This window comes from Jatrophihabitans fulvus (genome assembly GCF_054781375.1).
Genome location: NZ_BAAGUN010000005.1, coordinates 247,916 through 304,887, shown reverse-complemented (window position 1 = coordinate 304,887; position 56,972 = coordinate 247,916). Strand labels below are relative to the sequence as shown.

Here is a 56,972-nt window from a genome sequence, read left to right as displayed (position 1 = left end):
GGACTTGGACTGCTTGCTCGTGCTGCCGTCGAGCCGGTGCGTGGGCCGCGGGCCGGGACGGGGCTTCGGGCCGTCGCCGGCGCGGGAGGCGGGCGGCCCGGGGGTCGCGGCCGGTGCGGGGTGGACCGGCGGGGCGGGGCGGACGGGCGGGGCGGCGCCGGTGTCGGGCGCCGCGGCCGCGGGAGCCGACGCCCGAGAGCCGTCGGCCGGCCGGTCCGGGGTGGTGTGATCGATGCCGGCGCCCGAGGCGGCGGCACGCTCGGCCCGCTGCCGGGCGCGCCGGTTGCGGCGGCGCCGGCTGCTGCGGCTGCGGCCCTGCCCGGGCGGCGGGGAGGCGCCGTCGACAGGACCGTCGGGCGTGCCGTCCGTCCCCTCGCCGTCCTGCGGGGAGGACGGGCCCTGGGACATGGCCCGATGGTAACGGTCGTACCTGGCCGCACCCGGTCAAGCGGGGCGCGGTGGCTCGGTACGCTGGCCGTCCGTGGGATCACCCGAGAGCGCAACCCGAGAGGACCGTCCGTTGACGTCGCCGGGTGAGCTGGTGCCGCTGCCGGACGGGGCACGGCGCCTGGGCGAGGCGTTCGCGGGGGCCGGCCACGAACTGCACCTGGTCGGCGGCCCGGTCCGCGACGCGCTGATGGGCCGGCCGTCCGACGATCTCGACTTCACCACCGACGCCCGTCCCGAGCGCATCCTCGAGCTGGTCGAGCCCCTCGCGTCGGCGACGTGGACGACCGGCATCCGCTTCGGCACCGTCGGCGCGCGCATCGGGTCGCTGATGTGCGAGATCACGACCTTCCGCGCCGACGCCTACGACGGCGTCACCCGCAACCCCGAGGTCCGCTTCGGCGACTCGCTCAACGACGACCTGCGCCGTCGCGACTTCACCATGAACGCGATGGCGGTGTCGGTGACGGGTGACCGCACCTTCACCGATCCGTACGGCGGTCTCGCCGACCTCGCCCGCGGGGTGCTGCGCACGCCCGGCACGCCCGAGGAGTCGTTCCGCGACGACCCGCTGCGCATGCTGCGCGCGGCCCGGTTCACCTCCACCCTCGGCGTCTCCATCGACCCGCACGTCGCCACGGCGATGCAGCAGTTGGCCGGTGAGCTCGCCCGGATCACGCCCGAGCGGGTGCTCGCCGAGCTGACCAAGCTGCTCGGCGGAGCTGCCCCCCGTGCCGGGCTCACCGCGATGGTCGACACCGGCCTCGCCGACGTCGTGCTGCCCGAGCTGCCCGCGCTGCGCATGGCCGCGGACGAGCACGGCCAGCACAAGGACGTGTACGCGCACACGCTGCAGGTGCTCGACCAGGCGATCGACCTCGAGCAGGACGGGCCCGATCTCGTGCTGCGGTGGGCGGCGCTGCTGCACGACATCGGCAAGCCCGCGACCCGGGAGTTCCAGTCCGGTGGTCGGGTGACGTTCCACCACCACGAGGTCGTCGGCGCCCGGATGGCGAAGAAGCGGCTCAAGGCGCTGCGGGCGTCCAACCAGCTGATCGAGGACGTCAGCCGGCTCGTCTACCTGCACCTGCGCTTCTACGGCTACCGCACCAGCGAGTGGACCGACTCCGCCGTGCGGCGCTACGTGCAGGACGCAGGCCCGCTGCTGCCCCGGTTGCACAAGCTCGTGCGCTCCGACTGCACGACCCGCAACAAGCGCAAGGCGCAGAACCTGAGCCGGGCGTACGACACGCTCGAACAGCGCATCGCCGAGCTCCAGGAGCAGGAGGAGCTCGACGCGATCCGTCCCGACCTCGACGGCAACGAGATCATGGCGTTGCTCGGCATCGCGCCGGGACGCGAGGTGGGCGCGGCCTACAAGCACCTGCTCGCGCTGCGCATGGAACACGGCCCGCTCGGTCGCGAGCGCGCCGAGGCCGAACTCAGGTCGTGGTGGACCGCGCACCAGGCCTGACAGACCGCGCGTACGCGACCGCGGCCACCAGGTAGAGCGCGGCGATGACGACGACGGACGCCGGCGCGTAGCCGTCCGCCGGCAGCACCGCGGCGGTCAGCACCGCCGCGACGACCAAGGTCAGGTTGAACAGCGTGTCGTAGACCGCGAACACGCGCCCGCGGAAGTCGTCGTCGACCTGTTGCTGCACCAGGGTGTCGACACTGATCTTCACGCCCTGGGCGACGAAGCCGAGCAGCGCCGCGCCCAGCAGCACGAGCGGCGGACGGTAGGCCAGGGTGCAGGTGAGCTGGACGACGGCCGCCGCGAGCAGCAGCGCCGCCGGCCACCGCACCGGTCCGAGCCGGCGGAACGCGAGGGGGGTCGCGGCGGCCGCGAGCGCGCCGCCGACGGCGATCATGGCCACGACCTGCGCGAGCCCCGCCAGACCGGACCGGAAGAAGCCGTCGTCGGCGAACCGGTTGCGGTACAGCAGCACCGTGCAGACGGTGGTGATGCCGAACCCGAGCCGGTGCACGGTGATGACGGTGAGGCCGCGCAGCACCGGGCGGCGCTCGGCCACGTGCCGCACGCCGGCCGCGAGGCCGCGCGCGATCTGGCGGATGGTCTCCCGTCCGGCGCGTTGCTCCTCGGACGGCCCGAGCACGGTGCGCCCGAATCCGGTCGCGACCACGGCGGCGACGAGGAACGGCAGCGCGGCACCCGCGGTGATCACGGCGTAGTCGCCGTCGCCCGAGCCGATCACCGCCCGTACCCCGACGGCGACCGCACCGCCGACGGTCGCGGCGACCGTGCCCGCGGTGGTCGAGAACGCGTTGGCGGTGACGAGCTCGGCGGCGGGCACCGTCCGCGGCAGGGCGGCCGACAGCGCCGCGAGCAGGAACCGGGCGACGGAGATGAGCACCAGGGCGGAGGCGTAGAAGCCGGGGCCGTCGAGGCCGGCTCCGATGCCGAGCGCGAACACGACGACGCCCCCCGCGCGCGCCACGTTGGCGACGGCGAGGATGCGCTGTCGCCACCACCGGTCGAGCAGCACCCCGACGAACGGACCGAGCAGCGAGTAGGGCAGCAGCAGCACCGCGAAACCGGCGGCGATGTCGGCGGCGTCCGCCTGGCGCTCGGGGTTGAACAGCACCGCTCCGGCCAGCCCGGCCTGGAACGCGCCGTCGCCGAACTGTCCGGCAAGGCGGACGGAGAGCAGCCGCCGGGCCTGCGGTGTGCGCAGCGCGTCCAGCAGGTGACGGCGCCGGGGCATGACGGCGAGGCTAATCGCCCGCCGGGGCCCGGCTCACATGGTCGCGGCGGCGTCGACCCGTCAAGATGTGCACATGGCCCTGCCGGACTGGACGCATCTGCCCGCGGGCCTGCGTCTGCCCCCGGCCGCGGGCCGCCTGCTGGTGGCGACCCCGTTGCTCACCGACCCGCACTTCGGCCGCACCGTGGTCTACCTGCTCGAGCACGACGGTGGCGGCACGGTCGGTGTGGTCCTCAACCGTCCCAGCCACACGCCGGTCGGGCAGGTGCTGCCCGAGTGGCACGACGCCGCCAGCGGGCCCGCGGTGGTGTTCGCCGGCGGTCCGGTGCAGCCCGACGGCGCGCTGTGCCTCGGCCAGCTCGACGAGCAGGGGGCGCAGCTGTCGACGGACGTCGACGAGCCAGGTCCCGAGGGTGTCGACGGCGTGCAGACCATCGACCTCGACGGCGACGTCACCGTCATCGCCCCGCACGCCCGTCGGCTGCGGGTCTTCGCCGGGCACGCGGGCTGGTCGCCCGGCCAGCTCGACGGCGAGCTCGACGAGGGGGCCTGGTGGGTGGTCGACGGCAGCGCCGACGACCTGTTCAGCGAGCAGCCGCGCCCGCTGTGGCGTGACGTGCTGCGCCGCCAGGCGCCGCCGCTGTCACTGCTGTCCAGCTACCCCGAGGACGCCTCCCGCAACTGAGGTCGAACTCGGTCACGCCGGGACGGCAGCGGCGGCCCCGACACGGTCGCGGCTCGCGCTCAGCAGCTCGCGCACGGCGGCGTCGTCCACCCCGACGAGCCGGCCCGCCCACTTGCGGGCGCGGCCGGCGACGAACACCGACTCGACCTGGCCGGGGTGCGCCTCGACGACGGCCGCAACCGGGTCGGCTCCCGCGGCCTGGGCGGCCCGGTCGGTGCGCACGAGCAGCAGATCGGCCTGGCGGCCCGGCGACAGCGAACCGACGGTGTCGGCCAGACCCGCGTTGGCGGCGCCGCCGACGGTGGCGAACCGCAGGACCTGCTCCGGGTCGAGGGCGTCAGGTCGGGCGTCGAGACCGGCGGCCGCCCGGCGGAACTGCTCGGCCCGGTCGCGCAGCAGCAGCGCCTGCATCTCGGCGAACATCGACAGCCGGTAGCTGGTCTCGTTGTCGTTGCTCAGGCCGACGGCGGCGGCGTGGCGCAGCGCGGAGCCCACGGGAGCGATCGCAGAGCCCAGTCCGTAGCGAGCGTCCGAGCGCGGACAGAGGTTGACCGTGGCGCCGCTGTCGGCGATGAGCTGCCAGACGCGGTCGGGCAGGTCGTAGCAGTGGTTCAGCGCGTGCTGCGCGGTCAGCAGCCCCGCTCGCGCGAGTGCCTCGAACCGCTCCTCGAGGTCGGGGGTATGCGGTCCCGTCTCGCTCGACACCCACAGGCCGGCGTCGCGGGCGAACGCCCACAGCTCGGGTGTCGGGTCGATGTCGAAGAGGCGGACGCCGACGAGCGGGCCGGCGCCGCGGTCGCGCAGCGCGGCCGCGGTGGCGGGCACGTGCTCGAGCGTGGCGCCGAAGGGGGAACCGACGGCGTGCACGCCGCGGATGCCGGTGTCGCGCAACGCGTCGATGCCGGCACGAGCGTGGTCGGGGGTGAGGTCGCAGTGCGCGTTGTCGACCATCGTGGTGATGCCGGCGTCGAGGGCCGACAGCGCGGTGGCGACCGTGCCGGCGTACACGTCTCGGGGCGTGAAGTGGGGCCCGAATCCGAACGCGGTGAGACCGAGGTAGGCACCGAAGTCGGCTGTGGGCGCAAGTCCGCGCAGCACGCCCTCCCACGCGTGGACGTGCGCGTCCACGAAACCGGGAACGACGACGGTGCCGCGGGCGTCGACGGTCTCGGCGGTGTCGACGAGCTCGCGCAACCCGGGTCGCGCCGGCAGGTCGTGACCGACGGCGACGACGACACCGTCGCGCACCAGGACGTCGCCGTCGGCGACGGTTCCGAGCGACGGGTCGAGGGTGACGACGTCGCCGTGGCGCACGAGCAGGGTCGACGAGGTCGGGACGGTGGTGGCGGTCATGGCGCATCCTCTCGGCGGGTCCCGGCCGCGGTGGCCGGGCTCGGTGCGGTGAGCGTCGTCGCAGCCGCCTGGCATGCCCTTGGCGCCGGCTTGGCGACAGCCGCTCGCCCGCGCCAAGAAGCCGACCAGCGCCGGGGCGGACGGTGTCCCCACTCCGGCCCGCCGCACCGGCGACCGGCTCGTCACCGAGGAGCCACCATGACCACCGCCACCCCGTCCGTCCGCCCCGCCTGGGTCACGGAACTGTCAGCCTCGATCACCGGGCGCGTGTTCGTCCCCGGCGATCCCGAGTACCTCGCCCGCAGCACGCCGTGGAACGTCGCCGTTCCCTGCGTGCCGGCCGGGGTCGTCGTCGCCGCCGACGCGGCCGATGTCGCCGCGGTGGTCCGCGCGGCGGCCGAGCACGGTCTGCGGGTGGACGTCCGCGCCACCGGGCACGGCGCCGCACCCGTCGGCCCGGACGTCCTGCTCGTGCACACCGGCGACCTCGACGAACTCGTCGTGCACCCCCGCGGGTGGGCGCGGGTCGGGGCGGGGGTTCGCTGGTCGGCCGTCCTCGCCGCCGCGGCCGAGCACGGGTTCGCGCCGGTCTGCGGGTCCGCGCCGGGTGTCGGGGTGGTCGGCTTCCTGACGGGCGGGGGAGTGGGTCCGCTGTCGCGCACGTACGGCCTGGGCTCCGACCACGTCCGCGCGTTCGAGCTCGTCACCGGCGACGGCGTGCTGCGTCGCGTCACCCCGGACGCCGAGCCGGAGCTGTTCCGCGGCCTGTGCGGCGGCAAGGGGTCGCTCGGGATCGTCACCGCCGTCGAGATCGACCTGCTGCCCCTGCCGTCGGTCTACGGCGGCTGCCTGTACTTCGACGGCGCGGACACCGCCGCGGTGCTGCAGGCGTGGCGCCGCTGGGCGCCGACCCTGCCGGCGGCGGCCACCACGTCGGTGGCGGTGCTGAACCTGCCGCCGCTGCCCGCGGTGCCGCCGCCGCTCGCCGGCCGCTGCACCGTGGCCGTCCGGTACGCGTGGACCGGCGACGAGGCGGCGGGCGAGGCGGCCTTCGCCCCGATGCGCGACGTCGCTGCGGTGATCCTCGGCGAAGTCGGACACCTGCCGTCCGAGCGGATCGGCGCGATCCACGCCGACCCCGAGGACCCGATGCCGGTGACCGAGACCGCCCACCTGCTGGCCGACGTCGAGACCGGCACCATCGACGCGCTGCTGGCCCTGGTCGGCCCGGGGGCCGAGAACCCGCAGGTCGTCGTCGAGGTGCGCCAGCTGGGGGGCGCGGTCGCCACGCCCTCTCGCCACGGCGACGTCGTCACCCACCGCGAGGCCCCGTTCGCCCTGCTGACCATCGGCATCGGGGTCCCGCCGCTGGTCGGGCCCACGACCGCCCACGCGGATGCGCTGGCCGCAGCGCTTGGGCCGTGGCTGGCCGCGGGCGGCCTGCCGAACTTCGGCGGGGCCCTCACCGCGGCCTCGGCGCGGCGGTGCTTCGGCACCGAGCGGCTGGCCGCGTTGGCCGGGCTCGTCGCCCACCACGACCCGGCGGGAGTGCTCACCGGTGGCGACGCGGTCCGTTCGGCCGCTGTCGGTCCCGCCGCGTCGGTGTGACGATCACGCCGTGCTGCACTACCGCTTGCTCGGGCCGCTCGCCGTCGACCGCGACGGCGAGCCGCTCGAGCTCGGCCCGCCCCAGCAGCGGGCCGTCCTCGCCGTGCTCGCGGAAGCCGCCGGCACCGTCGTGAGCGTGGACCGCCTCGTCGACACGGTGTGGGGCGAGGCGCGCCCGGCCAACGTCCAGGCCGGACTGCAGGCCCACATCTCGCGGCTGCGGCGGCTGCTGCGTGCCGACGCCGCCGCGCCGGCGCCCGTGGTGCGCCGCGGCGCCGGGTACGCCCTGGACCTGTCCCGCGCGCGATCGGACGTCGCCGACTTCGCCGCGCTCGCCGATGAGTGCGCGAGTGCGGTCGCCCGCCGGGCGTGGGCCGACGCGGTCGGGGTGGGCGCGGAGGCGCTCGCCCTCTGGCGGGGCGCGTTCCTCGCCGATGTCGCCGACGCCGAGTGGGTGCGGGTCGCGTCCGCGCCGTGGGTCGAGCGACGTACCGGCGTGCAGAAACATCTCGTCACCGCGCTGCTCGGCACCGGTGACGTGGCCGAGGCGCTGGCCCGCTCGACGGTCCTGCTCGCAGAGCGGCCGCTCGACGAGGAGGCCGCGCGCCTGCACGTGCTCTCGCTCGTCCGCGCCGGACGGGTTCCCGACGCGCTCGACACCCTGCGGGCCGTGGTCGTGCGCCTCGACGACGAACTGGGTCTGGAACCTGGCCCCGACCTGCGCTCGCTGCAGACGGCGGTGCTGCGGCACGACCCGTCGCTGATGTCGTGGCCCCCGCCCGCGGCGGCCGTCAGCACGGCACCCGTGTCCCGGAACCCCACGTCCCCCGGTCCCGCCGCCCCGGCAGCGGTCGCCGGTCCGGACGTCGTCCCCGACGCCGGCCCCGAGGTCCCGGAGCTGGTCGGACGCGACGTCGAGCTCGCGACGATCGCCCGCGCGGTGTCTGCGGACGTCCCCGCGTGGGTCGTCGTGGCCGGGCCCGCCGGCATCGGCAAGACCCGGCTGGTGGACGAGGTGGTGCGGGGGTGGCCCGGGCCGGTCGCGCGCGCCCGGTGTCCCGACCTGGACGACAGCCCGCCGTGGTGGCCGGTGCGGCAACTGCTCGCCGAGCTGGGCGAGCCCCTCGCCCTCCCGCCCGACCGGGACGGGACCGCGGCGGCCGACCGCGGCAGCTTCGCCGTCGTCGAGGATGCGGTCGCCCTCGTCCGCCGTCGCGCCGCCGAGGCGCCCCTCGCCGTCGTCGTCGACGATCTGCACTGGGCGGACGACGCGTCCCTGCGCTTCCTCGGTGTGCTGGCCGAGACGGCCGTGGAACCCGGCCTCGCCGTCCTGCTGACGACCCGGCCGAACGGCACCGGTGAGCGGCTCGAGCGGGTGCTCGACATCGTGGCGCGGCGACCGGGCGGCCGCCGGATCGCGCTGTCCCCGCTCGCGGCCCCGGATGTCGCGCGGCTCGTGGAGTCGGTGTCGGGTGAGCGCCCGACGGGGATGGAGGCCAGCGAGCTGACCGACCGCACCGGGGGCAGTCCGTTCGCGGTCGTCGAGTACGCGCGGCTGCCGCGTGCGGAACGCTACGGCGAGCGCACCCCGGACGCCGTCCGCACCGCGCTGCGCCGGCGCTTCGCCGCCCTGCCCGGCGGTGTGCACGAGGTGCTGCGGGTCGTCGCGGTGCTCGGCGAGCCGGTCGACCTGCGGGTGACGGCCGCCGTGGCCGGCCGCGACGTCACCGAGGTGGTCGACGCGCTGGACGCCGCCGCGGACGCCGATCTGCTGCAGCCGTCGCTCGACGGGGCCGCCTACACCTTCGCGCACGCCTTGCTTCGGGACGAACTGGTGGCCGAGGTCGCCGACGGCCGGCGGCGGCGCTGGCACCGTGACGCCGCCGCCGCGACGGCCGGCCCGTCGCCCACCGCGGTGCTGCGCCGTGCCGCGCACCTGCAGGCCGCCGGCGCGCTCGCCGACCCCGACGCCGTGGTCGACGCCTGTCGCGCCGCCGCGGAGCTGCTCGACCGGCAGTGGCTGCCCGCCTCGAGCTGGTGGGCGGCGGCGCTGGCGGCGTTCGACCGCGGGACGGACGACCCGCGACCCGACACGCGCGACGGCATCGTCGTCGCCTACGCCGCGTCCCTCGCCCGCGAGGGGCGCGGCCAGGCACTGCTCGACCTGCTGGACGCCGCCGTGCTCGACGCCGTGCGCGCCGGTCGACCCGCCGCGGCCGGACGACTGGCCGCCACGTTGCTGCGGATGTCGGGGGCGTGGCCGTGGCCGGTGTTCGGGTCCGACCCGGCACCGATCATGACCACGCTGCAGGGACTCGACCACGTGCTCACCGCCGACGTCGGTGCCCGCGCCCGGGTACTGGCGGTCACCGCGATCGGCCGGTGCTACGACCCCGACCCGGCCGTACCGGACGACATGAGCGCGCGCGCGATCGACCTTGCCGGTCGCAGCGGTGACACCGAGGTGCTCGCCGACGCCCTGCTCGGGCGCGCGTTGACGTACGCGGGGGTCGCGAGCCACGCGGTCGAGTCGGTGGGATTGTTGGACCGACTGGCCGGGCTCGAACACGCTCTTGCCGGCCCCGACCAGGTGCTGGCGGACAACATCCGGACGATGGCCGCGATCACGCTGGCCCGCCTGCCCGACGCCGAGGCGGCGTGGCGGCGCGGGGTGGCGGGGGCGGACGTGCACCGCATGGTCATCAGCCGGGTGCAGCTGCGGTGGTTCGAGGCCGGCCTCGCGCTGTGGCGCGGGGACCGCGAGCGTGCCGCCGAGCTCTACGCCGAGGCCGAGCACGCGCACCGGCGCAGCGAACTGCAGCAGGCAGGCACCTTCGAGCTCGCGGCGCTGGCCATGGCCTGGGATGCCGGGCGGCTCGCGGACGCGCCCGCCGCCGTCACGACGAACCCGATGGTGTCGCGCTGGCTCGGTGCCGTCGTGGCCGCGGCGGGCGATGCCGAAGGCGGCGACGCACGCCTGCGCGCAGAGGTGCTGCGCCCCGAGCCCGACGTATGGACCTCGCACGGGCGCGCGACGGTGCTCGCCCACGTGGTGTGCGACCGGGGTCTGGTCGACGTGGCACCCGTCCTGCTCGACGTGCTGACCCCGGTACAGGACTGCCTCGCGGCCTTCGGGCAGTGCGGGACGGTCGGGCCGGTCGCCCTGGCGACGGCCCGGCTGGCCCGCCTGCTCGGCGACACCGTGCGGGCGCGCGAACTGCTGGCCGCCGCCCAGGATCTCTGCGAGCGCACCGGAGGCGCCGGGGCGGCCCTGCACTGCCGGGTCGAGGCCGCGCTCTGGGACCACGCCGAAGACGCCGCCGGTCCGGGGGCCACCCGGACGGCGGACGCCCTGTTCGAGCTCGCCCGCGAGGCGGAAGCCGGCGGGCGATACGGGCTCGCCGAGCGTGCCCGCACCGCCGCGGACCCACCCGCGTGACGGTCAGGCGACGCGCAGGGCCGCCGCCTCCGATGACGATCGGCACGCGACCAGGTGTTCGAGCGGTGTTGCGCATATCTGACGGCGCATCGCGCACGAACCCGGCGGTGCCGTCGGCCGGTCGGACCTCGCGACCGACGGTCACAGCCGACGCAGGTGCCGGTGCTCGTCGTGCAGTCGACCGTCGCCGTACTCGTGGTTCGCGGGCAGCACCGCGTCGAGGACGAACCCGCAGGCGCCGAGCACGCGGCACGAGGCCGTGTTGCCGACCGCGTGCCAGGCCTCGACGACCCAGACGCCCCGCTCGGCGGACGCCCGTCGCAGGGCCTCGTCCAGAGCAGCGCGGGCGAGCCCCCGGCCGCGGGCATGCGGGGCCACGCGGAACCCGACCTCGGCGGTGTGCCCCTCGTCCTCGATCGAGAACAGCGACACCAGCCCGAGCAGGCCGTCCCCGCCGTCGGTGATCACCCAGGTGCGGAAGTCGTCCGACACCTCGGTGTTCTCGCGACGCCAGCGGGCGACGTCGGCCGGGGACGGCCCCGGGTTCCACAGCGCGACCGCGGGATCGGCGAACAACGCGACCAGGGCCGCGTCGTCCGCCTCCCGCAGCGGACGCAACCTCGCGTCCGGTGTGCTCATGGCGCGTCCTCCCTCAACGCAGTCCGGCGGGCGACCAGTCGGGCGCCGAGCCGTTGCGGATCAGCAGCCGCGGAGCCGGGGAGCTGCACGTGCCGGCCGACCGCTTCACCCAGATGCCGCCGGAGCCTGCCCACGCGAGTGCGGTCGAGTCCGGCGACCACGTCGGCGACGCGTGCGCGGCCTCGCCGTTGGTGTAGCAGGTGTAGGTCGGGACGGCGGGCGGGGACCCCGCCCGGGCGTTGCGACCGACGCGGTACCAGATGATCGCGCGGCTGCCCTTGTCACCGCGAACCTCGGCCAGCCAGCGGCCGTTGCGCGACAGCTCCCCGTCGGACAGGTCCTCGCTCGGGAAGGCGTAGTCGTGGTCGTCGAACCAGTGCCGCGGCGCGCCCGTCACGTCCTGCAGCATGACCTGCGAGCCGTACCCGCCGGTCTGCAGCGTGCGGCCGCTCGTCACCCACGACGCCTGCCGGTAATAGGTGGACCGGCCGGCGTGGGTGCGCCGGGTCGACGCGGTGTAGCCGGTCGCGTACCGCACCAGGCAGTCGGCGCCGACCGGGCAGCTGTAGCGGACGAAGGACCAGGCGATCGTGCGCCCGTTCGGCGAGAGGGCGACGTCGTTGACCGCGCCGTCCATGCGTTCGCCCGCCGAGTTGCGCAGTGCCGGCGGGTCGATGACGTTCAGGACCTTCCCCCGCTGTGTCATGCGCACGATCACCGTGCCGCGGGCGGCGGCGATGATGCCGGTGTCCGACTCGGACGGGGAGTGGTACGGACGGGCAGCCGTCCCCGACCGGGTGACGGCGTGAGCGTGCGTGCCGTCGCCCTTCGCGACCCAGATGTTGTGGGCGCGGACGAACACGATGGTGCCGGACGTGCCCCGCGTGGCGGCGGTCGTCCGGACGGGGGTCGCGGACGCGGCCGGAAGGGTGACGGCGCCGAGCGCGGTCGCGGCCAGCGACGCGAGGGCGAGGGAACGGAACGTACGGGTTGCTGTGGTCATGACGATTCCTGTCGCTGAGGTGGGCGGGACAGGACCGAGCGTCGGACGACCGCGTTGGGGCTTTCTTGCCGCCGGCTTGGTGGTTCGCGGTGAGGGCGCAGGTCCCGGTGACCACGGTGGCCGCACCGGGGTGGCCGTCCCATCCCAGAAAGTTGGGGAACCGCGTCGGCTCAGCCCGAGACCAGGCGGGCGATCATCTCGCGGCGGCTGCTGACCTCGAGTTTGGCGAAGATCGCCTTGAGGTGGTCCTGCACGGTGTGGGGCGACAGGTGCAGCGTGGCGGCGATGTCCTTCGTCGAGGTGCCGCGCAGCACCAGGTCGGTGACGTCCTGCTCGCGGCCGGTCAGCCCGCGCGCGGCGAGGGTGAGCCGGCCGACGGCGGACGGCGCGGTCTGCTCGACCGTGACCACCACCGGGCGCGGGCCCGTCGCACCGTCGGCGCTGCCGAGCGGCAGCGCCTGCAGGGTCAACCACCGGCCCGAGGCGGACGGGACGACGGTGCGGGTCGCGGCGCCGCCCGTCCGCGCCGTCGCGACGACGGCCAGCACGCTCGCAGGGAGGTCGCCGTGGTCCCAGCCGCCGAGCTCGGCGATGCGGGCCTCCGCAGCAGCCGACATGTCGGTCAGCCGGTCGTCCGCGTCGACGATCAGGACGGCCGGACCGGCATCGCCCACGACCGGTGAGCGGGTGAACAGCACCCGCTGGACGGCGCCGGCGACCGGCTCGGCGGCGGCCGCCACCAGTGCTCCGTCATGCGCAGTGAAAGGTGGTTCGCCCTCGCGGCGGTACAGGCCCAGCGCCGCCCACACCGCGCCCCGGGAGCGGCAGGCGAGCCTGATCTCGTCGGTGAATCCGAACCGGGGCGTCATGTAGTCGCGCAGCCGGGCGCACCGTTGCGGGTCACCGCCCGTGTCGACCGACAGCACGCCGACCGGCACCGTCCGCCCGGCGATCTCGGCGAACAGATTGACGTCGGGGCCGCCGTACTCGGCGGCGGCGAACTCCTGGTCGCCGAGGGGCAGCTCATCGGACTTGATCGCGCCCGTGATCAGGCCGGTGGCGGGGTCGGTGGTGGCCACGCACGCGAACGCGAACGGCACCGCGGCGGCGACGGCGGCGAAGACGGCGTGGGCGACCTCGTCGACGCCGTCGCACGACGCCGTCATGCGGTCGATGCGCTCGGCGAGCTCACGCGCGGTCAGGGCCACTGTCACATCGTCACCCACGGACGGAGTCCTCGGAACCCGTCCCTGGCGGAAGAACCCCAGCTTTCTGGGATGGGACGCCGGCGCCCGTGCTCCGAGGCTCGGGCCATGAGGAACTTCGATCTCGCCCTGGCCCACACCCACACCACCGCCTGCTGGTGGCACCCGCTCGAGGCCCACTGGGTCTGCCCGACGCCGGCGACGCGCCTGCCCGAGCAACCGCTCGTCGACGTGCGCGACATGGTCGTCGTGCACACCGCGCTGCTGCGCGAGTTCCGGCTCGCACCGGCGGCCGTCCGCCGGGTGCCGGCGGGTGACCGGGCGCTGGCCGGCCGCGTCGTGGCCCATCTGCGCTTCGTCGGTGACCTGCTGCACCACCACCACGAAGGCGAGGACGAGCTGCTGTGGCCGCTGCTGCGCGAGCGCGTGCCCGCGCCCGAACTCGCGCTCGCCGACGCCGAGGCGCAGCACGCGGCGATCGACGCCGCCCTGGACGAGGTCACGCGACGGCGCGAGGCCTGGGCGGTGCACGCGGACGCCGCGACGGCCGAGTCGCTCATCGAGGCGCTCGACCACCTGTTCGCCCTGGTGCGCGAGCACCTCGACCACGAGGAGGAGCAGCTGTTGCCGCTGGCGGCGGCGATGCTCAGCCCTGCCGAGTGGGCGGCGATCGGCGAGCGGGCGGCCGCCGCGATACCCAAACCCGCGCTGGCCCTCGCGTTCGGCATGTTCGCCTACGAGGGCGACCCCGCCGTGGTGCGCCAGATGCTCGGCGAGGCGCCGCCGCCGGTGCGGGTGCTGCTGCCCCGGCTGGCGCCGCGGCTGTACGCGCGGCGGGCGCGGCGGGTGTACGGGACGCCGACCCCTTGAGACGACGAGAGGCCGGCCCCGTACCGGGACCGGCCTCTCGATGTCGGTGGTGCTGTGGTGCGTGGTTACCGCTCGACGGTGCCGTCGATGAAGTCCTGGACGGCCTTCTTCGCCTCGTCGTCGAAGTACTGCACGGGCGGCGACTTCATGAAGTAGCTCGACGCCGACAGGATCGGGCCGCCGATGCCGCGGTCCTTCGCGATCTTCGCGGCGCGGAGCGCGTCGATGATGATGCCGGCCGAGTTGGGGGAGTCCCACACCTCGAGCTTGTACTCGAGGTTCAGCGGCACGTCGCCGAACGTCTTGCCCTCGAGGCGGATGAACGCCCACTTGCGGTCGTCGAGCCACTGCACGTAGTCGGACGGGCCGATGTGCACGTTGCGCGCGCCCAGGTCGCGGTCGGGGATCTGGCTGGTGACCGACTGCGTCTTGGAGATCTTCTTCGACTCGAGGCGGTCGCGCTCGAGCATGTTCTTGAAGTCCATGTTGCCGCCGACGTTCAGCTGGTAGGTGCGCTGCACCTCGACGCCGCGGTCCTCGAACAGCTTGGTGAGCACGCGGTGCGTGATGGTCGCGCCGACCTGGCTCTTGATGTCGTCGCCGACGATCGGGACGCCGGCGTCCTCGAACTTCTTGGCCCACTCGGGGGTGCTGGCGATGAATACCGGCAGCGCGTTGACGAACGCGACCTTGGCGTCGATGGCGGCCTGCGCGTAGAACTTGGCGGCGTTCTCGGAGCCCACCGGCAGGTAGCAGATGAGGACGTCGACGGCCTGGTCCTTCAGCGTCTGGACGACGTCGACCGGCTCCTCGAGCGACTCCTCGATGGTCTCGCGGTAGTACTTGCCGAGGCCGTCGAGCGTGTGGCCGCGCAGCACGGGGACGTCGAGCTGCGGCACGTCGCAGATCTTGATGGTGTTGTTCTCGCTGGCGAGGATCGCCTGCGACAGGTCGAGCCCGACCTTCTTGGCGTCCACGTCGAACGCGGCGACGAACTCGATGTCGCGGACGTGGTAGTCGCCGAAGGTCACGTGCATGAGGCCCGGGACCTTCTGAGTGGGGTCGGCGTCGCGGTAGAAGTGGACGCCCTGGACGAGGGATGCGGCGCAGTTGCCGACACCCACGATGGCGACGCGGATCTTGCCGGTCGCGGACTGCGAACCCATCAGGGCTCCTCCTTGTGTTTCGGGAATTCGGACGATCAGGTGGTGGTGCCGGGTGTTCCGGTGTTGCGTTCGTTCTCGATGAGATCGGTCAGCCAGCGGACCTCGCGGTCGACCGACTCGAGACCGTGCTCGTGCAACTGGCGGGTGTAGCGGTCGAACCGCTCACTCGCGCGGGCCCGCTGCATGCCCTCGCGCTGCTCCTCGACCCGGCGGCGGCGACCCTCGAGGATCTGCAGCCGGATGTCGGAGCGGGTCTGGCCGAAGAACGCCAGCCGCCCCGCGAAGCCCTCGTCGTCGAAGGCGTCCGGACCGACGTCGGCCAGCAGCTCGGCCAGGTGTTCCTTGCCCTCGGCCGTGAGCTGGTAGACGCGCTTGCCGCGCCGCGACCGGGACGACCCCGACTCGGTGCCGTCACCCGGCGCCTCCTCGGTGATCCAGCCGGCCTCGGACAGCCGCCGCAACGTCGGGTAGAGCGAGCCGTACGAGAACGCCCGGAACGTGCCGAGCACGGTGGCCAGGCGCTTGCGGATCTCGTACCCGTGCATCGGGCTCTCGTTGAGCAACCCGAGGACGGCGATCTCCAGCACGGCCGCCCCCTTCGCACGTCGCCACGTCGAGGTGGTCTCGGCGCGATGTATCACGACGATACATCAGCGCGAGAGGGTCGCGACGCCACGGTAGCCGGACGGTGACGGGCAGGGGTCGGGCAGGTGACGAACGCCCACGAAATCGGACGGATCCGGCGCACCGGACCCGTCCGCCGCAGGCCGTTCAGGAAGCCGGATCAGTAGTGGGCGATGGGGGCGTCGAGGGCGGGTTCGGGGACCCCGAACGCGTCGACGAGGTCGCGGGCGTAGGGACGCAGCACCCCGCACAGGTCGTTGACCCCGGCGATGATGGCCTTCGAGCGGGTGGCGGTGAGCATGCCGTGCTCCTGGAACCAACCGCGCTCGGCCTCGATCGTCGACAGCGCGAACAGGTCGCACAGCGACACCAGCAACCGCTTCTCCGGGCCGCGTTGCATGCCCTCGATGGCGCCGACGAAGGCGGCGAGCAGCGCCGCGTCGACGTGGGCGCGGGCGGCGGCCAGCAGGTGGTCCTGCGCGGCGTTGAAGATCGCGAACTGTTCGGACGCGTCGGCCCCGGCCGCGCGCCGCAGCCGCATCGCCGCCGACTCGAGCAGGTGCTTCTCGCGCGCCGCGAACATCTGCTGCTGCCACTCGTGGTCGAGGATGCCCGGCAGGTCGGCCTCGCCGGGTGCGTCGGTCAGCAGCTCGCCGAGCTTCGCGACCGGGGCGGCGTCGCGCAGCCGCTGCAGCAGGCGCCGCCCGCCCGAGCGCTCGACGACGGTCTCGAAGACCTGGTCGGCCACGAACAGGGCCGTGCCGCGGAAGTCGAGCTCGCCGAAGTGCTGCGCGTACCCGGTGAGCAGCTCCTTCGCGACGAGCTGCAGCAGCACCGTGTTGTCGCCCTCGAAGGTGGTGAACACGTCGGTGTCGGCCTTCAGGCCGGGCAGGCGGTTCTCGGCGAGGTATCCCGCGCCGCCGCACGCCTCGCGGCAGGTCTGGATCGTGGTGGTGGCGTGCCAGGTTCCGATCGCCTTGATGCCCGCCGCCCGTGTCTCGAGCTCGCGGCGGTCGGGATGACCGGCCGGGTCGTGCTCGTGCACGGGGGTGTCGAGGTCGGGGGTGGTCTCGTGCAGGCCGGCGACCAGCTCGAGCTGGGCGAAGTGCAACGCGTAGGTCTTGGCCAGCGCGGGCAGCAGCTTGCGCTGGTGGGCCAGGTAGTCGAGCACGGTGATCTCGCCGCCGGTCGGCTTCTCGAACTGGGTGCGCTTCTCGCCGTAACGCACCGCGATGTTCAGGGCGACCTTCGTGGCGCTGCCCGCCCCGCCGGCCACGCTGATGCGGCCCTGTACGAGCGTGCCCAGCATGGTGAAGAAGCGCGCGGTGCGGTTCTCGATGGACGTCGAGTAGGTGCCGTCGGCGGCGACGCTCGCGTACCGATCGAGCAGGTTCTCGCGCGGCACCCGTACCCCGTCGAAGTACAGCCGGCCGTTGTCGACGCCGTTGAGCCCGGCCTTGAGCCCGCAGTCCTCGATGCGGACGCCCGGCATCGGGTCGCCGCCGTCGTCGCGGATGGGCACGACGAAGGCGTGCACGCCGTGCGTCTCGCCGCCGGTGACGAGCTGGGCGAAGACGGCGGCCACGCGGCCGTCGCGGGCGGCATTGCCGATGTACTCCTTGCGAGCGGAGTCGTCGGGTGTCTCGATGACGAACTCGCCGCTGTCGGCGTCGTAGGTGGCGGTCGTGCGCACGTTGGCGACGTCCGAGCCGTGGCCGGTCTCGGTCATCGCGAAGCACCCCAGCAGCTCGCCGCTGATGATGCGGGGCAGGTAGGCCTCGTGGTGGCGGTCGGTGCCGAGATGGAGGATCGCGCCGCCGAACAGACCCCATTGCACGCCGGCCTTGACCAGCAGCGAGAGGTCGCCCATCGCCAGCATCTCGAACGCGGTGATCGAGCCGCCGACGTCGTTGCTGCCCCCGTAACGGGTGGGGAAGCCCATGCGCGGATGACCGCTCTCGGCGAGCAGCAACAGCCGCTCGTACGTGAGGCGGCGCTGCGTCTCGACGTCCTCGCCGGGGTCGGGCGAGAAGCGGGGGTCCTGCGCGAGCTCGCGGGCGTGCTCGCGCACCTCTTGCCAGCGACCGTCCAGGACACGCCGGATGACGGCGGTGTCCACCTCGCCGGTTTTGCGCGCTTGTGCGCTTTCCGATGACGATGCCGGCCCGGACTCGGTGCGCGCGACGGTGTCGGTCATGGTGCCGGTGTACCCACGGACGGGCCCGGACGTCCCGCCCGGCGACGGAACACACCGTCGGACGGGCGGTCACCCGCCGCGGAGGGGGAGGGGGTGAACACCCCGGCGGCACCGCTCCACAGCAGCACGGTCAGGTACTCGGTGAGCTGCGGACGCGTCATCTCGTCGGGGTGGTCGAGCCACCAGAGGCTGGCCGCCCGGATGAAGCCGACCGCGGCGTCGCCCCAGGGTCGTGAGGCCGCCGGATCGAGCCCGCGCACGGACAGGTGGTGACCGAGCTCGGCCGTCAGCACCGCGGCGATCGGGTCGCCCGGACGGCGCCCGCCGTCCGTGCCGGTGGGCAGCGTGATGACGAACCGGAACAGCGTGGGCCGCTGCTCGACCATCGCCAGGTAGGAGTCGATGGCGCGGTGCAGCAACCGCCGCGGGTCGTCGGCCTCGTCGGCCTCATCGGCGTCATCGGGGTCGTCCGCGCCGTGAGAGGTGCCCGCCGGCGCACCGGCGTGCACGTCCTGCAGTGCCTGGACGATCTCACCCGCCACGTGGCGTCCGACCGCGCGGTGCAGCTCGTCGCGGTCGTCGAAGTAGCGGTAGATGACCGGCTTGCTGGTGCCGGCGGCGGCGGCGATGCGGTCCATGCCGACGTCGCCGCCGTGCTCGGCGATCGCGAGGGTGGCGGCCTCGATCAGTTCCCGGCGGCGGGTGGCGCGGTGCGCGTCCCACCGGGCGTGGCGCCCGTCCGCCCCGGGTGTCGGGCTCGACACACGATCGTTCACGGGACACAAAGTACCCGATACCCTGAGTACGGACAGGGTCGTGTGACCCACGCCGACCTCGTGGAAGGAATCCCGTGCCCACTCGTCGCGCCGCCATCGTCGGCGGCAACCGCATCCCCTTCGCCCGCTCGAACGGGCCGTACTCGCGCGCGTCCAACCAGGACATGCTCACCGCCGCGCTGGACGGGCTGGTCGCCCGGTTCGGGCTGCAGGACGAGCGGCTCGGCGAGGTCGTGGCCGGCGCCGTGCTCAAGCACTCCCGCGACTTCAACCTCACCCGCGAATCGGTGCTGGGTTCGCGGCTCGCGCCGACCACCCCCGCGTACGACGTGCAGCAGGCCTGCGGCACCGGTCTCGAGACGGTCATCCTCACCGCCAACAAGATCGCGCTCGGGCAGATCGAGTCCGCCGTCGCCGGCGGCGTCGACACGACGTCCGACGCGCCCATCGCGCTCAACGAGGACCTGCGCCAGGTGCTGCTCGCCGCCAACCGCGCGAAGAGCACCGGTGCCCGGCTGAAGGCGCTCGCGGGCATTCGCCCGCAGCAGCTGCTGCCGAACATCCCGCAGAACTCCGAACCCCGCACCGGGCTGTCGATGGGTGAGCACCAGGCCATCACCGCGCTCGAGTGGGGCATCAGCCGCGAGGACCAGGACGAGCTGGCCGCCGCCTCGCACCGCAACCTCGCCGCGTCCTACGACCGCGGTTTCCAGGACGACCTGATCACGCCGTTCCTCGGCCTGTCGCGCGACCAGAACCTGCGCGGCGACTCCACGGTCGAGAAGCTGGCCAAGCTCTCGCCGGTGTTCGGCAAGGCGTTCGGCGACGAGGCCACCATGACGGCCGCCAACTCGACCCCGCTCACCGACGGCGCCTCGACGGTGCTGCTCGCGTCCGAGGACTGGGCGAAGGAGAAGGGCCTGCCGACGCTGGCGTACTTCGTCGACGCCGAGACCGCCGCGGTCGACTACGTGCACGGCGACCGCAAGGGTGACGGCCTGCTCATGGCGCCGGCCTACGCGGTGCCGCGCCTGCTCGCCCGCAACGGCCTGACGCTGCAGGACTTCGACTACTACGAGATCCACGAGGCGTTCGCCTCGACGGTGCTCGCCACCCTCAAGGCGTGGGAGGACCCGGAGTTCTGCAAGGCCCGGCTCGGGCTCGACGCCCCGCTCGGGTCCATCGACCGGACGAAGCTGAACGTCAACGGCTCGTCGCTCGCCGCCGGCCACCCGTTCGCCGCCACCGGCGGACGCATCGTCGCCTCGCTGGCCAAGACGTTGCACGAGAAGGGCTCCGGCCGCGGCCTGATCTCCATCTGCGCCGCCGGTGGTCAGGGTGTCGTGGCGATCCTCGAGGCCTGATTTTTCGCACCGACGCTCAAAAGGAGCATCCGATCATGAGTGACCGTTACCTGAACCTCGTCAACTCGTCGGTGGGATCGGCCGTCGCCGACCGCGTCGGCCTGCCGAAGCCGGCCAAGCTGCGGCGCTACGAGTCCGGCGCGCCGGTCGTGCCCGGGCCGGTGCTGTTCGGCTCGACGTCGTCGCGTCCGGCGGCGGCCGTCCGCAAGGCGATCGAGGCCGCGGGCGCCGACGTCGTCGACGCCGTGCCCGAGGGCACGAAGGTCGCGGCCGCGGTGCTCGACGCGCGCTCGATCGCGACGCCCGCCGACCTGGCCGCCGTGCGCGAGTTCCTGCAGCCGGCGACCAAGGCCCTCGCCGCGTCCGGACGCATCGTCGTGGTCGGCCGTCCGGCCGACGGCGAGGACATCACGGCCGATGCGACGCGGCAGGCCCTCGACGGCATCGTCCGCTCGCTGGCCAAGGAGCTGCGCCGGGGCGCCACCGCGAACCTGTTGTGGGCCGAGGCCGAGACGTCGTTGCCGTCGGCCGTCCGCTTCTTCCTGTCGGGCCGCTCGGCCTACGTCGACGGACAGTCGGTATTGCTCGGGTCGGGCAAGGCGCCGTCCGTGCGCGACGTCGAGCACCCGCTCGAGGGCAAGACGGCGCTGGTGACCGGCGCCGCCCGCGGCATCGGCGCGGCCATCGCCGAGGTGCTCGCCCGCGACGGCGCCAAGGTCATCTGCGCCGATCTGACCCAGGCCGGCGAGGCGCTGGCCAAGGTCGCCAACAAGATCGGCGGCACCACGCTGCATCTCGACGTCGCCGCCGACGACGCGCCGCAGCGCCTGCTCGACCACCTCGCCGAGCACACCGCGGGGCTGGACATCCTCGTCCACAACGCGGGCATCACCCGCGACAAGCTGATGGCCAACATGAAGCCCGAGCAGTGGGACTCGGTCATCGCGGTCAACCTGCAGTCGCAGCTCGCGATCAACGCCGCGCTGCTCGGCAGCGACCAGCTCAACAAGAACGCGCGCGTCGTCTGCCTGTCGTCCACCACCGGCCTGTCGGGCAACCGTGGCCAGACCAACTACGGCGCCACCAAGTCGGGCGTCATCGGTCTGGTCCGCTCGTCGGCGAAGGCGTTCGCGGCCCACGGCGACTCGACGATCAACGCCATCGCACCGGGCTTCATCGACACCGAGATGACGGCGAAGATGCCCTTCGCGACCCGTGAGGTCGCGCGGCGGCTGTCGTCGCTGCAGCAGGCCGGCCTGCCGGTCGACGTCGCCGAAGGCGTGGCGTGGTTGTCGTCGCCGGGTGCCGGCGGGGTCAACGGCCAGGTGCTGCGGGTGTGCGGCCAGAACCTGGTCGGCGCCTGACGATGCCCACGCTCACCTCGTCGCCCTCGCTGCTGCCCCTGTACGCGCGGGCAGCCGTCACGGGCCCGTTGCACCGCGGCTCGTCCCTGCCCGACAGCGAGTACACGCTCGCCGACCAGCAGGTCGACCCGGCCGAGCTCGCCGCCTACCAACGGGTGTGCGGTTTCGCGGTCGGCGACGTGATGCCGTCCACGTACCTGCACGTGCTCGCCTTTCCGCTGTCGGTGAAGCTGATGACCGAGGGGTCGTTCCCGTTCCCGCTCGTCGGCCTCGTGCACGTCGCCAACTCGATCACCCAGCACCGCCCGGTGCGCGCGGACGAGACGGTGTCGTTCCGGGTGCGGGCGGCCGACCTGCGCGACCACCCGTCCGGACGGCAGTTCGACCTGGTGGCGTCGGCGACGGTCGGTGACGAGACGGTCTACGAGGGCCGCTCGACCTACCTGCGTCGCGGCGGCGGCACCGGCGAGAAGGGCGAGCGCAAGGAGCTCGCGCCGCAGCAGGGTGCGTTGGCGCAGATTCGCGCAAAGTCCGACGTCGGACGGAAGTACGCGGCGGTGTCGGGCGACCGTAACCCGATCCACCTGCACTCGCTGACCGCCAAGGCATTCGGGTTCCCGTCGGCCATCGCGCACGGCATGTGGCTCAAGGCCCGCACCCTCGCCACGCTCGAGAACCGGCTGCCCGACGCCTACCGCGTCGACGTCGCTTTCAAGCTGCCCGTGCTGCTGCCCTCGACCGTCTCGGTCGCGGCGGTGCCCGACGGCGACGGATGGGAGCTCGACGTGCGCAACGCGAAGTCGGGCAAGCCGCACCTGGCCGGTACGGTCCGCGGCGTCTAACGCGGTACGGGCCGCGGCGGCACCGGGTCGGGGAACGCCGCGGCCAGCTGCCCGGCCCGCTCCGCGTCGCCGGCGAGCACGAACTTGATGCGGTCGTTCACGTCGCTCGGCAGCACCAGCTCGCCGCCGGACCAGTCGCGCACGATGCAGCCGGCGCCGGCGGCCACGCCGAGCGCCCCCGCGACGTCGTGGGTGTGGGTGCCGGCCCGGTCGAGGTTGTGCCACGCCCCGGCCGACCCGTCCGCCACCGCGGCCAGATCGGTGGCCGTGCATCCGCTGATGCGCAACCGGTGGAAGCCGGGCGGCAGCACCGCGGGCGACCCCACGTCCGGGCTCGGCACCATCACGGTGCGGCTGGTCCCCGGGGCGATCGCGCGTCCGTCGCGTCGCGCGCCGAGCCCGACCCCGCCCTCCCAGCGCCGTCCGCTGACGTGTTCGTGCACGAGACCGGCCACCGCGCGGCCGTCGACGATCAACCCGACCGACAGCGCGAACGGCAACAGACCCGCGCGGAAGTTGCCCGTGCCGTCGAGCGGGTCGAGCGCGAGCCACGGCTCGCCGGCGGCAGGTGGCGCGCCGGTGCCGAAGCCCTCCTCGGAGATGATCCGCACGCCGAGCGGCACGAGGTGCTCGAGCGCGGCCTGCTCGGCGAGCCGGTCGGCCACGATCGACGGGCTGCCGTCGCGCTTGCGCACCACCGCACCGTCGTCCGCGTGACCGCGCACCGCCTCACCGGCGGCGTCCGCGGCGCGGGCGGCGGCGGCGAGGAAGGCGCGGGCCAGGGCCGGGTCGACGCTCACCCGCGCGGTCAACTGACCGGCGGCGGGCCGTCCGGCGGCTCGTTGTCGGGAGCGTCCGATCCCTCGGACGGGGCATCGGGACCGCCGGGTCGGCGCGAGAACCAGTCGAAGATGTCGCCGGAGCCCTGCGACGGCGCGGCCTCGGCGGCGTCGTCGGCCCTGTCGGCGGGCGGGGTGTCGTCGGCGCCGGTGCGTCCGCGCCGGGTGAACCAGTCGACGATCGAGTCGGCGGCGCCGCCGAAGGCGCTGCCCACCGAGCTGCCGACGTTGCGGACGGTCGTCACCAACGGGTCGGTCGACTCGTCGATGCGCTGCTTGTAGGCGCGCGCCGCCTCGCGGGCGTTGTCGCCGAAGCCGGCCTCGCGGTCGGTGTCGCGGTGCGGGTAGCGGCCGGCGACGATGTCGCGGTACTCGTCGCTGTTCGCCCAGCGCCGCAGCTCGGCCGCCCGCACCACCGAGAACGGGTGGGTGGTCTTCTCGGTGTTGAGCAGCTTGAGCACGCCGTCGCGCAGGTCGCCGGTCGACTCGTACTCGGCCGCCTGGGCGAGGAAGGCCTCGGTGTCGATCTCGTCGAGGTGGGCCCCGGCAGCGGTCTTCATGTGCACGCGCAGGCAGGCGTCCGGGTCCTGGGTGGCGAGCAGGCCGGCCCGGTCGCCGGACAGCTCGGCCTTGCGCTGCCACTCGCGCAGCGCCGCGACGATGCCGCGCAGCGCCAGCCCGCTCGCCGGCAGCCAGCCGAGCGAACCGATCAGGTTCAGGATGTGCATGAGCAGCGACTGGTACAGCGCGTGGCCGCTGAGGGCGTGCCCGAGCTCGTGGCCGAGCACGACCCGACGCTCGTCGTCGTCCATCAGCTCGTAGAGCCCGCTGGTGATCGCGAGGAACGGGGTGTCGACTCCGAGCGTGAACGCGTTCGGGTACGGGTCGTTGACGACGTACAGCTCCGGACGGCGGGGTGCGTCGAGCACCGTGCAGACCTCGCCCAGCAGCTCGTGCAGGCGAGGGAACTGCCGCTCGTCGACGCGCACGGCCGAGGCGAGGTGCACGAGCCGGTACTGCCGCTCGCGCAACATGCCCGAGGCCACCTTGATGACCTGGTCGAACCCGGGGATCGCGCGCAGGGCGGTGAGCGCCGCGCGGTCGGCCGGGTGCTCGAACGCCCGCGAACTGATGCCGCTGAGCACCACCCGGCCGTCCTGGTCGTAGGTGCGCGACGACTCCGGGATCTCGGTCACCCGATCATCCTGCCCCGCCGACGATCGATCCGTCGACGCGGCCGCTCAGGCGCTGCTGCGGCTGCGGCCGTTCACGCGGCTCGGCTCGGTGGACGAGGCGGGCACGAGCGGCTTCCGCGGCATGACCCGCTTGATGCCCAGCACCTGGAGCCGCTGGTAGGCCGGGCCGACGAGGCGCACGAGCGCGTCGAGCGCCTTCGCGTCGAGGCCCACGACCGCGCGCGGACGGTTGCCGGTCACGGCCCGCAGGATCGACTTCGCCGCCGACTCGGGGCTCGTCTTCGCCAGCTTGGCGTCGAAGAACTCGGCGAGCGACTTCTGGTCCTCGCCGTCGACCACGCCGGCGTTGCGGGCGATGGCGGTCTTGATGCCGCCCGGGTGCACGCACGTGACCTGCACGTTGTGCCCGTTGACGAGCATCTCCTGGCGCAGCGCCTCGGTGAAGCCGCGCACGGCGAACTTGGCGGCGTTGTAGGCACTCTGCCCCGGCACGGACAGCAGGCCGAACAGGCTGGAGATGTTCACGACGTGCCCGTCACCGGAGGCGATCAGGTGTGGCAGGAACGCCTTGGTGCCGTTGACGACGCCCCAGAAGTCGACGTCCATGACGCGCTCGATCTGCTCGAAGCTCATCTTCTCGACGTCACCGGTGAACGCGATGCCGGCGTTGTTGACGACGACGTTCACCCGGCCGTAGTGGCGGGCGATCTCGTCGGCGTACGAGAGCACCGACGCGCGGTCGGTGACGTCGAGCTTCGTGTGGTGCACCTGCGCGCCGATGAGCTCGACCTGGCGGGCGGTCTCGGCGAGGCCCGCGGCGTCGACGTCGCTGATGGCGAGCTTCGCGCCGCGGCGCGCGAGGTCGTAGGCGAGCGCCCGGCCGATGCCCGACCCGGCTCCGGTGACGACGGCGACCTTGCCCTGGATGGTGGTCATGACGGTTGCTCCCGTGGTTTTCAGGCGCTCGTGGCGCGGACGGCGGCGCGGTCGCTGGACCGGCGCGTGGTCTCGTAGGCGGACAGGTCGAACGTGCGGGTGGCCCGGCGGAACTCGAAGGTGAACCCCGGCCAGAGTGTCGTGTTGTTGCCGTGCTCGTCGAGGTACCAACTCGCGCAGCCGCCGGTGGTCCAGACGGTGCGACCCATGCGCTGCTGCAGCTTCTCGTTGTACCGCTGCTGCACGTCCGCACGCACCTCGAAGGTGGCGAGGTCCTTCTCGCGCATCGTCCGCAGCGCGCTCGAGAGGTAGTTCAGGTGCGACTCGGCCATGAACACCATCGAGCTGTGCCCGAGACCGCAGTTGGGTCCGATGACGAACAGCAGGTTGGGGAAACCGGCGACGGTCGCGCCCTTGTAGGCCTGTTGGCCCTCGGTGCGCCACACCTCGGCGAGGCTGCGGCCGTCCGGGCCGACGATGCGCTCGAAGGTGGGCGAGTCGGTGACGTGGAATCCGGTCGCGACGATCAGGACGTCGATCTCACGCTCGGTGCCGTCCCGGGTCACGATGGAGTTCTCGCGGATCTGCGCAATACCGTCGGTGACCAGCTCGACGTCGTCGCGGGCGAGCGTCGGGTACCAGGTGTTGGAGATCAGGATGCGCTTGCAGCCGATCTGCCAGTCGGGTGTGACCGCACGGCGCAGCTCGGGGTCGTCGATGGCCTTCGCGATGTTGCGCTCGGCCACCCGCTGCGCGACGTCGAGGATCTTCGGCGCGTAGGCGAACCCGAGCACGTACGACTCGCGGCCCCAGTAGATGGCCTCGCGGGCGATGCGCTGCGCGAACGGCACGTGCTTGTAGACGAGCTTCTCGACGGAGGAGTAGCTGCGGTCGTGGCGCGGCATCACCCACGGCGCGGTGCGCTGGTAGACGTCGAGGTGCGCGACCCGCTCGGCGATGGCGGGCACGATCTGGATCGCCGACGCGCCCGTGCCGATCACCGCCACCCGCTTGCCGGTGAGGTCGACGTCGTGGTTCCACCGCGACGAGTGCATGACCGTGCCGGCGAAGTCGTCGATGCCCGCGATGTCGGGCAGGCTCGGCTCGGCGAGCGCGCCGACGGCACCGACGAGCACGCGGGCCCGGAAGCCGCCGTTCGTGGTGTCGACGAGCCAGCGCTGCGCGGTCGCGTCCCAGGCGGCGCGGGTGACGTCGGTGTCGAACAGGTGCTTGTCGCGCACGCCGTACTTGTCGGCGGTGCGGACGAGGTAGCGCTGGATCTCGGGCTGCGGCGAGAACGAGCGCGACCAGTCGGGGTTGAGCTCGAACGAGTACGAGTAGAGGTGCGAGGGCACGTCGCAGGCGGCGCCCGGGTAGCTGTTGTCGCGCCAGGTGCCGCCGACCTCGCTGCCGCGCTCGACGACCACGTAGTCGTCGACGCCGTCCTTGGCGAGCCGGATCGCGGCGCCGAGGCCGGCGAAACCGCTGCCGATGATCAACACCTCCACCTCGCGCCGGTCACCGCCGGTGCGGGCGCGCGAGCGCGCCGGGCGCTTCACGGTCTGTGTCATGCGTCCGAGGGTAGGGGCCTTGTTGAACGCTGGTCAACAGTTTGTTGAATCACGTTCAACAGCGTTAGGCTCATGCGGTGGCTGCGAACGACACCGCCGTGAGGCGCACCCGCCTGACGCCGGAGCAGCGGCGGGCGCAGCTGATCGAGCTCGGCGTCGAGATGCTGTCGACCCGCACGCTCGAGGAACTGTCCGTCGAGTTGATCGCCGAGCGCGCCGGCATCTCGCGCGGCCTGCTGTTCCACTACTTCGCCTCGAAGCAGGACTTCCACGCCGCGGTCACGCGGGCCGCCGCGGCCGAGATGCTGCGCCGCACCGAACCCGACCCGGCCCTGCCGCCCGCCGAGGCGCTGCGCGCGTCCGTCGACGCCTACGTCGCGCACGTCGAGGAGAACCCCGACAGCTACACGTCCCTGGTGCGTGGCGCCGCCAGCGGCGACGCCGACCTGCGCGCGATCTTCGGCGACACCCGCGCCGCGATGGCCGGGCGCATCGTGCTCGCCTATGCGGCCGTCGGCGTCGACCTGACGCCGGCGACCCGGCTCGCCGTCGACGGCTGGTTGTCGTACGCCGAGGAGTGCGTGGTGCGCTGGCTGGCCGACCGGACGCTGTCGCGCGACGAGCTGCTCACGACGATCACCCGCGCCCTGCCGGCGATCGTCGCGGCCGTGGCCGGGGACCCGTCGCTCACCGACGTCCTCGCCTGACCGGAGTGTCGAGTGGCGCGTTCCGGCGCCGTGTGGCGCCGAATACCGCGCCACCCGACGCGCAACCGCGCCACTGAACGCCGGTGGTGGGACGACCTAGAATCTCGAGGATGACGTCCGCCACATCGTTCACCGTCGAGCGCAACCCGAACCCCGCGTCCGCCGAGCAGCGCGCGCAGGTACTCGCGAACCCCGGCTTCGGTGCGCACTTCACCGACCACATGGTGCGCATCGACTGGACGGCCGACAGCGGCTGGACGGACCCCCGGGTGATTCCGTACGGCCCGCTGCAGCTCGACCCGGCGTGCGCGGTGCTGCACTACGGCCAGGAGATCTTCGAGGGCCTCAAGGCCTACCGCCAGGTCGACGGGTCGGTGGCCGCGTTCCGTCCCGAGGCGAACGCCGAGCGCATGCAGCGCTCCGCGCGCCGCATGGCGATGGCCGAGCTGCCGACCGAGGCGTTCGTCGAGTCGCTGCGCGCGCTGGTCGCCGTCGACAGCGAGTGGGTGCCCGACTCGGTCGACCAGTCGCTGTACCTGCGGCCGTTCATGATCGCCACGCAGGACGGTCTCGGCGTCAACGCCCCGTCGCAGTCGTTTGCCTACCTGCTCATCGCCTCGCCCGCCGGCGCCTACTTCAAGGGCGGCGTGAAGCCGGTGACGGTCTGGCTGTCGACCGACTACGTGCGCGCCGCGCCCGGCGGCACCGGTGAGGTCAAGTGCGGCGGCAACTACGCGGCGTCCTTCGCCGCCACCGCCGAGGCCGCCCGCCACGGGTGCGACCAGGTGGTGTGGCTCGACGCGTTCGAGCACCGCTGGGTCGAGGAGATGGGCAGCAACAACCTCGGTTTCGTCTACGGCTCCGGTCCCGGCGCGCGTATCGTGACCCCGGCGCTGACGGGCACGCTGCTGCCGGGCATCACCCGCGACTCGCTGCTGCAGGTCGCGTCCGATCTGGGGTACGTGCCCGAGGAGGGCAAGATCTCGGTCGACGAGTGGCGCGAGGGTGCCGAGTCGGGCCAGATCACCGAGGTCTTCGGCTGCGGAACCGCCGCGGTCGTCACCCCCATCGGCACCGTGAAGGGCGAGTCCGGCGAGTTCACCGTCGGCGACGGCACGATGGGCCCGGTGACGAGCGCGCTGCGCGAGCGGCTCGTCGGCATCCAGACCGGACGCGTGGCCGACACCCACGGCTGGATGACCCCGCTCGGCTGAGCTGCGTCCGGGAGGGGACGGCGTGCACTGGCTGTCGACGACCTGGGACGTCCTGCGCGAGACGTTGCTGCTCGGGTGGGCGGCCACGGCGCTGTTCTGCGCGATCGCGTGCGCGGCGGCCGCGGCGTGGGGTGGCGTCAGCCGCATCGTGGCCGCCGTCGCCGGCGCGGTCACGCTGTACCTGGGGCTCGCCGTCGTCTCGGCGCTCGCCGCCTCCCGAGCCAACACCCGCCGGACGGCGGTGCTCACCACCCCGCCGGCGCCGTCCGCGGGACCGCTGACCTACGAGACGTTCCCCGGTGAACCGGCGACCGGCGTGCGCGGTGCGTGGCGGAACTGGACCCGCACCCCACCCCGCCGGGTCGACGTCGTGCTCGCGGCCGTCGCCGTCGCGTGCGCGATCGCGTGGGCCGCCACGCTCGCGACGGGCTGGCTCCGGGTGCGGGCGATCGACCGCAAGGTGGTCGCGCTCGGCGCGTTCGAGGTGCAGCTGGGTCTGTTCGTCGTGCTCACGGTGCTCGCCCTGCTCGGCTGCGCGGCGGGCATGCTGCGGTGGCGGTCGGCGTGGTGGCCGGCGCTGCTCGCCTGGTTCGGCACGTGGTGGGCGCTGGTGTTCGTGCTGGTGCGGCGAGCCGCCGGCGACCGGCTCGAGCAGCTCAGCCGGCTGCTGCGCGACCAGGCCCGCGACCGGCTCGGCTACGACGTCCGACCGGAGATCGACCTGGGACCGGTCTGGCCGGCGGTCGGGGTGCTCGCCGCCGCGACGATGCTGCTCGCCGTCGCGCTCGTCGCGACGCATCCGCGCCCGGTTGCGGCGGCCCGCGGCCCCGTCGGCGGTGGGACGATGCCCGCGTGGCCGACACCCCGTCCCTGACCCCCGCCGAGCTGCTCGACCACCTGCGGGCGGACGGACCACGGCTGATCGCCGCGGCGGGCCGGGCCGGGTGGGACGCGGCCGTACCCGGCACCGACTGGGACGTCCGCACGCTCGTGGCCCACACCGGCGCCGTGCACCGGTGGTCGGCCGACATCGTCCGCCGCACGCTCGCGACGAACGAGACCGGCGGCAGCGCGGCGTTCCGCGAGGACGTGCCGGACGCGGCGCTCGCCGGCTGGTTCGCCGACGGTCACGCGGCGCTGCTCGACGTGCTCGCGCACGGTGACCCGGACGCCGAGACGTACCGCTTCTACCGGGGTGGCTCCGGACGCGACTTCTGGACGCGGCGGCAGGCGCACGAGACCGCGGTGCACCGCGCCGACGCGGAGGCGGCGGCGGGCGAGGACCCCGTCGTCGACGCCGCGCTCGCCCAGGACGGCCTGGCCGAGCTCGCGATCCTCGCGCGCAACCGGGCGTTCGCGGCGGCGCTGTCGCAGCGGGGTGCCTGGGACGGCGCGCGGCTCGTGCTCGCGCCCGACGAGGGTCCGGCGTGGACGGTCGACTTCGGCGGCGAGAAGCTGCGTCCGGAACCGACCGACGACCCGTCCGGCGCGGCCGCGGTGGTGTCCGGACGTGCCGGCGCGGTCTACCTGTGGGCGTGGAACCGGCCGGCCGCCGTCACCGTGACCGGTGACATCGAGGTCGCCGGACGCTGGCGCACGGTGCGTATCACCTGAAAGATGCGTGACGTGGCGTCACACCGACAGCGTGTCCCGGGTGTCTCGGCGGTGGCGCTCGTGGTGGCCCTGCTCTGCAGCGGCTGCGGGTCCGATTCGGAGGGGGAGCTGCCGGGCGAGAACCCGGCCACCGTCGCCGGCGGCGGGCACGACTACGCCTTCGCCGACGACACCCCCCGCTCGCAGTGGCCGAACCCGTGCTCGTTCCTCCCCGTGGCGTCGGTGCGGCAGCTCATCGGCGGCCCGGCGACCGCGAAGCGGGGCACGCTGCTGTGCGCCTATCCCGTGGGGGTGGCGTCGCTGCCCGCGCTCACCGTCGGTGTGCGGTGGGTCGGCGGCGAGGCCGGTGCCAAGTTCGCCTACGCGCTCGACCAGCTGGGTCGGCAGCGGCAGTCGGTGCCGGGGCTGCGCCGCGGCGACGGAGTCCGCACCACCTCGCGCGGCGTCTCCCGCATCGACCTGCTCGTCTCGAACGTGTACGTGCGGGTGCAGGTGCAAGCGGTGACGGGCAAGCGCCCCGACGTCGCGGACGCAAGCCGCATCGCGGTGCGCGCGGCGCAGCTGGTGGCGGCGCAGATCCGGTAGCCGTGCCCGGGGCTCAGGCGTGCGCCGCGGCGCGGACGGCGGCGACGTCGAGCAGTTCCTTCGGCACGTACGGGGCGCCGAGGTCCTCGGGCAGATCGGCGCGGTCGTGGCTGGAGCAGAGCACCACGTGGGTGCCGGGCCAGCGGGAGCTGATGGTGCGGGCGGCGGTCGGGCCGTCCATGACGGGCATCCGCACGTCGAGAAGGACGAGGTCGGGCTGCAGCCGCTCGGTCAGGGCGACGGCTTCGGCACCGTCCGCGGCCTCGCCGACGACCTCGATGTCCGCGGCCCGGCGCAGCATCTGGCGCAGGGCGATGCGGAACGGCAGTTTGTCGTCGGCGAGTACGACGCGGATCGGTCGCGCGGGCGCGGCGGTCTCGGCGCCCGCGGGGATCGTCGTGCTCATGCCGACCAGTGTGCCCACGGTCGGCTGCCTCGGCACGCCGGGAACCCGGTGACTCCCGGGGGGTGGCAGCCGGTGGGTGCCGGGCTCACGCCGCCTGCCTCAGGTAGACGAGGACCGCGGCGACGCGGCGGTTGAGGTCCGGTTCCTCGGTGAACCCGAGCTTGGCGAAGATCGCGTTCGTGTGCTTCTCGACCGCCCGCTCGGTGAGCACGAGGGACGCGGCGATCGCGGCGTTGTTCTTGCCGAGCGCCATCTCGCCGAGCACCTCGCGCTCGCGCGGGCTGAGCCGGTCGTAGGACGAGTCGGGACGCCCGACCCGTCCGGCGACGAGCTGCTCGACGACGACGGGGTCGATGACCGACCCGCCCTGGTGCACGGTGCGGATCGCCGACACGAGCTCCGCGGCGTCGCCGACGCGCTCCTTGAGCAGGTACGCCCGCCGCGCCGAACCACCCTCGAGGAAGCGCACGGCGTAGTCGACCTCGACGTGCTGGCTGAGCAGCACGACGCCGACGTCGGGGAGCTGGGTGCCGAGTTCGGCGGCGGCGACGATGCCCTCGTCGGTGTTGGTCGGAGGCATGCGGATGTCGCTGACGACGACGTGCGGACGCAGGGCGTGCGCCGCCTGCTGCAGTTCGGGCAGCGACGCGGCGGAGCCGACGAGCTCGATGCCCGACTGGTGGGCGAGCAGCCGCTCGAGACCCTGGCGCAGCAGCGCGTTGTCCTCCGCGAGCAGGACTCTGATCGGCGCGTTCGCGGTCGGGCCCGGCGCGGTGGGGTCGGCGGTCACGCGGCGGACGCTAGCAGCGCGGCCCGGGTCGCGCGTCCCGTTCGTCCGATCTGCGAGCAATCGACCGGGGACCATGTGTCTGGAGGTGGTGGTAGTACCACCTCCCGGGAGGATGGTCCCCCGTGGAAGGCACCGAAGGGGTCCCCCGGGGCCCGTCCGGTTCCTTACAGTGTCGCCGTGATCGCCCGCCGTCCCCGCGCCTCCGAGGCGCGTCCCGCTGCCGGCCGTGGCCGCTCGCGCGGCACGGGCCGCGGGGTCGCGTGGCCGACGCCGGGGCCCGACGAGCCCGTCGTGCACCTGCGCAGCGTGCACAAGACCTTCGACGTCGCGACCGCTCCGGTGCGCGCGCTGCGGGGGGTCGACCTCGACGTGCGCCGCGGGGAGTTCGTGGCCGTGGTCGGCGCGTCCGGGTCGGGCAAGTCGACGCTGCTGTCGGTGATCGCGGGTCTCGAGGTCGTCGACGACGGGACGGCGACGGTGGCCGGTCTCGACCTCGCCGCCGCCTCGCCCGCGCAGCGCTCGCAGCTGCGCCGGGAGCACGTGGCGATCGTCTTCCAGTTCTTCCGGCTGCTCGAGCAGATGACCGCGCAGCAGAACATCGCGTTCGCCGCCCAGGTGGCCGGCGTGCGTACCCGGGCCGCCAACGAGCGTGCCGCCGACCTGCTCGACCAGCTCGGCCTGCTCGCCCGGGCCCGCGACTACCCGATGACGATGTCCGGCGGTGAGCGGCAGCGCCTGGCCATCGCCCGGGCGATGGCGGCCGAGCCGACCGTGCTGCTCGCCGACGAGCCCACCGGTTCGCTCGACTCCGGCGGCGCGGCCGAGATCGTCGAGTTGCTGTCGCGGTTGCACGCCGAGGGCCAGACGATCCTGCTCGTCACCCACGACGACTCGGTCGCGGCCGCCGCGGACCGCGTCGTCGTGCTGCGCGACGGCAGCGTGGTCGGCTCCCCGCACCCGGGCGGCGGGGAGGTGCGTTCGCCGGCGGCGGCGATGCCGACGAGCGGCCCGCAGGCACCGTCGTGATCACGGTCCGTCGCCTCGTCGGACCGATCGCGGTCCTCGCGGCGACCCTGCTCGGCAGCGCGTCGGGTCTGGCGCTGGCCGTCCTCGTGCACGGCCGGCTGCCCGAGCGCCAGGCCGTCGTGCCCGTCACCGTCGGCACCGTCGTCGCCGTGCTCGTGGGGGTGCTCGCGGCCCGTCCGTTGCGCAGCGCCGTGCGGGCCGCCGTGCCGTCGCTGCGCCGCGCCCCCGGCGAGGTCACCCGCCGCATCTCCGAGGCGGTGGCGCAGCGGCTGCCCACCGACGAGCTGCTGCGGCGCAGCGCCGAGGCGTTGCGGGCCGCCCTCGACAGCCCGCGGGTCGAGCTGTGGATCGCCGTCGGCACGCCCGACGGGTCGACCCCGCCCGAGCTGCGCCGCGCGGTCACGCTCGGCCAGGTCGGGCCCGCCCCGGAGTTCTCGAGCGCCGACCTGCGCGCCGCCGCCCGCGCCGGTGTGGCCGGCGAGGGATGGGCCCGCCGATGGCTGCCGCAACTGCTGGCCGAGCCCGCGCCCGGCGACCTGCGCCGGGCGCCGATGCGCGTCGGCGCCGTCACCGAGGCCGGCCAGCTGTTCGGCCTGGTCGTCGTCGGACGCCGCCCCGGCGCGGCCCGCTACGACGTCGCCGAGGACGAGGCGCTCGGCTCGGCGTGCCGGCTGCTGGCCGCGATCCTGCACAACCGCGCGCTGACGGTCGCACTCGAGGCCAGCCTGGCCGACGTGCAGCGCACGAACGAGGAGCTGCGCGCGTCGCGCACCCGCATCGTCACCGCGGGCGACGCCGAGCGCCGCCGCATCGAGCGCGACCTGCACGACGGCGCCCAGCAGCACCTGCTGGGCCTGGCGGTCACCATCGGCCTCGTCCGCCAGATGGTCGACGAGGGCGACCCCGCGGCCGACATCGTCGAGGTGCTCGACGCCCTCGGCGACGACGCCCGCAACACCGTGCAGGAGCTGCGCTCGCTCGCGCAGGGCATCTACCCGGCCCTGCTGATGGACGGCGGCGTCGAGCCCGCGCTGCGCTCGGCCGCGGGCCGCAGCCCGGTGCCGGTGCAGCTCGAGGTCGGCCGGATCGGCCGCTACAGCCCGGGGCTCGAGGCCGCGCTCTACTTCTGCTGCCTGGAGGCCATGCAGAACGCCGCCAAGCACGCGCCCGACGCCACCGTCCGCATCCGGCTCGACGAACGCGACGACCACGTGCACGTGCTGGTGAGCGACGACGGTCCCGGCTTCGACCCCGCCACGGTCGTCAACGGCACCGGCCGCACCTCGATGGCCGACCGGGTGGGTGCGCACGGCGGCAGCGTTCGCTGGGACTCCGCCCCGGGCCAGGGCACCACGGTCGCCATCGACGTCCCGGTGCCCTCGCCTGTCGTCCCGCCCGTCGGCCGGGCCGCGGACCTCCCGTGAGCGGCGGGCCGGCGGTCGCGCTCGCCCGGCACGAACTGCGCTCGCGTCGCTCGATCGTGCTCGTGCTCGGCGTGGTCGCCGGCCTGTTCGCGGGCCTCACCCTGGCGATGGTCACCGTGCTGCTGCGCAGCGACAGCGTCTTCGACCGGCTCGTCGAGCGCACCGGCCAGGCCGACGCGCGGGTGGGCACCTACAACGTGTTCAACCGCGTCGCGCAGTCGGACCAGGTGCGCATCGACCTCGCCGGGGTGCGGGCCGACATCCTCGCCCGTCCGGACGTCGTCGATCTGCAGCAGCTGACCGCCGTCTACGTGCGACCGGTCGCGGCCGCCTCGACCTACTACGCCGTGTGGGCGCCGACCACGCCGTGGCACGGCATCGACCAGCCGGTGGTCGTCCGGGGACGGTTGCCGTCCGACACCGCCGTCGGCGAGGTCATGGTCAACGAGCAGCGCGCCCGCCAGGACGGCATCCGCATCGGCGACCGCGTGCAGGTCGGTGTCTTCGCCGCCACGCAGGTGCGCGGCAACGACACGGCCCTGACCCGTCCCGAGGCCGGGTACGCGATGCTCCGGGTGGTCGGCGTGTTCCGCTCGCCCGACTCGGGCACCGGGTTCAACCGCTACCTCGCCGGTCCCGCCTTCGCCCAGCGTTACGCGACGCAGGCGGGTATCGGCTCGCTGCAGCTGCTGCGCCTCGACGACACCCCCGCCCCGCCGCTGCGCACGCAGGTCGCCGATCTCAACGACGAGTTGATCGAGCGCTACGGCGCGGGCTTCTACTCCTACGTCGACCTCGCGATCCCGCGGGCGACCCCCGACCCCGTCGTGCAGCCGACGCTCGCGGTGCTGCGGACGGGCCTGCTCGGGTTCCTCGTCGTGGTCGGTGCCGTCGGCCTGCTGCTGACCGCGCAGGTGACCCGCCGGCTCGAGGAGCTGTCGCGTCCGGACATCGCGTCGGCGCATGCGCTCGGTCTCTCGCGCGCCGACCAGCTGCGGTCCCGGCTGCTGACGGTGCTGCCTGCCGCCCTGCTCGCCGGCGTGCTGGGGGCTGTCGGGGCGTTGCTCGGCGGGTTCATCGAACCGCCGGGCGCGCTCGAGGGTTTCGAGCCGGACCCCGGGTGGATCGAGGAGGCGGCACCGGTCATGGCCGGTCCGCTCGTCGTGCTCGCGCTGGTGCTGCTCGTCGGCGGCCTGGTGTCGCTGGCCGCCAGCGCCGATCGCGTCACCCGCACGGACGGTCCCCGCCGGGGGGCGGCGCGGCGGGTGCGCGTCGGCGCGCGGGCGAACCTCGCGCTCGCCCTCGGCCGGGGCGCCGGCAGCCGGGCGACGGCCATGCGGGTGCGCTCGACGGTCGCCAGCACCGCGGCGATCGTCGCCGCGCTGGCGGCCGCGGTGGTGCTCGTCGACGAGCTGGCCAGCATCGAGGCGAGCCGCGCCCGCTGGGGATGGACGCCCGACTTCAGCGTCTCCGGCGACAGCCCCGCCCTGCGCGACGTGCTGCGCAGCGACGCCCGCGTGCTCGCGGCCGACACCGTCGTCGACGCGCCGCTGGTGGTCGCGTCCGGGTCGGGGCAGGTCACGCTCACCGGGTACGGACGGGCGAGGGTCAAGGGCGAGCTGCCGTACGAGCTCGCGTCCGGTTCGCGTCCCGAGCGGCCCGACCAGATCGCCCTCGGCACCAGCGCCGCGCAGGAGCTGCGCATCGGCGTCGGTGACAGCGTCACCCTCCTCGGACGGGAGGGACGCCGCTTCCAGGCGCAGGTGGTCGGGCTCGTCGTGCTGCCGACGATCGAGAACGAGCCCCTCGGACGCAACGCGCTGGTCAACCTCCCGATTTTGCGCGCCTATGCGCTTTCGCGCGGCTACGACAACATCTTCGTGCGCGCGACCAGCCAGCAGGCGGCGATGGGGGTGCGCGCGCGGCTCGGGCCGAACGCGGGCACGCTCAGCCCGGTCGCGCCGCCGACCGTCCGTGCCCTGGACCGGCTCGTCGGCCCGGGACGCGTGCTTCTCGCGGTGCTCGCGGGCGCGGTGCTGCTGCTCGTGGCCGGGCACGGCCGGCAGCTGGTGCGCCGCCGCGGTGGCCAGCTCGCCATCGCCGAGGCGATCGGCATGCCGACCCGCCGCGTGGTCGCCGCGGCCACCGCCGCGGTCGTCGTCCCCGGGCTCATCGCCGGTGTGGTCGGCGTGCCGCTCGGCTGGGCCGCGGGACGGGTCACGGTCGCCGAGATCGCGCCGCGCCTCGGCCTCGCGACCCGCGGGTCGGCGTGGGCCGAGCTCACCGCGGGCGCCCTGGTCGTGGTCGTCCTCGCCGCGTGCGCCGCGGCGTTCGCGCTCGCCGTCGTCCGGCTGCGGGAGCGACGGTCGATGTCCACGCTGCTTTCGGGCGCGCAGCCCGGGCGGCAGGCGTGATCTCGCCGGGGGGTTCGGGACGCGCCCGCAGCGGTCCGGGGGGGCCGCTGCGGGACGCGACCGTGACCCTCGCGCGCCACGAGCTGCGCGCCCACGGCCGCAGCGCGCTGGCCCTCGCCCTGGTGTGCGGCGTGCTCGCCGGCGCCGCGCTCGCGGCGGTGACGGTGCTGTGGCGCACCGAGAGCGCGTACGACCGGCTCGTGCGGGCGGCCGCGCTCGACGATGTGCGCGTGACGCTCGCCGAGCTCGCCCCGCGCGCGGCGCAGCGCCCGGCGGCCCGCGCCGCCGTGGCCGACGCGGCCGCCGCCGTCGCGCGCATGCCGGGCGTCCGCGCGGCGACCTCGGTGGCGCAGTGGGTGGGCCGCGTCGACGGCCCGGGAGTGCGCTACTCGTCGGTGGCCGCGCCGCTCGGGGACACCCCGGTCGGACGTCCCGTGGTGATCGGCGGACGGGCGGCGCGCGCCGACCGTCCGGACGAGGCCGTCGTCAACGAGGATCTCGCCGTCGCGTCGGGGTTGCGGGTCGGCGACACCGTGGGCCTGGGCCTGCTCAGCGGTGAGCAGTTCCTGCGCTTCAGCACCGGGGTGGGCGAGCCCGCGGGCGGGCGGGTCACGCTGCGCATCGTCGGGGTGTTCCGCTTCCCGCATCCCGGCTACGCCTACAACTCGCTGGTCGCGACGCCCGCGTTCGCGCGGGCCCACCCGGACACGATCGCGCGGACGCTGCTCCTGCGCACCGACGGCGCCGCCGCGGCGGCCGCCGTCGCGCGGGCGGCCGAGCGCGTCGACCGGGCGTTGACGGCGCGGTTCGGCAGGCCGCAGCAACCGTGGGTGGTCGGTGAGCGTCCGGGGCGCGGCCCCGACACGGAGGTGGGCCCGGCCCTGACGGTGCTGCGCTCGGGGTTGTTCGCCCTGCTGTTCGTCGTGTGCGCCGCCGGGTTGCTCGTCGCGGCGCAGCTGTCCGGACGGTGGGCCGAGCTCACCCGCGACAGCCAGCAGGTCGAGCGCGCGCTCGGCCTGCCGATCCGGTCCCGGGTCGGCGGACGGGTGCTGGCCGCCGTGCCCGCTGCGCTGGCGGTCGCCGCCGGCGCGGTCGGCGGGGCGCTGCTCGGGGCGTTCGTCGAGCCGCTCGGCGCCCTCGCGCGGTACGAGCCGCACCCCGGCTGGCTGCCGCGACCGCTGCTCGCGGTGCCGGGTGCCCTCGTGGCGTCGGCCCTGGTGCTCGCAGCCGTCGCCGCCGCGATGGCTCAGGCCGGCCGCCGATCCGTGCCGCGGGCGCAGTGGTTCACGGTGCGGCGCACCCGCGGCCTCGACCGGTCGGCCGTACCGGGCGGCGCGGCCACCGGGTTCGCGCGGGCGCTGGCCCGGCCGCGCGGCAGCGGCGCGTCCTCGCTGCCCGTCCGCTCCATGCTCGCGGGCGTGCTCGTGCTGACCGTCGTCGTCGTGGTCGCGGCCGGCCTGCACGACCGGGTCTCGGGCCTGTCCCACCAGCCCGCCAGCTACGGCTGGCGCGCCGACTTCGCCGTCATCGACGACACCCCGGACCTGGACGCCCGGCTCGCGCGCGACCCCCGGGTCGCCGCGGCCGAGCAGCTGACGAGCGCGAGCGTGCTCGTGCGCACCGCGACCGGCCGGGCGGACGTGGTCGGCTACGGCCGTCGCGCGGTCTCGGGACGGATGCCGTACACCGTCGCCGCCGGCCGGGTCCCGGCCCGCGCCGGCGAGGTCGCCGTCGGCCCGCGCCTGGCGGCCGACCTGGGCCTGGGCGTGGGCGACCGGCTGCGCGCGGGTCCGCACGGCGCCCGGCTGACGGTCGTCGGGGTCGTGGTGCTGCCGGTGGTGTCCCGCGAGCCGCTGGGCAGCAGCTTGCTGGTGACGGCCTCGCAGTTGCGCACGGTCGCCAGGACCGTCCCCTACGCAGCGCTGTTCGTCCGCGGCACCGACCCGGCGGCCGCGTCGGCGATGCGCGCCGAGCTGCAGCGCGACCACGAACTCGGCGACCCGTCCGCGCCGGCCGCGGTCGCCGCCCTCGACCAGCTCACCGGGCCGACGCGCATCCTGCTCGCGGTGCTGGGGCTCGCGCTCCTGGTGCTGGTGGCGCAGAACGCGCGGTTGCTGCTGCGCCGCCGCCGCGAACAACTCGCGATCGCGGCGGCGATGGGCGTGACCCGGCCGCGCCTGGCGGGGGCCGTCGCCGCGGCGCTCGCGTTCGTCACCCTGCCCGGCCTCGTCGCCGGCGCGGCGCTGGGCTGGCTGGTGTGCCGGGTGGTGGTCGCCGAGACCGCCCCGCGGCTCGGGCTCGCGCTGTCGCCACCCGCCTGGACGAGCACGGGCTGGCCGGCCGTCGCCGCGCTCGGGCTGACGCTCGCCGTCTCGGCGACCGCGGCGCTGGCCGCGACGACGGCGACCGGCGCACGGCGTCCCCGTCCGGGGGAGTGACGCCCGGTCAGCGCGGGGTGTCGCGCACGAACGCGACGACCGCGGCGGCGAGCTCCGGGCCGGCGTCCTCCTGCACGAAGTGGCCTGCGCGCGCGATGGTCGGGTGGTCGCGGCCGACGGCGCCGGGCAGTGCGCGCTGCAGCACCGGTCCCATCGCCCCGGTGATCGGGTCGCTGTCGGAGAAGGCGACGAGGACGGGGGTGTTGCTCGTGGTGAGCGCGGCCCACGCGCGGCGGTTGTCCTCGCTCGCGGGGTTGTCGGGCGCGTACGGCACCAATCCCGGCATCGCGCGCGGACCCGCCTTGGACGCCTCGTCCGGGAACGGCGCGTCGTAGGCGTGGCGGGCCGCGTCGTCGAGACCGCGCACGCACCCGGACGCGACGAAGCGGGCGATGTCGAGCGCCTCCGCGCTCTGGACCGCCTCGCGGAAGCGGTGCCACACCTCGGGCATGCCGTGGTCGCCGGTGGGCAGGCCGGTGTTCGACGCGACGAGCCGCGCGAACCGGTCGGGGTGCTCGGCGGCGAGACGCAGCCCGATGAGACCGCCCCAGTCCTGGCCCACGAGGGTGACGTCGCGCAGGTCGAGCACGTCGAACACGAGCTCGCGCACCCACTGCACGTGCCGGGCGTAGGAGTGGTCGCCGATGTCGGTTGGTTTGTCCGACCGACCGAAGCCGACGAGGTCGGGCGCGATCACGCGCAACCCCGCTGCGGCCAGCGGCGGGATCGTCGTCCGGTACAGGTAGGACCACGTCGGCTCGCCGTGCAGCAGCAGCACCGGCTCGCCGTCCGCCGGGCCCGACTCGACCCAGGCCATGCGCAACCGTCCGCCGTCGACCTCGGCGTAGCGCGGCGGGAAGTCGAACCCGTCCAGGTCGGCGAAGCGGTCGTCCGGGGTGCGGAACACGTCCATGACCCGACGGTAGTGCGCGACCGCGCGCATAGCGGAGCCCGCGGACGGGCAGGCTGCCCGCCGTGGACGACAACGGACCGGTCCTGGTGATCATGGGTGTGTCGGGCTGCGGCAAGTCGACGGTCGGGGCGATGCTCGCGGGTCGCACCGGCTGGGACTTCGAGGAGGGGGACGACCTCCATCCCGCGGCGAACGTCGAGAAGATGGCCTCGGGTCACCCGTTGACCGACGAGGACCGGTGGCCGTGGCTCGAACGGGTCGCGCAGTGGATCCGCGGCCACACCGCCGCCCGCGCCCCAGGGGTCGTCACCTGCTCGTCGCTCAAGCGGTCGTACCGCGACGTGCTGCGCTCGGGCAGCGACCCGTCCGACGTGGTGTTCGTGCTCCTCGACGGCACCCGCGCGCAGATCTCCGAGCGGCTGGCCCGGCGGCAGGGCCACTTCATGCCCACGACGCTGCTCGACTCGCAGTTCGCCGACCTCGAGCGCCCGGGCGAGGCCGAGAACGCGATCGTCATCGACACCGGGCCGCCGCCGATCGTCCAGGTCGACCGCATCCTGTCCGAGTTGGAGAACCGGTCGTGACGGCCGCGGCCGCGGCCGCGGCGCTCGCGGCGAAGAGCGACGACTGGCAGCTGCACGACACCCGGTTGGTCGTGGCCGCCGTGCTGGGCATCGCGCTGATCGTGCTGCTCATCGCCGCCTTCGACGTGCACCCGTTCCTCGCCCTCATCGCGGGCTCGGCGCTGACCGGTTTCGTCGCCGGCGTCGGCGCGCAGGACGTGATCGGCAACTTCGAGGACGGCGTCGGGTCGACGCTCATGGAGGTCGGCCTGCTCATCGCGCTCGGCGCCATGCTCGGCAAGCTGCTCGCCGAGTCCGGCGGCGCCGACCGGATCGTCGACACGCTGGTGTCCCGCTCGGGCCCGAAGGCGGTTCCGTGGACGATGGCGCTCGTCGCGGTGATCGTCGGACTGCCGATGTTCTTCGAGATCGGCCTCGTGCTGCTGCTGCCGGTGATCGTGCTGGTGTCGAAGCGTGCCGAGCTGCCGCTGATGCGCGTCGCGATCCCCGCCCTCGCCGGGCTGTCGGTGCTGCACGGGCTCATCCCGCCGCACCCCGGTCCGCTCATCGCCATCGACGCCGTGAACGCCCAGCTCGGCATCACGCTCGGTCTCGGCCTGCTCGTCGCGATCCCCACGGTGATCATCTGCGGTCCGCTGTTCTCGGTCGTCGCCGCGCGCTGGGTGCCGGTCGAGGCACCCGCGTCCGCGGGCGGGGTGAGCACCTCGAAGCAGGACGACGGGCCGCTGGCCAAGAACCTGCGCCGCCGTCCGTCGTTCGCCGTGACCCTGGGGACGATCGTGTTCCCGGTCGTCCTCATGCTGGCCAAGGCCGTCGCCGACATCGTCTGGGACGACGACGAGAAGAACCGCGTCCGCATCGTGCTCGACACCATCGGCGAGCCGCTCGTCGCCCTGTTCCTCGCCGTGCTCCTCGCGATGATCACCTTCGGCTACGCGGTCGGGTTCGACGGCAAGGCGATCGCGGACAAGCTCGGGTCAGGGCTCGCGCCCATCGCCGGCATCCTGCTCATCGTCGGCGCGGGCGGCGGGTTCAAGCAGACCCTGATCGGCGCGGGCGTCGGCGACTCGATCAGCAAGATCGCGAACGACACCGGCGTCTCGGTGCTGGTGATCGGCTGGCTGCTGGCGGTGGCGCTGCGCCTCGCGACCGGATCGGCCACGGTCGCGACCACGACGGCCGCCGGCATCGTCGCCCCGCTGGCGGACGGCCTGTCGTCGACGCACCTCGCGCTGCTCGCCCTCGCGGTGGGCGCCGGGTCGCTGTTCCTGTCGCACGTCAACGACGCCGGGTTCTGGCTGGTCAGCCAGAGCTTCAAGATCGGCGTCGGCGATACCTTCAAGACCTGGTCGGTGATGGAGACGCTGATCTCGGTCGTGGGCTTCGCCTTCATCTCGGTGCTGTGGCTGATCCTGTGACCGCAAGATCGACTGGACACGTTACCGACCGGTAGTACTGTCCGGATTCGTCGGAAACATGGCGAAGGGGTGACGCGATGATCCGGAAGGTTCTCTCGGCGGGGGCCACGGCCGTCCTCGCGGTGACCGCGACGGTGGCGGTGACCGGTGGCGGCACGTCGGCGGGCGCGGCGGACGGGTTCTTCCGCTGGACCGGCACGAAGCCGCTCTCGCAGTACTCGCGCGGTGCGGTGCTCAAGACCCGGGAGCTGAAGTACTCGCTCGACGGTGTCCCGCTGCCCGTCGACGTGACCCAGGTGCTGTACCGGACGCAGAACGCTCGTGGCCAGGCCATCGCGAACGCGACGTCGGTGCTGCACGCGCCGGGCGTGGCCGCCACGAACAAGGTCGTGTCGTACCAGTCGTTCTACGACTCGTTGAGCCCGGCCGACTCGCCGTCGCGCGCCATCGCGGGCGGCACCAGCTTCGGCGGGCAGTCCGCTCACGCCGAGTCGTTGCTGATGGCGCCGTTCCTGCTGCAGGGCTACGACATCGTCGTCACCGACACCGAGGGTCCGACGGCCGATTTCGCCGCCGGTCCCGAGTACGGCCGCACCACCCTCGACGCGCTGCGCGCGGTGTCGGGACAGCGCGCGACCGGCATCTCCGCGTCCGCCCGCATCGGGCTGGTCGGGTACTCCGGCGGCGCCATCGCCACCAACTGGGCCGCGGCGATCGCGCCGGCGTACGCCCCGGACGTGAACAGGCGCATCGTCGGCGCGGCGTCCGGCGGAGTTCTCGTCGACCCGGCCCACAACCTGCACTACGTCGAGGGCAGCCTGGTGTGGGCCGGCGTCATGCCGATGGCCATCGTGGGGGTCGCTCGCGCCTACGGCGTCGACCTCACGCCCTACCTCAGCGCGTACGGCAAGCAGGTCTACGACCAGGTGAAGGACCAGCAGATCTTCGCCGTGCTCGGCCGCTATCCCGGCCTGACCTGGAAGCAGCTGGCCAAGCCGCAGTACCCGACGCCCGAGAGCGTCCCCGTGTTCGTGAAGCTGGTGAACCGGCTCAACCTGGGTTCGCAGCCGACGCCGACCGTCCCGCTGTTCGTCGGGCAGGGCGCCGGTGGCGAGACCGAGGGCACCCCCGGCACCAAGCCCGGTATCGGACGCGGCGACGGCGTGATGATCGCCGGCGACGTGCGCTCGCTCGCCCGGCAGTACTGCCGCGACGGGCTGAAGGTCAGCTACAAGCAGTACGAGCTGACCAGCCACGTGGCGACGGCAGCGCTGTGGCTGCCCGACGCCTACGCCTGGCTGCTCGGACGGTTCGGGGGCCAGGCCGCGCCGACGAACTGCGGCTCGATCGCCCCGGGCAACCCGCTCACCCCGATCGGCGGGTGACGGGCGAAACCCGGCCCGGCATCCGGTGACGGCGTAAGTTCGTCCGGATGCCCACCGCTGCCGAGATCACGACGCACCACGATCCCGACCCGGACGAGGACCCGTGGGTCCACGGCCCACCCGCCCCCGTGGTGGTGCGGTTGGTGCCGTACGACCCTGCCTGGCCGCAACGCTTCGCGAGCCTCGCCGAGGGCATCCGTGCCGCGCTCGGCGACACCGCCCGTCATGTCGAGCACGTCGGCTCGACGTCCGTGCCCGGCCTGGCGGCCAAGGACGTGATCGACATCGACCTCGAGGTGCCCGATCCGCGGGACGAGGACGCCTACGTCCCCGCGCTCGAGGCGGCCGGCTGGCGGCTCGTGGTCCGCGAACCGTCGTGGCACCAGCACCGCTGCCTGAACCGCCGCGAGCCGGGAGCCAACCTGCACGTCTTCGGACCCGACTGCCCGGAGACCGTCCGGCACCGGATGTTCCGCGACTGGCTGCGCGAGCACGACGACGACCGCGCGCGGTACGAGCAGGCGAAGCGGGACGCGATCCCGGGCGGCGGAGCCGTCATGGACTACAACGCGCGCAAGCAGGACGTGATCCGCGAGATCTACGACCGTCTGTTCCGGGCGCACGGGTTGCTGCCGGGCGGCTGACGCCTCGGCGTCGACGCGTCACTGCAACCCGACGAGTACCGGATCGTGTCGCTAGTGCGGTCGTGGACGCGGTCGCGTCTCGTCGAGCTGGTCGGCCAGATCGAGGATCTCCCGCCGCTGCTGCTTCGACAGGTCGGGTGAGACGTCCTTGTCGAGGTCGAGCCACTGCGGCGGGCCGGCCGGCTGGCTGCCGGCGGGACGGCGCCTCTCGAGCCGACGGTTCACCCGGTCGCCGAGCGACCTGGTCACCCGCCCGGCGCGGTCGCGTGTCACCTCGCCGAGCAGGTCGACGTCGACGCCGGTCTTCTCGCGGATGCGTTCCTTGCGCCGCTCGCGCCGTACGGCCACGGCCGCCTGCCGCAGCATCCGGCGGCGGGCGTCCGCCTGCGCGTGGCGTTCCTTGATGCGCGCGGGGCCGCCGCACACCGCGATCAGCAGCACGGCGACGGCGAGCGGCGCACCGAACAGGACCAGATTCGCGAGACCGGAGCCGTTCCAGTCCCACCCGCCGATGTCGTAGACGAGCCCGGCACCGAGCATCACCATCAGCACGACGGGCCACGCGGCCCGGCGCACCGGCTTGTCGAGGCAGTACAGCGCCGCCCACGAGATCGCGGCGACGGGCCACAGCACGACGACGGCCGAGGTGCCGAGCACCAGCGTGAGCACGCCGAGCAGCAACGCCAGCAGGATCGCGATGGTCACCCCTCGATTGTGCCTCGTGGCGCTGTGCGGTCGGTGGGCACGCGCGATGCGACCGCCTCGACCAGAGCCCGGCGGACGGCCACCACGGCCGGACGGTCGGCGAGACCGCTGCGGGTCGCGGTGAACACCGTCCGGCGGGGACGGCCCGGCAGCTCGATCGTGCGGACGGGCGGGGTGCGGCCCTGCCACAGCAGGTCCGGCACGAGCGCGCACGCCTCCCCGGAGCGGATCAGCGCGACGTGGGCCTGCAGGTCGTCGGTCTCGAAGCGGACGTCCGGCTCGAACCCCGCCTGCCGGCAGGCCTGCTCGGCGAAGTGCCGCGAGGCCGCGCCGTGGCGCTCGACGACCCACGGCCGTCCGGCGGTGTCGGCGAGCGTGCGCACGTCACGCCAGCGCCGGGGGACGGCGAGCCGCAGCTCGTCGTGGGTGAGCACCACCCGGTCGACGCCCCCGTGCCACGGCGCGGCGTGACCGGGGTACTGCTCGGCGACCACGAGGTCGAAGTCGCGCGCGAACGTCTCGAGCAGCGCCGTCTCGGGCTCGCGCTGCGTCATGGTGACCCGCACCTGCGGGTGGTCGCGCGCGAGCGTCCGCAGCATCGGGACGATCAACGCGAGCGCCGCCGACTGGAAGATCGCGAGGTGCACGGTGCCCGTGGCCTCGCCGAGCGAGGCCTGCAGGTCCGATTCGGCACGCTCGAGCCGGTCGAGGATGCCGCCGGTGTGCGCGACCAGCACCTCGCCCTGCGGGGTGAGCTGCAGCCGGCGCCCGGCGCGGCGCAGCAGCGGGTGGCCCGCCTCCTTCTCGAGCTGGCTGAGCTGCTGCGAGACCGCGGACGGGCTGAGGTGCAGCGCGCTCGCGACCGCGGCGATGGTGCCGCGCACGTGCACCTCGTGCAGCAACCGCAGGCGGCGGACGTCCAGCATCGCTCTCCTCGACATACTTCAGCAGAACTGATGGTCGAACCACGATAATCGTCGCTTTACCTGACGGTTCGCGTGCGTCGACACTGGAGGCATGGTCGCCCCCGTCCCCACCCTCGACTCACCGGCCGAGCTGCGTGCGCTCGAGCCCGAGGTCACCGCCACCGTCCGCCGCTGGCTCGACGTGTCCGCCGGCATCCCCGCCGACGCGAGCGCGGCACAGCTCGCCGCCATGCTCAAGGACGAGAACGGCCTCGCGTTCACCGTCGGGTTCGTCGACGCGGTCATCCGTCCCGAGGACCCGCGCGTGGCCGCCCGCAACTTCGCGGCCCTCGCCCGGCGGGTGCCCGCCTTTCTGCCGTGGCACCTGCGCGTGGCGGTGCGGCTGGGCGCGGTGGCCGGGCTGGTCGCGCCGGGGCCGGTCATGGCGGTGGTGCGGCGGGTACTGCGGCGCATGGTCGGCCACCTCGTGATCGACGCCCGGCCCCGTCCGCTCGCCCGCGCGATCGCCCGGCTGCGTGACGGCGGGGTGCGGCTCAACATCAACCTGCTCGGCGAGGCGGTGCTGGGCGAGCGCGAGGCGGCGCGGCGGCTCGAACGCACCGAACAGCTGCTGTCGCGCGACGACGTCGACTACGTGTCGATCAAGGTCTCGTCGGCGGTCGCACCGCACAGTGCATGGGCGTTCGACGAGGCCGTCGAGCACATCGTGTCGTCGCTGACCCCGCTCTTCCGGGTGGCCGCGACATCGCAGCCGCAGAAGTTCGTCAACCTCGACATGGAGGAGTACCGCGACCTCGAGCTCACCGTCGCGGTGTTCCGCCGCCTGCTCGACGCACCCGAGTTCCGCACGCTGCGCGCCGGCATCGTGCTGCAGGCCTACTTGCCCGACACCCTCGCGACCATGATCGAGCTGCAGGAGTGGGCGGCCGCTCGCGTCGCCGGCGGCGGCGCGCCGGTCAAGGTGCGCGTGGTCAAGGGCGCGAACCTTCCGATGGAGCGCGTCGAGGCCGCCGTCCACGGCTGGCCGCTCGCGACGTGGGGCAGCAAGCAGGAGAGCGACACCAACTACAAGCGGTTGCTCGACTACGCGCTGCACCCCGAGCGGACGGCGAACGTCCGTATCGGCGTCGCCGGCCACAACCTGTTCGACGTCGCGTTCGCGTGGCTGCTGGCGCAGCGTCGCGGCGTCACCGCGGACGTCGACTTCGAGATGCTGCTGGGCATGGCCACCGGCCAGGCCGAGGCGGTGCGCCGCGACGTCGGGTCGCTGCTGCTCTACACGCCGGTCGTGCACCCGGGTGAGTTCGACGTCGCCATCGCCTATCTGGTGCGCCGGCTCGAAGAGGGCGCGAGCCAGGACAACTTCATGTCCGCGGTCTTCGACGTGCACGACGACGAGGCGCTGTTCGCCCGCGAGCACGGGCGCTTCGTCGCCTCGCTCGACGCGCTCGATCGCGACGTGCCCGCATCGCACCGCGACCAGGACCGGTCCCTGCCCGTGACCGGCGACGTGCAGGCGACGTTCGCGAACACCGCCGACACCGATCCCGCCGTCCGTGCGAACGAGCGGTGGGGACGGGCGATCCTCGCCCGGGTGCCCGACTCGACCCTCGGAGCGGACCTCGTCGCGGCCGCGCGGCTGTCCTCGACGGAAGAGCTGGACGCCGTCCTGACGGCCGCTCGTGACGCGGGTTGGAGAAGCCAACCCGCCCGAGCCCGGGCCGAGGTGTTGCGTCGTGCCGCCGTCGAGCTCGAGCGCCGGCGCGCCGATCTCATCGAGGTCATGGCGAGCGAGTGCGGCAAGACGATCGACCAGGCCGACCCCGAGGTGTCCGAGGCCATCGACTTCGCGAACTACTACGCCCACCTCGCCGAGCAGCTCGATCACGTCGACGGTGCGCGGCATCAGTCGGTCGGGCTGACCGTGGTCACGCCGCCGTGGAACTTCCCGGTGGCCATCCCCGCGGGGTCGACGCTCGCCGCCCTGGCCGCCGGTTCGTCCGTCGTGATCAAGCCTGCCCCGCAGGCCGTCCGCTGCGGTGCCGTGATGGTCGCCGCGCTGCATGCGGCCGGAGTGCCCACCGATGCGCTGCGTCTCGTCGACCTCGACGAGCGCGAGCTCGGCCGCGAGCTGATCGCGGACCCGCGCGTCGACCGGTTGATCCTCACCGGCGCGTACGAGACCGCCGAGCTGTTCCGGTCCTTCCGTGCGGACCTGCCGCTGCTCGCGGAGACCAGCGGCAAGAACGCGATCGTGGTGACCCCGAGCGCCGACTACGACCTCGCGGTGAAGGACGTGGTGGCGTCCGCGTTCGGTCACGCCGGGCAGAAGTGCTCCGCGGCGTCGCTGGTGATCCTGGTCGGATCGGCGGCCCGCTCGTCGCGCTTCCGCAACCAGCTCGTCGACGCCGTCCGCTCGCTGCACGTGGCCCTGCCGTCGGACGCGACGTCGCGGATGGGTCCGCTCGTCGAACCGGCATCGGGCAAGCTGCTCGACGCGTTGACGACGCTGCAGCCGGGTGAGAGCTGGCTGGTCGAGCCGCGCCGCCTCGACGACGAGGGCCGGCTGTGGTCGCCGGGCGTGAAGACCGGGGTTGCACCGGGCTCGGCGTTCCACCTCACCGAGTACTTCGGTCCCGTGCTCGGCATCATGACCGCCGAGACGCTGGACGAGGCGATCGCACTGCAGAACGACGTCGCCTACGGCCTGACCGCCGGCCTGCACTCACTCGCACCCGACGAGATCGGACGCTGGCTCGACACCGTCGAGGCCGGCAACCTCTACGTCAATCGCGGCATCACCGGGGCGATCGTGCGGCGGCAGCCCTTCGGCGGCTGGAAGAAGTCGGCGGTCGGCGCCGGTACCAAGGCGGGCGGCCCGAACTACCTGGTCGGACTCTCCGACTGGGCGCCGGCCGAGGCCACGGCGGACGGGACGTTGCTGCCCGTGCAGCAGCAGATCCTCGACGCCGTCGGCGATTCCGCGTTTCTCGCACGGTCTCTCGCCTCCGACGCCGCCGCGTGGCGCAACGAGTTCGGCACCGCTCGCGATGTGTCGCAGCTGGGAGTCGAGCGCAATGTGCTGCGCTACCGTCCGCACCCGGTACTCGTCCGCCACGCCGGGAGCGCCGCGGTCGAGACCGTCCGCATCGCCGCCGCCGGCGCGATCACCGGCGGCAAGGTCACCGTGTCGACCTCCGAACTTCTGCCGGCGACGGGCGCGCTCGCTGCCGCCGGTGTCGAGGTCGTCGTCGAGGACGACGACGCCTTTCGCGCGCGATTGCGCGAAATGCAGGGCGGACGGGTGCGCGTCGTCGGTGCGCCGGCTGCCGGTGTGTACGACGCGGTCGGCGGACGTCCGGACGTCGCGGTGTACGCCCAGCCCGTCACGGAGAGCGGACGGGTCGAGCTGCTGCCGTTCCTGCGCGAGCAGGCGATCAGCATCACCGCCCATCGGTTCGGTACCCCGGACCACCTGAGCGACGAGGTGCTCCCCGTCAGTCGGTAGCCGACACGCCCGACCCGATGACTCAGCGCAGCAATACGCGCGCCGACAACAGCTCTGGGGGTGGCGCGTCCGATAACGTTCGGACGCATGGAACCGCGGGACGACCGGAGCCTAGAGCGACTGAGTGTTCGGGTCGCCGAGCTGTGCGACGAGCTCGGCAGTTCGTCGGCCGGCCATTGGCTGCCAACAGCACGCGAGCTGCTAGCGGTGAACGAGCCGAACGAAGCGCTGCTTCAACTCGCTTGGGGTATCGCCGAGGAACAGATCCTGGTGAGTGAAGAGATGCGGACTTTCATCGAGACTGCGGTCGCCGATCCTCTCGACCTGCCTGTCGACGTGACCGGCCAGCAGCGGCCAGTCAGATCGCGGCGCGGCACGCAGGCCTGACTCGGCGAAAATGATTGACGCGCCACGGTCGGGCGCAAGCACGTCCGCCCAGGCGCACGAGCACGTCCGCCGGCTTCTCGCAAAGCCACGCAACGAGACGGACTGAACGTAGCGCCGGCAACGGCATCGTCGGACGCGAAGGGCGGACCGTGGGTCGCCTCCTCCAGCCGGCCGGAATCAGGGAATGGGCAACGTGTCGATGTCCGCTGACACGATCTTTCGGTCCTCAGGGTCAGGGACGTCCGCGAGGATGGAAAGCGCTCTGTCCCGGGCGTCTCGGGCTGCGTCCATGTCGTCGGCAACCGCGAGCGCACGCGCCAGGCCTTCGTGGGCACTGGCGACAGCCCACGTGTCGATGCCGGCGCGTCCGGCGTAGTCCACGGATCGTCTCGCGTGGAACACGGCGGTCTCGCTGCGCCCGAGAGCGCAGTAGACGCGTGCGATCTGCCATTCGCCGATGAGGCGGTTCTGGTCGTCGCCGACGTTGTCCCAGTGCAGCCGCGATGCGTGTGCGAGGTGAATCAAGCGGTCGTCCTCCTCGGGGCTACGTCTCTCCTGTTCGAGCAGCGTCCAGGTGTCGTTGAACAGCGCGATGGCGAGCTGTCGCTCGTCGTCTGCCGGAACAGCGACATCTGCCTGTAGCGCCATCGGTAGTCCTCTTTCGTCGTCGAGAAGATGGTCCAGCGAGTGGAGCGCGCGACGTATGCCGTCGTCGCGGGCCTGCAGGGCGGCGCGTTGCTGGGCGAGGATGCGACGCACCTCTGCGCCGTCAGCGCCGGCGAGGATTGCTCGTATGGCGCCGAGAGGCACGTCGAGGGAGCGAAGCCGAGCGATCATGACGGCGTTGTCGACTTGAGCTTCGCCGTACCAGCGGTAGCCGTCGTCGGATACCGCTTCAGGTACGAGCAGGCCGAGTTGGTCGTAGTGGCGCAACGCTCTCGCGGTCAAGCCGGCACGGCGAGCGACCTCGCTGACGGTCAGCATTCCGTTCGCACGGACACTCATGCCTCGAACGCTAGGCGGTTCACACGCGGCAAGGTCAAGCGACGTTCTGCACGTGAGCGCGAGCGGGACGTCACGATTTAGCGATCGACGAGGCGCGAGTGTTTCTCGCTCCGTGGGCCTAGGTTGGCACGGTGTCGAGCTATCACAAGATCAACGCAGCAGCGGTGGAGCTGGGTCGCGGCCCGCACCCGGCGGCCAGCCCTTTCGACAGGCGGATCAGCGAAAGTCTTGCGTTGACGACCTTCGCGATCTACCAGGTGGAGCTGCCCGCGCACCAACACACCGTTGCCCACCATCACCAGGACGACGGGGCGGAGGACGCCTACGCGGTGATCGAAGGAAGCGGATGGGTCGATGTCGACGGGGAGTCAGTTGCAGTTGAGCGAGGCGACTTCGTGTCCGTAGGAGTCGAGGCAACTCGGAGTGTGCACGCCGGCGCAGATGGACTGGTGCTGATCGCCGTGTGCACCGCTGGTCCAGAGCGGCGCTGACCGCTCCCCGGATCGATCCTGTCGATGGGCGGGTGGCGGCCCGGTCGGCGCTGCGCGTCCGACCATGCAGCTGTCGGCGCGGGCATACGCCTGTCCGCGACCGTCAGTTGTAGGGCACGTCGCCTGCTGTGATGACTACCTGCACCTGGCCGTACGTGAGGTCAGCACCGCGCTGAATAGCGGCGATGACGGCGCTGTTCGCGCTTCGAAGTCCATGGGCTTGCTGACTTGGCAGGTCGCCCTCCCGCTACGGCCGCCGGACTCTGCGCATGGGCTCGGCCGGTCGGGCCGGGAGCGCGTGGAGGCAGCTCGGTCGTGTTCGCATCTAGGCGTGACGTCCGGTCGCGAGTACCTTCGCGGGCATGTTCGACGACGGCGTCTGGGCCGAGGCGTTCGCCCGACGCAAACACCCCGACAACGTCGATGACGATGCCTGGCCCCAGATCGCGCCCTGCCCGAAGCCACGCCTGAGCATCGTCCGCAGTGCTACCGGCCGCCGTCCATCCGCTGGGGTTTCGGGGCTTCGACCGGGTCGGCAAACGGGGCTGTCCTACGCCGAATCCGTCCGCCGCGAACGGCCCATGTTGCACGGCTGCGGGGGTCTCGAACACACCACCCCTGGCCCGGTGTTCACGGCTCACGGGACCCGGCCGCGCAATCCTCTCGGCCGCGTCTGACCCCGTCGCATACACGCCGCTCCACCGCGGCAAAAGCCGCTCTCGCCGGCGTGACACCGGCACAACCGAGACCCGTCGGCCCGGACGATTCCGGACGCGGGAAGGTGATGATGCGAGCTGACTGACTCTGCGAGCCACTGGGAGGCGCCGTGGGTGGCTTGGTAGCGGATGTCCGTGCGGTTGGTCTCGGCACTTACGCCCGAGCGCTGCTCCGGAGCGGTTTGGCGTGGCTCATTGCTGGTCTGTTCCTTCTCGGGAACGCAATCACCAGCGTCGTCTACTTGGCGGGCGACGAGCCCTCCTTCCTCGTGCCGTGTCTCGTGCTGATGGTGCTTGCAGGACGATTGTTGCTCCGCGCGCACACGCTTGGACTGAGTGCGGCTCGGACAGAAGTGGCCCCTCGAGACCTTGAAAATGGTCTATCCACCCGCTACCACAGCGGATTGGTCGGACGCTCGCGCGCCGACGGCGGCATGGTCGGACCCTGCGCGCGCATAGGCGTGAGTCGCGTCCGTCTGTAACCTGCGGCCATGTTTGGTCGGCTTCGTCTGTCGAGATGGCTGAGCACGTCAGCAGTCGGAATGGCGATGCTCGGCTGTGTGAGTTGCGGAATAGGTTCAGACGCGTCGGAAGGTTCGGAGTGTGCACCTTCCGTGCGGTTTCAGCGCGTTGAGTTCGAGAACCGTGGGCCGGTGAATCAGTCGCTCGAGCAGTGGGAACGTCTGGGCGACGCCGACATCCTGGGTTGCGGCGACAAGATCGGAAGAGCGGGAGTGTTCTCGCTTCGTAATATCTCGCCCCGCATCGCTGTTTGTGCTGGAGGGCAATGGGCCGGCGTCTACGTGCGGGCAGGCTTGCCCCTACGGGAGTGGCCCTCGGAGCTAAAGGCTCCGTAACCCGAACGATCCAGGCCGCGCCCGACAGCGGCATGGTCGGACGCTTCGCGCCAACAGCGGCATGGTCGGACGCTCGGTCGCTACGCGCCTGGGCCAGCGAGCCGTGATTGTTGGACCGTCAAGATCGCGTCGATAGCAGCTAGTACCTCGTTCCAGGCTGATTCTTCGTGGGCATGGCCGCTTGCGGTTCGCGGGTACCTGCGCGCCGCGGCGATGGCCTCTCGATACAGCGCACGTTCGTCGTCGGGTGCGTGGCCCCCCTCAGTCTCTAGCACCTGGGCGAGCCACTTCGCGTCTCGAGTCCACCCCGGGTTCGCCAAAGATCGGGCTCGTAAATAGCCGAGCTGGTCGTACCAACGCCGCGTGTGCCACTTAGCCGAATTTGCCAGCGGAAGTCCGGCGGGCAGTGGCCGCGAAGCGCGGCCCCAGGCGCGGTCATTCCCATGACTCTAGATCGGGGCGGAAGGCTGGCTTTCACATCTGCTCCCGCGCGCGCCGACAGCGGCATGGTCTGTGAGTATCGGGATGGTGCTGCACCGGGTCGGTCTGACCCAGGCCATGGTCTGACCGCGGTGTCTTCCGTCCGATCTGTCGACCGGCTCGGTGTGGTGCTGTTTGGTGGGCCGACCAGGCGGTCGTGACCTGATAGGAGCTTGGCCAGAAGCCCCGTCACAACCTGTCCGTACCGCCCGATCGGCTGCCACCGCCAGATACGACCTAGCGGGAGGCAGGTACAGGATGACAACCCTTCAGGAGCGCGTCGCTCTTCACGTGATCGGCGGAGTGGACACGCACAAGAACACCCATCACGCGGCGGTGATCGATTCGGCGGGTCGGCTGCTGGGCGACCAGCAGTTCCCCGCGACCGGCGCGGGCCATCGTCGGCTGCTGGCGTGGCTGCGATCGTTCGGCGAGCTCGAGTCGGTCGGTGTCGAGGGCACCGGCAGCTACGGTGCGGCGCTCACCCGCTTGCTGCAGTCGGCTGGGGTGCGGGTGGTCGAGGTGAATCGGCCCAGCCGGGCGGCGCGGCGGCGTGATGGCAAGTCCGATCGTCTGGATGCCGAGCAGGCCGCCCGCGCGGTGCTGGCCGGCACCGCGACCGCCGCCCCGAAGTCCCGCACCGGCGCGGTGGAGGCGATCCGGTTGCTGCGCGTCACCCGCAGCACCGCGGTCAAGGCCCGCACGCAGGCGACGAACGCGCTGCACGCCGCCGTGCTGGCCGCCCCGGACGAGCTGCGCGAACACCTGCAGGGCGTGAAGGGCCGGGCGCTGGTGACCCGCTGCGCCCGGCTGCGCGCAGAGACCGGCGATCTGGCGTCACTGACCGACCAACCCGAACGGTTGCACCTGGCCGCGGCCAAGACCGCGCTGCGTGAGCTGGCCACCCGCTGGCTCGCCCTCGACGCCGAGGCGAGGGGTTTGAAGAAGCAACTCACTGCCCTGGTCAGTCTCTACGCGCCGCAGCTGATCGCGTTGCAGGGCGTCGGCTCCGAGACCGCCGCCCAACTACTGATCACCGCCGGCGACAACGCCGACCGCATCACCGGTGAGGCGGCCTTCGCGAAGCTGTGTGGTGTCTGCCCGCAACCGGCCAGCAGCGGCAGGACCACCGGACGACACCGGTTGTCCCGAGGCGGTGACCGCGATGCCAACAGCGCCCTCTACATGATCACCGTGACCCGGCTACGCCGTCACGATCCCACCCGCCGCTACGTCGCCCGACGCACCGCCGAAGGCCTGTCCAAACGCGAAATCATGCGCTGCCTCAAGCGCTACATCGCCCGCGAGATCTTCGCCGCGCTACCGCCACCGGCCACCAGCAGCACCACGACGACAATGACGGCTATCGCTGCTTGACCAACATAGGAGCATCGGACGCTCCCGCGCCGACAGCGGCATGGTCGGACGCTCCCGCGCCGACAGCGGCATGGTCGGACGCTCGCGCGCGGCCCTTGCCGTCGGAGTTCTTCTGACTAGGGAACTGCGCAGACGATCTCGACGCGGGACCGGGTAGCTGCACGCACGTTGACACGTGTGGGCGGCGGACCTCCGCAGCCGGTTGAGCTTGCCAGGTACACGCCCGCTGGTACGTGAAAGACCGCATTTCCCGAACTGTCGGTGAAGTCGCGCAACGTGACGTGAGTGTTGGAGCGGGTCAGATTGACCGTCTGACCCACCCGAGGTGCGTCCGTGAACGCTTGGCGGCCATCGCTGCCGCCTGGCCCACCGTAGAGCCCGAGATGGACAACCAGCGTGCCAGTCTTCGCCCCTGTCGGGCGGCTGCTGGACTTGGGTGCTGTCGACGTCAGGACTGTCGAACCGCCATCCGTGCAACCGGCCAGCAGCGCCGCCAACATGCAGGCGACGATCATCTTCGAGTTACGTAGCGTCGGCGCGTCCGCCGTTTCGACCCTCGGTGGCTGCATGACCACTAGACGCTATGCGTGGGCGCGGACGTTGCACAGCAAGCGCCCAGTTCTGACAGCGGCATGGTCGGACGCTTGCGCCAGCTAGTCCTTCGGTCCCTTGCCGGCGAGGATCGCAGCGGCCTCTTTACCAAGAACCGGGTCGTCCACGTAACGAGTGACTACCGCACGACCTGCACCTGGGCTCCTTCGATTGCCTATCCGATTGATTGGCCGCAGGTGGTAGATCCGGCTTTCGCCGAGGGCCTCGTCCTCGACGAAGCCGACTAGCTGATCGAGATGCGCACGCGTCGCAGCCTGGCTGAGCACCGACGCGAGGCGGTCTTGCATGAGAGTGCTGCTTGTGGACACGTATAGGTCAACAAGATCCGCCCACCAAGCGCGTGCGCCCTCGACGCCGATAGCAGCTGCAATGGCCTCGATGGTCGAGTCCGGATGGCCTGCCGAAAGGTGGCGAATCAGGGTTGGTGCGGCTTTGAGCTGAGCGTCGGGGGTCCTGTAGAGGTTCCAGAGGGAGTCAACCTCGATACCGCTCGCCCGAAGCTCGTCGAGCACAGGCCGCTCGGCCTCGCGCTTCAGCCGGGTTCGTTCAGCGCGCTCCGCGTCGGCTTGCTCGACGCGGGCACGGTACTCAGGGTCGTCGCGCAATCGCTGCTCACGCTCGGCTTGGATTTCAGCCGCCGACATCGGGCCGCGCTGTTGTGCCATTCAAAGATCGTAGATCGGGCTCGTCCGCTCATCGGCATGGTCGCAAGCGAGGCCTTACTGTGTGCCTCGTGCCTGAGCGCGTTGAGCCGGTCGTTGTCGGAGTCCGCTGGGACCCGAATGCGCCTGATGCAGTCATGGTGTCTCGAGACCTCGCGCCGACCACCCTCGCGTTGCTGCCGCCCCCGAGCGACGAGGACCAGCGCTGCGTCGTCTTCACGTGGTCCGATTGCGTCTTCTCCTGCATGCGGCCGCCGAATGACGAAGCGATTGAGGGCCACCGGCTTTGGGAGAAGGGCTTGCAAGACGTGTCTTGGTTCGGCGCCGTCCGTGACAGCGAGCTCATCGCCGGTCTTGAATTGGAGAACCGCGTCCACCCCTACCACCGGCCACAGCGCTTTCTTGAGCTTCAACACCACGTGCTGCGGTTGCAAGAGAACGTCGTCGAGATCGTCGCTAGCTCATTGCGCATGAACCGACGTGAGGGCACGACGCTGGCGGCGGCAGCCGCGGCTATCTAACTCGACCCGACCGCTCATCGGCATGGTCGCGCGCGGTGCGCGCTCATCGGTGCGGGCTCAGGCGGTCAACGCAACACCTGGGCTAATGCTTGCGATGGTGTCTTGAATCCGAGTGTCTGTCGAGGTCTGGTGTTGAGTCGGTCGGCGATAGCGTCGAAGTCGGCCTGGCTGTAGTCGCGCATGTTGACCGTGCGCGGCAGGTATTGGCGCAGCAGTCCGTTGGTGTTCTCGTTGCTGCCGCGCTGCCACGGGCTCTTCGGATCGCAGAAGTACACCTGGACACCGGTCTCACTGGTGAACCTGACGTGGG

Annotated in this window: 49 protein-coding genes (2 of these 49 running past the window's edge); 27 read left to right on the top strand and 22 right to left on the bottom strand. The window is 73.0% G+C overall.

The features are described 5' to 3' along the window. Window positions 1-408 carry the 5' portion of an NUDIX hydrolase gene (locus tag ACYVP9_RS17640; protein WP_460606229.1) on the bottom strand. It extends 549 nt beyond the left edge of the window, so only the first 408 of its 957 coding nucleotides appear in the window; the start codon lies at window positions 406-408; its stop codon lies beyond the left edge, outside the window. Window positions 409-481: 73 nt separating this feature from the next. On the opposite strand from ACYVP9_RS17640, the gene ACYVP9_RS17635 reads away from it, so the two are divergent. Next, window positions 482-1,921 carry a CCA tRNA nucleotidyltransferase gene (locus ACYVP9_RS17635; protein ID WP_460606228.1) on the top strand — a complete coding sequence of 480 codons (1,440 nt, stop codon included), beginning with the start codon at window positions 482-484 and terminating at the stop codon, window positions 1,919-1,921. Here the strand turns inward: ACYVP9_RS17635 and ACYVP9_RS17630 are convergent. Next, the gene (locus ACYVP9_RS17630) at window positions 1,890-3,176 is read right to left on the bottom strand and encodes an MFS transporter (RefSeq protein ID WP_460606227.1); all 1,287 of its coding nucleotides are present in this window, start codon (window positions 3,174-3,176) and stop codon (window positions 1,890-1,892) included. The two genes, ACYVP9_RS17635 and ACYVP9_RS17630, sit on opposite strands and share 32 nt — an antisense overlap. A gap of 73 nt (window positions 3,177-3,249) precedes the next feature. On the opposite strand from ACYVP9_RS17630, the gene ACYVP9_RS17625 reads away from it, so the two are divergent. After that, window positions 3,250-3,861, top strand: a complete 612-nt coding sequence (locus ACYVP9_RS17625; protein WP_460606226.1) for a YqgE/AlgH family protein — start codon at window positions 3,250-3,252, stop codon at window positions 3,859-3,861. A 12-nt stretch (window positions 3,862-3,873) separates the two neighbouring features. Here the strand turns inward: ACYVP9_RS17625 and ACYVP9_RS17620 are convergent, their stop codons facing one another. Next, on the bottom strand, window positions 3,874-5,214 hold the full coding sequence (locus ACYVP9_RS17620) for an amidohydrolase family protein (protein WP_460606225.1): 1,341 nt from the start codon (window positions 5,212-5,214) through the stop codon (window positions 3,874-3,876). A gap of 73 nt (window positions 5,215-5,287) precedes the next feature. Between ACYVP9_RS17620 and ACYVP9_RS17615 the strand changes: the two genes are divergently transcribed. From ACYVP9_RS17615 to ACYVP9_RS17605, 3 genes are read left to right on the top strand one after another with little or no spacing between them, the layout of a single operon-like run. Continuing rightward, on the top strand, window positions 5,288-5,416 hold the full coding sequence (locus ACYVP9_RS17615; protein ID WP_460606224.1) for a hypothetical protein: 129 nt from the start codon (window positions 5,288-5,290) through the stop codon (window positions 5,414-5,416). Next, window positions 5,413-6,822, top strand: a complete 1,410-nt coding sequence (locus ACYVP9_RS17610; RefSeq protein WP_460606223.1) for an FAD-binding oxidoreductase — start codon at window positions 5,413-5,415, stop codon at window positions 6,820-6,822. The genes ACYVP9_RS17615 and ACYVP9_RS17610 overlap by 4 nt, the downstream gene beginning before the upstream one ends. A gap of 10 nt (window positions 6,823-6,832) precedes the next feature. Further along, window positions 6,833-10,261, top strand: coding sequence for a BTAD domain-containing putative transcriptional regulator (locus ACYVP9_RS17605; protein WP_460606222.1), 3,429 nt, complete (start codon window positions 6,833-6,835; stop codon window positions 10,259-10,261). A gap of 141 nt (window positions 10,262-10,402) precedes the next feature. Here ACYVP9_RS17605 and ACYVP9_RS17600 read toward each other — a convergent pair whose 3' ends face one another. From ACYVP9_RS17600 to ACYVP9_RS17590, 3 genes are all read right to left on the bottom strand, one after another. Beyond that, window positions 10,403-10,900, bottom strand: a complete 498-nt coding sequence (locus ACYVP9_RS17600) for a GNAT family N-acetyltransferase (protein ID WP_460606221.1) — start codon at window positions 10,898-10,900, stop codon at window positions 10,403-10,405. Window positions 10,901-10,913: 13 nt separating this feature from the next. Then, on the bottom strand, window positions 10,914-11,903 hold the full coding sequence (locus tag ACYVP9_RS17595) for a TolB-like translocation protein (protein ID WP_460606220.1): 990 nt from the start codon (window positions 11,901-11,903) through the stop codon (window positions 10,914-10,916). A 170-nt stretch (window positions 11,904-12,073) separates the two neighbouring features. Beyond that, window positions 12,074-13,111, bottom strand: a complete 1,038-nt coding sequence (locus ACYVP9_RS17590) for a helix-turn-helix transcriptional regulator (protein WP_460606219.1) — start codon at window positions 13,109-13,111, stop codon at window positions 12,074-12,076. Window positions 13,112-13,216: 105 nt separating this feature from the next. On the opposite strand from ACYVP9_RS17590, the gene ACYVP9_RS17585 reads away from it, so the two are divergent. Next, window positions 13,217-13,978 (top strand): hemerythrin domain-containing protein, encoded by a 762-nt coding sequence (locus ACYVP9_RS17585; protein ID WP_460606218.1) that lies wholly within the window; start codon window positions 13,217-13,219, stop codon window positions 13,976-13,978. Between the two features lie 65 nt (window positions 13,979-14,043). Here the strand turns inward: ACYVP9_RS17585 and ACYVP9_RS17580 are convergent, their stop codons facing one another. The 4 genes from ACYVP9_RS17580 to ACYVP9_RS17565 all read right to left on the bottom strand — a co-directional run bounded on the left by ACYVP9_RS17580 (window position 14,044) and on the right by ACYVP9_RS17565 (window position 18,741). Then, window positions 14,044-15,144: an inositol-3-phosphate synthase gene (locus tag ACYVP9_RS17580; protein ID WP_460606217.1), complete on the bottom strand. Its 1,101-nt coding sequence runs from the start codon at window positions 15,142-15,144 to the stop codon at window positions 14,044-14,046. A gap of 35 nt (window positions 15,145-15,179) precedes the next feature. Then, window positions 15,180-15,731, bottom strand: a complete 552-nt coding sequence (locus ACYVP9_RS17575; RefSeq protein ID WP_460606216.1) for a PadR family transcriptional regulator — start codon at window positions 15,729-15,731, stop codon at window positions 15,180-15,182. Between the two features lie 197 nt (window positions 15,732-15,928). Then, on the bottom strand, window positions 15,929-17,965 hold the full coding sequence (locus ACYVP9_RS17570) for an acyl-CoA dehydrogenase family protein (protein WP_460606215.1): 2,037 nt from the start codon (window positions 17,963-17,965) through the stop codon (window positions 15,929-15,931). Continuing rightward, complete coding sequence (locus tag ACYVP9_RS17565) at window positions 17,962-18,741, bottom strand: TetR/AcrR family transcriptional regulator (protein WP_460606214.1); 780 nt, start codon at window positions 18,739-18,741, stop codon at window positions 17,962-17,964. Before ACYVP9_RS17565 ends, ACYVP9_RS17570 begins: the two co-directional genes overlap by 4 nt. Before the next feature lie 74 nt (window positions 18,742-18,815). Between ACYVP9_RS17565 and ACYVP9_RS17560 the strand changes: the two genes are divergently transcribed. From ACYVP9_RS17560 to ACYVP9_RS17550, 3 genes are read left to right on the top strand one after another with little or no spacing between them, the layout of a single operon-like run. After that, complete coding sequence (locus tag ACYVP9_RS17560) at window positions 18,816-20,105, top strand: acetyl-CoA C-acyltransferase (RefSeq protein ID WP_460606213.1); 1,290 nt, start codon at window positions 18,816-18,818, stop codon at window positions 20,103-20,105. Window positions 20,106-20,140: 35 nt separating this feature from the next. Continuing rightward, window positions 20,141-21,469 (top strand): 3-oxoacyl-ACP reductase, encoded by a 1,329-nt coding sequence (locus ACYVP9_RS17555; protein WP_460606212.1) that lies wholly within the window; start codon window positions 20,141-20,143, stop codon window positions 21,467-21,469. A gap of 2 nt (window positions 21,470-21,471) precedes the next feature. Continuing rightward, window positions 21,472-22,311 (top strand): MaoC family dehydratase, encoded by an 840-nt coding sequence (locus tag ACYVP9_RS17550; RefSeq protein WP_460606211.1) that lies wholly within the window; start codon window positions 21,472-21,474, stop codon window positions 22,309-22,311. On the opposite strand, the gene ACYVP9_RS17545 is transcribed toward ACYVP9_RS17550, so the two are convergent. Genes ACYVP9_RS17545 through ACYVP9_RS17530 form a run of 4 tightly spaced genes read right to left on the bottom strand, consistent with a single transcriptional unit; the run spans window position 22,308 to window position 26,841 of the window. Further along, window positions 22,308-23,111: an inositol monophosphatase family protein gene (locus tag ACYVP9_RS17545; protein ID WP_460606210.1), complete on the bottom strand. Its 804-nt coding sequence runs from the start codon at window positions 23,109-23,111 to the stop codon at window positions 22,308-22,310. The two genes, ACYVP9_RS17550 and ACYVP9_RS17545, sit on opposite strands and share 4 nt — an antisense overlap. An 8-nt stretch (window positions 23,112-23,119) precedes the next feature. Further along, complete coding sequence (locus ACYVP9_RS17540) at window positions 23,120-24,346, bottom strand: M48 family metallopeptidase (RefSeq protein WP_460606209.1); 1,227 nt, start codon at window positions 24,344-24,346, stop codon at window positions 23,120-23,122. Window positions 24,347-24,391: 45 nt separating this feature from the next. Then, on the bottom strand, window positions 24,392-25,282 hold the full coding sequence (locus tag ACYVP9_RS17535; protein WP_460606208.1) for an SDR family NAD(P)-dependent oxidoreductase: 891 nt from the start codon (window positions 25,280-25,282) through the stop codon (window positions 24,392-24,394). A 20-nt stretch (window positions 25,283-25,302) separates the two neighbouring features. Then, window positions 25,303-26,841 (bottom strand): flavin-containing monooxygenase, encoded by a 1,539-nt coding sequence (locus tag ACYVP9_RS17530; RefSeq protein ID WP_460606287.1) that lies wholly within the window; start codon window positions 26,839-26,841, stop codon window positions 25,303-25,305. An 89-nt stretch (window positions 26,842-26,930) separates the two neighbouring features. Between ACYVP9_RS17530 and ACYVP9_RS17525 the strand changes: the two genes are divergently transcribed. The 5 genes from ACYVP9_RS17525 to ACYVP9_RS17505 all read left to right on the top strand — a co-directional run bounded on the left by ACYVP9_RS17525 (window position 26,931) and on the right by ACYVP9_RS17505 (window position 30,973). Beyond that, on the top strand, window positions 26,931-27,560 hold the full coding sequence (locus ACYVP9_RS17525; protein ID WP_460606207.1) for a TetR/AcrR family transcriptional regulator: 630 nt from the start codon (window positions 26,931-26,933) through the stop codon (window positions 27,558-27,560). Window positions 27,561-27,670: 110 nt separating this feature from the next. Beyond that, window positions 27,671-28,774: a branched-chain amino acid transaminase gene (locus ACYVP9_RS17520; protein ID WP_460606206.1), complete on the top strand. Its 1,104-nt coding sequence runs from the start codon at window positions 27,671-27,673 to the stop codon at window positions 28,772-28,774. A 22-nt stretch (window positions 28,775-28,796) separates the two neighbouring features. Beyond that, window positions 28,797-29,648, top strand: coding sequence for a hypothetical protein (locus ACYVP9_RS17515; protein WP_460606205.1), 852 nt, complete (start codon window positions 28,797-28,799; stop codon window positions 29,646-29,648). Continuing rightward, window positions 29,627-30,388 carry a maleylpyruvate isomerase mycothiol-dependent enzyme family protein gene (locus ACYVP9_RS17510; RefSeq protein WP_460606204.1) on the top strand — a complete coding sequence of 254 codons (762 nt, stop codon included), beginning with the start codon at window positions 29,627-29,629 and terminating at the stop codon, window positions 30,386-30,388. The genes ACYVP9_RS17515 and ACYVP9_RS17510 overlap by 22 nt, the downstream gene beginning before the upstream one ends. Before the next feature lie 12 nt (window positions 30,389-30,400). Then, complete coding sequence (locus tag ACYVP9_RS17505) at window positions 30,401-30,973, top strand: hypothetical protein (protein ID WP_460606203.1); 573 nt, start codon at window positions 30,401-30,403, stop codon at window positions 30,971-30,973. Window positions 30,974-30,986: 13 nt separating this feature from the next. Here ACYVP9_RS17505 and ACYVP9_RS17500 read toward each other — a convergent pair whose 3' ends face one another. Then, window positions 30,987-31,379, bottom strand: coding sequence for a response regulator (locus ACYVP9_RS17500; protein WP_460606202.1), 393 nt, complete (start codon window positions 31,377-31,379; stop codon window positions 30,987-30,989). Between the two features lie 85 nt (window positions 31,380-31,464). After that, complete coding sequence (locus ACYVP9_RS17495) at window positions 31,465-32,169, bottom strand: response regulator transcription factor (protein WP_460606201.1); 705 nt, start codon at window positions 32,167-32,169, stop codon at window positions 31,465-31,467. A gap of 177 nt (window positions 32,170-32,346) precedes the next feature. Between ACYVP9_RS17495 and ACYVP9_RS17490 the strand changes: the two genes are divergently transcribed. From ACYVP9_RS17490 to ACYVP9_RS17475, 4 genes are all read left to right on the top strand, one after another. After that, window positions 32,347-33,195 carry an ABC transporter ATP-binding protein gene (locus ACYVP9_RS17490; RefSeq protein WP_460606200.1) on the top strand — a complete coding sequence of 283 codons (849 nt, stop codon included), beginning with the start codon at window positions 32,347-32,349 and terminating at the stop codon, window positions 33,193-33,195. Next, window positions 33,192-34,619, top strand: coding sequence for a sensor histidine kinase (locus tag ACYVP9_RS17485; RefSeq protein ID WP_460606199.1), 1,428 nt, complete (start codon window positions 33,192-33,194; stop codon window positions 34,617-34,619). Before ACYVP9_RS17490 ends, ACYVP9_RS17485 begins: the two co-directional genes overlap by 4 nt. Then, entirely contained in the window at window positions 34,616-37,033 is a 2,418-nt protein-coding gene (locus ACYVP9_RS17480; protein WP_460606198.1) for a hypothetical protein, read from the top strand. The genes ACYVP9_RS17485 and ACYVP9_RS17480 overlap by 4 nt, the downstream gene beginning before the upstream one ends. A 62-nt stretch (window positions 37,034-37,095) precedes the next feature. Continuing rightward, window positions 37,096-39,471 carry an FtsX-like permease family protein gene (locus ACYVP9_RS17475; protein ID WP_460606197.1) on the top strand — a complete coding sequence of 792 codons (2,376 nt, stop codon included), beginning with the start codon at window positions 37,096-37,098 and terminating at the stop codon, window positions 39,469-39,471. Window positions 39,472-39,478: 7 nt separating this feature from the next. On the opposite strand, the gene ACYVP9_RS17470 is transcribed toward ACYVP9_RS17475, so the two are convergent. Then, window positions 39,479-40,384, bottom strand: coding sequence for a haloalkane dehalogenase (locus ACYVP9_RS17470; protein WP_460606196.1), 906 nt, complete (start codon window positions 40,382-40,384; stop codon window positions 39,479-39,481). Between the two features lie 92 nt (window positions 40,385-40,476). On the opposite strand from ACYVP9_RS17470, the gene ACYVP9_RS17465 reads away from it, so the two are divergent. The 4 genes from ACYVP9_RS17465 (at window position 40,477) to ACYVP9_RS17450 (ending at window position 44,415) form a co-directional block, all read left to right on the top strand. Next, entirely contained in the window at window positions 40,477-40,968 is a 492-nt protein-coding gene (locus ACYVP9_RS17465; RefSeq protein ID WP_460606286.1) for a gluconokinase, read from the top strand. Beyond that, the gene (locus ACYVP9_RS17460) at window positions 40,965-42,386 is read left to right on the top strand and encodes a GntT/GntP/DsdX family permease (protein WP_460606195.1); all 1,422 of its coding nucleotides are present in this window, start codon (window positions 40,965-40,967) and stop codon (window positions 42,384-42,386) included. The genes ACYVP9_RS17465 and ACYVP9_RS17460 overlap by 4 nt, the downstream gene beginning before the upstream one ends. 77 nt (window positions 42,387-42,463) lie before the next feature. Then, window positions 42,464-43,771 carry an alpha/beta hydrolase family protein gene (locus tag ACYVP9_RS17455; RefSeq protein WP_460606194.1) on the top strand — a complete coding sequence of 436 codons (1,308 nt, stop codon included), beginning with the start codon at window positions 42,464-42,466 and terminating at the stop codon, window positions 43,769-43,771. Window positions 43,772-43,818: 47 nt separating this feature from the next. Then, the gene (locus ACYVP9_RS17450) at window positions 43,819-44,415 is read left to right on the top strand and encodes a GrpB family protein (RefSeq protein ID WP_460606193.1); all 597 of its coding nucleotides are present in this window, start codon (window positions 43,819-43,821) and stop codon (window positions 44,413-44,415) included. Window positions 44,416-44,466: 51 nt separating this feature from the next. Here the strand turns inward: ACYVP9_RS17450 and ACYVP9_RS17445 are convergent, their stop codons facing one another. Beyond that, the gene (locus ACYVP9_RS17445) at window positions 44,467-45,120 is read right to left on the bottom strand and encodes a hypothetical protein (protein ID WP_460606192.1); all 654 of its coding nucleotides are present in this window, start codon (window positions 45,118-45,120) and stop codon (window positions 44,467-44,469) included. After that, on the bottom strand, window positions 45,117-46,046 hold the full coding sequence (locus ACYVP9_RS17440; protein WP_460606191.1) for a LysR family transcriptional regulator: 930 nt from the start codon (window positions 46,044-46,046) through the stop codon (window positions 45,117-45,119). The genes ACYVP9_RS17445 and ACYVP9_RS17440 overlap by 4 nt, the downstream gene beginning before the upstream one ends. Window positions 46,047-46,137: 91 nt before the next feature. Here ACYVP9_RS17440 and ACYVP9_RS17435 point away from each other — a divergent pair, with 91 nt between their 5' ends. Continuing rightward, the gene (locus tag ACYVP9_RS17435; protein ID WP_460606190.1) at window positions 46,138-49,554 is read left to right on the top strand and encodes a bifunctional proline dehydrogenase/L-glutamate gamma-semialdehyde dehydrogenase; all 3,417 of its coding nucleotides are present in this window, start codon (window positions 46,138-46,140) and stop codon (window positions 49,552-49,554) included. An 87-nt stretch (window positions 49,555-49,641) separates the two neighbouring features. Further along, complete coding sequence (locus ACYVP9_RS17430; RefSeq protein WP_460606189.1) at window positions 49,642-49,941, top strand: hypothetical protein; 300 nt, start codon at window positions 49,642-49,644, stop codon at window positions 49,939-49,941. A 177-nt stretch (window positions 49,942-50,118) separates the two neighbouring features. Here the strand turns inward: ACYVP9_RS17430 and ACYVP9_RS17425 are convergent, their stop codons facing one another. Beyond that, window positions 50,119-50,946, bottom strand: a complete 828-nt coding sequence (locus ACYVP9_RS17425; RefSeq protein ID WP_460606188.1) for a MerR family transcriptional regulator — start codon at window positions 50,944-50,946, stop codon at window positions 50,119-50,121. Between the two features lie 131 nt (window positions 50,947-51,077). On the opposite strand from ACYVP9_RS17425, the gene ACYVP9_RS17420 reads away from it, so the two are divergent. Together ACYVP9_RS17420 and ACYVP9_RS17415 are read left to right on the top strand one after the other, a co-directional pair. Further along, entirely contained in the window at window positions 51,078-51,437 is a 360-nt protein-coding gene (locus ACYVP9_RS17420; RefSeq protein WP_460606187.1) for a cupin domain-containing protein, read from the top strand. Between the two features lie 2,311 nt (window positions 51,438-53,748). Continuing rightward, window positions 53,749-54,867 (top strand): IS110 family RNA-guided transposase, encoded by a 1,119-nt coding sequence (locus tag ACYVP9_RS17415; RefSeq protein WP_460606186.1) that lies wholly within the window; start codon window positions 53,749-53,751, stop codon window positions 54,865-54,867. A gap of 653 nt (window positions 54,868-55,520) precedes the next feature. Here the strand turns inward: ACYVP9_RS17415 and ACYVP9_RS17410 are convergent. Then, window positions 55,521-56,144: a hypothetical protein gene (locus ACYVP9_RS17410; RefSeq protein ID WP_460606185.1), complete on the bottom strand. Its 624-nt coding sequence runs from the start codon at window positions 56,142-56,144 to the stop codon at window positions 55,521-55,523. Between the two features lie 68 nt (window positions 56,145-56,212). On the opposite strand from ACYVP9_RS17410, the gene ACYVP9_RS17405 reads away from it, so the two are divergent. Further along, complete coding sequence (locus ACYVP9_RS17405; protein ID WP_460606184.1) at window positions 56,213-56,662, top strand: hypothetical protein; 450 nt, start codon at window positions 56,213-56,215, stop codon at window positions 56,660-56,662. A gap of 65 nt (window positions 56,663-56,727) precedes the next feature. Here the strand turns inward: ACYVP9_RS17405 and ACYVP9_RS17400 are convergent, their stop codons facing one another. Then, on the bottom strand, window positions 56,728-56,972 hold the 3' end of the coding sequence (locus ACYVP9_RS17400) for an IS30 family transposase (RefSeq protein ID WP_460606183.1). 898 nt of this gene lie beyond the right edge of the window; only the last 245 of its 1,143 coding nucleotides appear in the window; its start codon lies beyond the right edge, outside the window — the gene reads right to left on this strand; the stop codon is at window positions 56,728-56,730.

What these genes read in the sequence shown, in the direction of transcription:
- ACYVP9_RS17535 (WP_460606208.1), bottom strand. Translation starts at nt 25,282, where the DNA reads ATGACCACCATCCAGGGCAAGGTCGCCGTCGTCACCGGAGCCGGGTCG.
- ACYVP9_RS17450 (WP_460606193.1), top strand. Translation starts at nt 43,819, where the DNA reads ATGCCCACCGCTGCCGAGATCACGACGCACCACGATCCCGACCCGGAC.
- ACYVP9_RS17625 (WP_460606226.1), top strand. Translation starts at nt 3,250, where the DNA reads ATGGCCCTGCCGGACTGGACGCATCTGCCCGCGGGCCTGCGTCTGCCC.
- ACYVP9_RS17435 (WP_460606190.1), top strand. Translation starts at nt 46,138, where the DNA reads ATGGTCGCCCCCGTCCCCACCCTCGACTCACCGGCCGAGCTGCGTGCG.
- ACYVP9_RS17415 (WP_460606186.1), top strand. Translation starts at nt 53,749, where the DNA reads ATGACAACCCTTCAGGAGCGCGTCGCTCTTCACGTGATCGGCGGAGTG.
- ACYVP9_RS17600 (WP_460606221.1), bottom strand. Translation starts at nt 10,900, where the DNA reads ATGAGCACACCGGACGCGAGGTTGCGTCCGCTGCGGGAGGCGGACGAC.
- ACYVP9_RS17555 (WP_460606212.1), top strand. Translation starts at nt 20,141, where the DNA reads ATGAGTGACCGTTACCTGAACCTCGTCAACTCGTCGGTGGGATCGGCC.
- ACYVP9_RS17580 (WP_460606217.1), bottom strand. Translation starts at nt 15,144, where the DNA reads ATGGGTTCGCAGTCCGCGACCGGCAAGATCCGCGTCGCCATCGTGGGT.
- ACYVP9_RS17455 (WP_460606194.1), top strand. Translation starts at nt 42,464, where the DNA reads ATGATCCGGAAGGTTCTCTCGGCGGGGGCCACGGCCGTCCTCGCGGTG.
- ACYVP9_RS17500 (WP_460606202.1), bottom strand. Translation starts at nt 31,379, where the DNA reads ATGAGCACGACGATCCCCGCGGGCGCCGAGACCGCCGCGCCCGCGCGA.
- ACYVP9_RS17610 (WP_460606223.1), top strand. Translation starts at nt 5,413, where the DNA reads ATGACCACCGCCACCCCGTCCGTCCGCCCCGCCTGGGTCACGGAACTG.
- ACYVP9_RS17470 (WP_460606196.1), bottom strand. Translation starts at nt 40,384, where the DNA reads ATGGACGTGTTCCGCACCCCGGACGACCGCTTCGCCGACCTGGACGGG.
- ACYVP9_RS17620 (WP_460606225.1), bottom strand. Translation starts at nt 5,214, where the DNA reads ATGACCGCCACCACCGTCCCGACCTCGTCGACCCTGCTCGTGCGCCAC.
- ACYVP9_RS17520 (WP_460606206.1), top strand. Translation starts at nt 27,671, where the DNA reads ATGACGTCCGCCACATCGTTCACCGTCGAGCGCAACCCGAACCCCGCG.
- ACYVP9_RS17430 (WP_460606189.1), top strand. Translation starts at nt 49,642, where the DNA reads ATGGAACCGCGGGACGACCGGAGCCTAGAGCGACTGAGTGTTCGGGTC.
- ACYVP9_RS17615 (WP_460606224.1), top strand. Translation starts at nt 5,288, where the DNA reads ATGCCCTTGGCGCCGGCTTGGCGACAGCCGCTCGCCCGCGCCAAGAAG.
- ACYVP9_RS17465 (WP_460606286.1), top strand. Translation starts at nt 40,477, where the DNA reads ATGGGTGTGTCGGGCTGCGGCAAGTCGACGGTCGGGGCGATGCTCGCG.
- ACYVP9_RS17595 (WP_460606220.1), bottom strand. Translation starts at nt 11,903, where the DNA reads ATGACCACAGCAACCCGTACGTTCCGTTCCCTCGCCCTCGCGTCGCTG.
- ACYVP9_RS17585 (WP_460606218.1), top strand. Translation starts at nt 13,217, where the DNA reads ATGAGGAACTTCGATCTCGCCCTGGCCCACACCCACACCACCGCCTGC.
- ACYVP9_RS17410 (WP_460606185.1), bottom strand. Translation starts at nt 56,144, where the DNA reads ATGGCACAACAGCGCGGCCCGATGTCGGCGGCTGAAATCCAAGCCGAG.
- ACYVP9_RS17425 (WP_460606188.1), bottom strand. Translation starts at nt 50,946, where the DNA reads ATGAGTGTCCGTGCGAACGGAATGCTGACCGTCAGCGAGGTCGCTCGC.
- ACYVP9_RS17550 (WP_460606211.1), top strand. Translation starts at nt 21,472, where the DNA reads ATGCCCACGCTCACCTCGTCGCCCTCGCTGCTGCCCCTGTACGCGCGG.
- ACYVP9_RS17440 (WP_460606191.1), bottom strand. Translation starts at nt 46,046, where the DNA reads ATGCTGGACGTCCGCCGCCTGCGGTTGCTGCACGAGGTGCACGTGCGC.
- ACYVP9_RS17570 (WP_460606215.1), bottom strand. Translation starts at nt 17,965, where the DNA reads ATGACCGACACCGTCGCGCGCACCGAGTCCGGGCCGGCATCGTCATCG.
- ACYVP9_RS17630 (WP_460606227.1), bottom strand. Translation starts at nt 3,176, where the DNA reads ATGCCCCGGCGCCGTCACCTGCTGGACGCGCTGCGCACACCGCAGGCC.